General features: G+C 42.3%; 37 protein-coding genes, 1 tRNA gene and 2 pseudogenes (1 of these 40 running past the window's edge). 24 read left to right on the top strand and 16 right to left on the bottom strand.

All coding sequences use genetic code 11. From position 1 onward, the window contains the following. Positions 1–1,126 carry the 5' portion of an MATE family efflux transporter gene (locus tag QVP90_RS05725; protein WP_264381129.1) on the bottom strand. 257 nt of this gene lie to the left of the window's left edge, so the window shows 1,126 of its 1,383 coding nt (coding positions 1–1,126); the start codon lies at positions 1,124–1,126; its stop codon lies off the left edge, out of view. Positions 1,127–1,538: 412 nt separating this feature from the next. On the opposite strand from QVP90_RS05725, the gene QVP90_RS05720 reads away from it, so the two are divergent. Next, positions 1,539–2,168 carry an AAA family ATPase gene (locus QVP90_RS05720; RefSeq protein ID WP_005933481.1) on the top strand — a complete coding sequence of 210 codons (630 nt, stop codon included), beginning with the start codon at positions 1,539–1,541 and terminating at the stop codon, positions 2,166–2,168. A 695-nt stretch (positions 2,169–2,863) separates the two neighbouring features. Here the strand turns inward: QVP90_RS05720 and QVP90_RS05715 are convergent. Continuing rightward, the gene (locus QVP90_RS05715) at positions 2,864–4,531 is read right to left on the bottom strand and encodes a putative transporter (RefSeq protein WP_005933479.1); all 1,668 of its coding nucleotides are present in this window, start codon (positions 4,529–4,531) and stop codon (positions 2,864–2,866) included. A 231-nt stretch (positions 4,532–4,762) separates the two neighbouring features. Here QVP90_RS05715 and mutA point away from each other — a divergent pair, with 231 nt between their 5' ends. Together mutA and scpA are read left to right on the top strand one after the other, a co-directional pair. After that, on the top strand, positions 4,763–6,661 hold the full coding sequence (gene mutA / locus QVP90_RS05710) for a methylmalonyl-CoA mutase small subunit (protein ID WP_021935900.1): 1,899 nt from the start codon (positions 4,763–4,765) through the stop codon (positions 6,659–6,661). 43 nt (positions 6,662–6,704) lie between these two features. Then, positions 6,705–8,953, top strand: a pseudogene (gene scpA / locus QVP90_RS05705) (methylmalonyl-CoA mutase). A gap of 253 nt (positions 8,954–9,206) precedes the next feature. Here scpA and QVP90_RS05700 read toward each other — a convergent pair. Beyond that, a complete protein-coding gene (locus QVP90_RS05700) occupies positions 9,207–12,566 on the bottom strand; it encodes an exo-alpha-sialidase (protein ID WP_249932166.1) in 3,360 nt (1,119 codons plus the stop codon). A gap of 561 nt (positions 12,567–13,127) precedes the next feature. On the opposite strand from QVP90_RS05700, the pseudogene QVP90_RS05695 reads away from it, so the two are divergent. The 3 genes and pseudogenes from QVP90_RS05695 to QVP90_RS05685 all read left to right on the top strand — a co-directional run. Next, positions 13,128–15,009: pseudogene (locus QVP90_RS05695) on the top strand (DNA topoisomerase 3); the annotation flags it as partial. A gap of 422 nt (positions 15,010–15,431) precedes the next feature. Beyond that, positions 15,432–17,405 (top strand): PorE family type IX secretion system protein, encoded by a 1,974-nt coding sequence (porE, locus tag QVP90_RS05690; RefSeq protein ID WP_005933469.1) that lies wholly within the window; start codon positions 15,432–15,434, stop codon positions 17,403–17,405. A gap of 175 nt (positions 17,406–17,580) precedes the next feature. Next, a complete protein-coding gene (locus QVP90_RS05685; RefSeq protein ID WP_007482187.1) occupies positions 17,581–18,636 on the top strand; it encodes a linear amide C-N hydrolase in 1,056 nt (351 codons plus the stop codon). Positions 18,637–18,757: 121 nt separating this feature from the next. Here the strand turns inward: QVP90_RS05685 and QVP90_RS05680 are convergent, their stop codons facing one another. The 3 genes from QVP90_RS05680 to QVP90_RS05670 form a co-directional block, all read right to left on the bottom strand. Further along, positions 18,758–20,119, bottom strand: coding sequence for a dipeptidase (locus QVP90_RS05680; RefSeq protein WP_021935894.1), 1,362 nt, complete (start codon positions 20,117–20,119; stop codon positions 18,758–18,760). Positions 20,120–20,228: 109 nt separating this feature from the next. Next, positions 20,229–21,305, bottom strand: a complete 1,077-nt coding sequence (gene aroC / locus QVP90_RS05675) for a chorismate synthase (RefSeq protein ID WP_005933466.1) — start codon at positions 21,303–21,305, stop codon at positions 20,229–20,231. A gap of 75 nt (positions 21,306–21,380) precedes the next feature. Then, on the bottom strand, positions 21,381–22,238 hold the full coding sequence (locus tag QVP90_RS05670; RefSeq protein WP_005933465.1) for a helix-turn-helix domain-containing protein: 858 nt from the start codon (positions 22,236–22,238) through the stop codon (positions 21,381–21,383). A gap of 229 nt (positions 22,239–22,467) precedes the next feature. On the opposite strand from QVP90_RS05670, the gene QVP90_RS05665 reads away from it, so the two are divergent. After that, a complete protein-coding gene (locus tag QVP90_RS05665) occupies positions 22,468–26,808 on the top strand; it encodes a fibronectin type III domain-containing protein (protein WP_005933462.1) in 4,341 nt (1,446 codons plus the stop codon). Between the two features lie 240 nt (positions 26,809–27,048). On the opposite strand, the gene QVP90_RS05660 is transcribed toward QVP90_RS05665, so the two are convergent. From QVP90_RS05660 to QVP90_RS05645, 4 genes are read right to left on the bottom strand one after another with little or no spacing between them, the layout of a single operon-like run. Further along, positions 27,049–28,269 carry a lipoprotein N-acyltransferase Lnb domain-containing protein gene (locus QVP90_RS05660; RefSeq protein ID WP_005933457.1) on the bottom strand — a complete coding sequence of 407 codons (1,221 nt, stop codon included), beginning with the start codon at positions 28,267–28,269 and terminating at the stop codon, positions 27,049–27,051. A gap of 56 nt (positions 28,270–28,325) precedes the next feature. Then, complete coding sequence (locus QVP90_RS05655; RefSeq protein WP_021935893.1) at positions 28,326–29,027, bottom strand: calycin-like domain-containing protein; 702 nt, start codon at positions 29,025–29,027, stop codon at positions 28,326–28,328. 25 nt (positions 29,028–29,052) lie between these two features. Next, positions 29,053–29,826, bottom strand: coding sequence for a porin family protein (locus QVP90_RS05650; RefSeq protein WP_005933452.1), 774 nt, complete (start codon positions 29,824–29,826; stop codon positions 29,053–29,055). Between the two features lie 12 nt (positions 29,827–29,838). Continuing rightward, the gene (locus QVP90_RS05645) at positions 29,839–30,786 is read right to left on the bottom strand and encodes a PCMD domain-containing protein (RefSeq protein ID WP_264380729.1); all 948 of its coding nucleotides are present in this window, start codon (positions 30,784–30,786) and stop codon (positions 29,839–29,841) included. A 660-nt stretch (positions 30,787–31,446) separates the two neighbouring features. Between QVP90_RS05645 and QVP90_RS05640 the strand changes: the two genes are divergently transcribed. Further along, complete coding sequence (locus QVP90_RS05640) at positions 31,447–32,733, top strand: L-cysteine desulfidase family protein (protein WP_021935891.1); 1,287 nt, start codon at positions 31,447–31,449, stop codon at positions 32,731–32,733. 97 nt (positions 32,734–32,830) lie between these two features. Here the strand turns inward: QVP90_RS05640 and QVP90_RS05635 are convergent, their stop codons facing one another. Continuing rightward, positions 32,831–33,406, bottom strand: a complete 576-nt coding sequence (locus QVP90_RS05635) for an FKBP-type peptidyl-prolyl cis-trans isomerase (protein ID WP_007482198.1) — start codon at positions 33,404–33,406, stop codon at positions 32,831–32,833. A 462-nt stretch (positions 33,407–33,868) separates the two neighbouring features. Here QVP90_RS05635 and ilvD point away from each other — a divergent pair, with 462 nt between their 5' ends. The 5 genes from ilvD to ilvC all read left to right on the top strand — a co-directional run bounded on the left by ilvD (position 33,869) and on the right by ilvC (position 39,846). Continuing rightward, positions 33,869–35,668 carry a dihydroxy-acid dehydratase gene (ilvD, locus tag QVP90_RS05630; RefSeq protein ID WP_021935890.1) on the top strand — a complete coding sequence of 600 codons (1,800 nt, stop codon included), beginning with the start codon at positions 33,869–33,871 and terminating at the stop codon, positions 35,666–35,668. 24 nt (positions 35,669–35,692) lie between these two features. Continuing rightward, positions 35,693–37,387, top strand: coding sequence for a biosynthetic-type acetolactate synthase large subunit (gene ilvB, locus QVP90_RS05625; RefSeq protein ID WP_021935889.1), 1,695 nt, complete (start codon positions 35,693–35,695; stop codon positions 37,385–37,387). A 44-nt stretch (positions 37,388–37,431) separates the two neighbouring features. Next, on the top strand, positions 37,432–38,001 hold the full coding sequence (gene ilvN, locus QVP90_RS05620) for an acetolactate synthase small subunit (protein ID WP_005933435.1): 570 nt from the start codon (positions 37,432–37,434) through the stop codon (positions 37,999–38,001). Beyond that, positions 37,994–38,737, top strand: a complete 744-nt coding sequence (locus QVP90_RS05615) for an acyl-[acyl-carrier-protein] thioesterase (protein WP_005933433.1) — start codon at positions 37,994–37,996, stop codon at positions 38,735–38,737. The genes ilvN and QVP90_RS05615 overlap by 8 nt, the downstream gene beginning before the upstream one ends. A gap of 62 nt (positions 38,738–38,799) precedes the next feature. Next, a complete protein-coding gene (ilvC, locus tag QVP90_RS05610; RefSeq protein ID WP_005933431.1) occupies positions 38,800–39,846 on the top strand; it encodes a ketol-acid reductoisomerase in 1,047 nt (348 codons plus the stop codon). 76 nt (positions 39,847–39,922) lie between these two features. On the opposite strand, the gene QVP90_RS05605 is transcribed toward ilvC, so the two are convergent. Next, the gene (locus QVP90_RS05605; protein ID WP_021935888.1) at positions 39,923–41,827 is read right to left on the bottom strand and encodes an AAA domain-containing protein; all 1,905 of its coding nucleotides are present in this window, start codon (positions 41,825–41,827) and stop codon (positions 39,923–39,925) included. Between the two features lie 96 nt (positions 41,828–41,923). Between QVP90_RS05605 and QVP90_RS05600 the strand changes: the two genes are divergently transcribed. From QVP90_RS05600 to QVP90_RS05575, 6 genes are all read left to right on the top strand, one after another. Beyond that, positions 41,924–44,182, top strand: coding sequence for an aconitate hydratase (locus QVP90_RS05600; protein WP_021935887.1), 2,259 nt, complete (start codon positions 41,924–41,926; stop codon positions 44,180–44,182). Between the two features lie 44 nt (positions 44,183–44,226). Then, positions 44,227–45,435, top strand: coding sequence for an NADP-dependent isocitrate dehydrogenase (icd, locus tag QVP90_RS05595; protein ID WP_288203971.1), 1,209 nt, complete (start codon positions 44,227–44,229; stop codon positions 45,433–45,435). 27 nt (positions 45,436–45,462) lie between these two features. After that, entirely contained in the window at positions 45,463–46,806 is a 1,344-nt protein-coding gene (locus QVP90_RS05590) for a citrate/2-methylcitrate synthase (protein WP_005933424.1), read from the top strand. 136 nt (positions 46,807–46,942) lie between these two features. Then, complete coding sequence (locus QVP90_RS05585; protein ID WP_021935886.1) at positions 46,943–47,704, top strand: DUF1295 domain-containing protein; 762 nt, start codon at positions 46,943–46,945, stop codon at positions 47,702–47,704. A gap of 54 nt (positions 47,705–47,758) precedes the next feature. After that, a complete protein-coding gene (locus tag QVP90_RS05580; protein ID WP_044094148.1) occupies positions 47,759–49,015 on the top strand; it encodes an NADH:flavin oxidoreductase in 1,257 nt (418 codons plus the stop codon). Continuing rightward, positions 49,012–49,860, top strand: a complete 849-nt coding sequence (locus QVP90_RS05575; RefSeq protein WP_394799161.1) for an SDR family NAD(P)-dependent oxidoreductase — start codon at positions 49,012–49,014, stop codon at positions 49,858–49,860. Before QVP90_RS05580 ends, QVP90_RS05575 begins: the two co-directional genes overlap by 4 nt. Positions 49,861–50,306: 446 nt before the next feature. Here QVP90_RS05575 and pfkA read toward each other — a convergent pair whose 3' ends face one another. The 4 genes from pfkA to porQ all read right to left on the bottom strand — a co-directional run bounded on the left by pfkA (position 50,307) and on the right by porQ (position 53,953). Continuing rightward, positions 50,307–51,287: a 6-phosphofructokinase gene (gene pfkA / locus QVP90_RS05570; RefSeq protein WP_005933413.1), complete on the bottom strand. Its 981-nt coding sequence runs from the start codon at positions 51,285–51,287 to the stop codon at positions 50,307–50,309. Positions 51,288–51,385: 98 nt separating this feature from the next. Next, positions 51,386–52,264, bottom strand: a complete 879-nt coding sequence (locus QVP90_RS05565) for a 4-hydroxy-3-methylbut-2-enyl diphosphate reductase (RefSeq protein WP_007482337.1) — start codon at positions 52,262–52,264, stop codon at positions 51,386–51,388. A 44-nt stretch (positions 52,265–52,308) separates the two neighbouring features. Next, the gene (gene cmk, locus QVP90_RS05560) at positions 52,309–52,998 is read right to left on the bottom strand and encodes a (d)CMP kinase (protein ID WP_005933406.1); all 690 of its coding nucleotides are present in this window, start codon (positions 52,996–52,998) and stop codon (positions 52,309–52,311) included. A gap of 16 nt (positions 52,999–53,014) precedes the next feature. Beyond that, on the bottom strand, positions 53,015–53,953 hold the full coding sequence (porQ, locus tag QVP90_RS05555; protein WP_007482339.1) for a type IX secretion system protein PorQ: 939 nt from the start codon (positions 53,951–53,953) through the stop codon (positions 53,015–53,017). Positions 53,954–54,094: 141 nt separating this feature from the next. Here porQ and QVP90_RS05550 point away from each other — a divergent pair, with 141 nt between their 5' ends. From QVP90_RS05550 to QVP90_RS05530, 5 genes are all read left to right on the top strand, one after another. Then, a complete protein-coding gene (locus tag QVP90_RS05550) occupies positions 54,095–54,781 on the top strand; it encodes an energy transducer TonB (RefSeq protein WP_005933401.1) in 687 nt (228 codons plus the stop codon). 86 nt (positions 54,782–54,867) lie between these two features. Further along, positions 54,868–55,842, top strand: coding sequence for a polyprenyl synthetase family protein (locus QVP90_RS05545; protein ID WP_007482342.1), 975 nt, complete (start codon positions 54,868–54,870; stop codon positions 55,840–55,842). A gap of 15 nt (positions 55,843–55,857) precedes the next feature. After that, positions 55,858–56,559, top strand: a complete 702-nt coding sequence (locus QVP90_RS05540; protein ID WP_005933397.1) for a hypothetical protein — start codon at positions 55,858–55,860, stop codon at positions 56,557–56,559. A 12-nt stretch (positions 56,560–56,571) separates the two neighbouring features. Then, positions 56,572–57,348, top strand: a complete 777-nt coding sequence (locus QVP90_RS05535) for a TatD family hydrolase (RefSeq protein WP_007482344.1) — start codon at positions 56,572–56,574, stop codon at positions 57,346–57,348. A gap of 121 nt (positions 57,349–57,469) precedes the next feature. Further along, positions 57,470–57,557: transfer RNA gene (locus tag QVP90_RS05530), tRNA-Ser, on the top strand. Positions 57,558–57,671 lie beyond the last annotated feature (114 nt).

Below are 57,671 nucleotides of genomic sequence, written 5' to 3'. Positions count from 1 at the left end.
CAAAAAAGAGATATCCGATGGCGAAATACGGAATTCCTGCTACTGCAATGTCGTAAGCACCGTAGCTACGATCGATGAACAATGACACGATGTCCCGATTACATATTACTGTCAGAATGAAAAAACAGATTCCACAGACGAGAGCTGTTTTTATGGATAACCGGAAAGCTTGATGTACCCGATCCTTACTGCCGGCTCCAAAATTATAGCTGATGATAGGCTGTACCGATTGCGCTATGGCATTGTATACCATGAATATAATGGGAAAGAAATAACAGACAATGCTGAAAGCGGCTACTCCGTCTTCACCCAAATGACGGATAAATACATAATTGCCTAAAAACATCATGCATGCTATCGAGGCTTCGCTTATGAAGGCCGAAGAACCCAGTTTTACCATATAACCGATGTTACGTAAAGTTAGGCGAATACTTTTAAGGCTTAGTTTGACAGGATGTAATCTAAATGATTGGGAAAAACACAACAGATAGATCAAGGTTATCAAGCCGCCTATCATCGTACCTATGCTTGTGGCAAAGGCTGCCCCCATCAATCCCCATCCGAAAATGAAGATGAAAATATAATCGAGTACGATATTGGCAATTGCTGCAATGGCATTGCACCACATGGCGTAATTCGGTGCGCCGTCAAGACGGACAAAGAACATTCCTGCATTGAGCAACAGGTAGAATACGAGAAATGGGACATACCAATTCATATATTCTGCAACCAACGGTAACAGCCGGTCCGAACTTCCCAATAATCTGCCGACAGGCTCTATCAGGAAGAAGCAAAAGGCAGATAGCAGGAATATCAGTAACGATGAAAAAACAAGCGCCTGCGTGATGTTGATACCGGCAACTTTTTGTTTCCCGTGCGATAAATGAATGGAAGCAACGACCGATGCTCCTACGCCGAACATCAATCCGAGGCCGGTAGTGATCATAAACAGCGGTGCGGTAATGTTGACTGCTGCCAGCGCATCACTGCCTACCCCTTTACCTACGAATATACCGTCCGTTATTACAAATATAGCGGAGAAAACCATTCCCAATACTGTTGGAATCAATAATTTGCGAAACAGCTTGGAAATATTCATCGCTCCGAAGTCAATATTATCTTTCATTTCCATATTTTCTTTCTTTTTCATGTTGCAAAGATACGGCAGGAAATACAGGAAAAAATTACCAATTGGTAATAAATAATATGTCAATTAAATAATGTGCCAATGTACCGATTATTTGATATACCAACTAAGCCATGTACTGATTAGCCCCTATAAAATATCAGTATAGCACAGCCAATTGGCACATTGGCATATTGGCACACCGACACATTATTTAATTGACATATTATTATTTCTTTTTTTCAGAAATAATCCGTATGTTTGCTTCAAAACTAATAAAAATGAAGTCTCTTCCCAACCTTCTCCGTGGGAAAGGGAGTTAAGTTGGTTTTGTAACCGGTTAATAAACAACGGTATCTATCCCCCTCTCCTACGGAGAGGGTTGTGGAGAGGCTTCTAAACAAAATGTATTATGAACAGTAATTATGTTATTAATATCGGTCGTCAGTTGGGAAGCGGCGGAAAAGAAATAGGCGAGAAGTTGGCCGCCCGTTTGGGAATTGACTTTTATGATAAGGAACTGATAAATCTTGCGTCGGAAGAGAGCGGGCTGTGCAAGGAGTTTTTTGAAAAGGCTGATGAAAAAGCTTCTCAAGGTATTATAGGTGGCTTGTTTGGCATGCGTTTTCCTTTTATCAGTGATGGAGCTGTGCCTTGCACAAATTGCTTGAGTAATGATGCCCTTTTCAAAATCCAAAGCGATGTTATCCGTAATCTGGCTGCTACAAAATCCTGTTTGTTTGTAGGACGTTGTGCCGATTACATTCTGCGGGATCATCCGCGTTGTGTGAATATCTTCATATCCGCCTCAAAGGAAGATCGTATAGAACGTCTCCGGAACATGCATGGCATCAGTGAAGAAGATGCGGAAGGGATGATGGAAAAGGCGGATAAGAAACGTTCGGAATACTATAATTACTACAGCTATAAGACTTGGGGAGCGGCGGCTACTTATCATCTCTGTATCGACTCTTCTGCGTTGGGAATCGAAGGTACAGTGAGGTTTATAGAAGAGTTTGTAGTGAGAAAATTGGGATTATAAAATATTTGGCAGGTGTATGCTTTCTGAAAAAAGGAGCGTACACCTTTTTTAAAAGAAAACTTGGTTTGGCTGTCTTTTTGTTCTTATATTGTTCGTTTCTGTGACATGTACTTTTCAAATATAGATGTAATTAGAGAATAAACCGCATAATAAACTGAATAATATTTATTTCTTTATGCATATTGGGGCATTTTTGGGGATAAATATGTGGCTTTTCTCGGTAGGTTATTTCAATTATACCGGTGTGATAAATTCGGTTTCTCTACGAGGAACGACTCGAAACTCTACGAGAAACTATTAGAGACTCTACGGGAAAAATAAAATCTCCTTTAAAGATCGTTTTTGGAAGCTGACTGATGGTTTGCTTTTGATTGCTTTGGAATATTAAAAAGTGAGACGGATGCATGAATCAAGGCTCGTTTGTACGGTGATTTTTTTTAATGAAAGATATTTGTTTGCTATTTGTTTATAAACCGGATAATTTGATTTTATAAGTTTGGAAATGAAGGAGGTTTTAGAGAACATGGTTTAAAGAGTATGGATAGAACGAATTCTGCATGGGGTAGGAATATCTATTTGACATATTGATAAAATGAACTTTACTCGTTTCTCATAAAAATAATAAGAGCGTACATCTTGAACCGTTTCAAAGTGTACGCTCTTATTTTATAAAGAATGGAATGTGGGCGGTTAAGCTACATCATTAAAAGTAAGATCATTTGCCCGGCCAGAATACGCAGGAACATTGTCAACGGATATACGGTTGAGTATCCTACGGCTGGTGCGTCATTGTTTGAAGCCTGAGTAGAGTAAGCCAATGCAGGGGGATCGGTATTACTACCGGCGATAAGTCCCATCAGGGTAAAATAGTTCACCTTATAATACAGACGTGCAATTGCACCGATGATCAATAGTGGGATAACTGTGATGAGGAAACCGTAACCTACATACAACAAACCGTCTCCTTCGACTACTGTATGTACAAAGTTTGCTCCCGCCTCGATACCGACACTCGCAAGAAACAATACAATTCCTATTTCGCGCAACATCAGATTGGCACTCATTGTTGTGTAAGTTACCAAATGAAGTTTATATCCGAAACGTCCGATCAGGATGGCTACTACCAACGGGCCGCCTGCCAGACCTAATTTTACCGGAGTTGGCATGCCGGGGAAAGCAATAGGCAAACTGCCTAAAAAGATTCCTAAGAATATACCGACAAAGATAGTAACGATATTCGGGTGGTCAAGGCGTTTCAGAGAATTACCCAGTACATTGGCAACGCGTTCTACCGCATCCTGCTGGCCTACTACCATCACCCGGTCACCTACTTGCAGGGTCAGATGCGGGTCGGCAAACAGGTCCATTCCCGAACGGTTGACACGGGTGACATTAACACCAAACATGCCACGGAAGTGCATATCTCCCAACTTCTTTCCGTTAATTTCTGATTTGGTAATCAAGATACGGCGTGATACCATCGGCATATCCTGTTTTTCCCAATCCACTTGTACTTCTTTTCCTATGAAAGCGGTAATAGCTTCCGCGTCCTCTTCCGAACAGACGATGAATACTTGGTCGCCCATATGAAAGAGTGTCTCATGGTTGGGGATATTGACATGACCTTCGTGACGAATACGTGAACAAACAAAAGAGCGTCCTAAAAAGTCTTTTACTTGAACCAGGGTTTTGCCGTTGATCGATTCATTGCGTACCTCAAGGCTCATTAAATGCGGCTTGTGCTTCAGATGTTCCGCATCTTGATTTTTAAGCTCGTCTTCTTCTTTTGCCAAGTTGACACGGAAAATGTAACGGATGGCGATGATAGAACCGATAATGCCGACTACGCCTAACGGATAGGCACATGCATATCCCAGTGCAATCTGCGGTCCATTGTAGTTGAGCTGCGTCAATGCTTCCTGGGCGGCACCGAGTCCCGGTGTATTGGTAACGGCGCCATACAGGATACCGACCATCATCGGCAATTCAATACGTCCGTTGGCAAGGAAATAGATAGTCAATGCTACGGCGATGTTCAATACTACAATACCTACGGCGAGCAGATTGAGGGTCATCCCTCCTTTCTTGAACGAAGAGAAGAAGCTGGGCCCTACCTGAAGACCGATACAGAACACGAACAATATCAATCCGAACTCGCGGATGAAATGAAGAATGTGTGTGTCGCCGGTAAAACCGAAATGTCCCATCAGAATACCGGTGAACAGAACAAAGGTGACTCCCAATGACACTCCGAAGATTTTGATCTTACCTAAGAGCACCCCGGCAGCTATCACAAAAGCATAAAGAAAGACTATGTGTGCCACGGAGCTGGAGTCCCACAATAAACTTTGTATCCAATCCATAGTAGTTTTTTTATTAAAATTGCGACAAAATTAGCTATAACAACGGAGGTAATCAAATATTTTCTCTCTTTTATTTGTTGATGACACCCTGCTACTTCCCTGTGCGAATTTTCTCTAAAAAAAGTACCTCATTAGAACTATTTGCCTATCTTTGTCTCTCTAAAAGCAACACTTGGAAAGATTCATTAAGATAAAGATAATACTAATCTTATTTTAAATTTATAATAAACTATGGCAGACAGTAAAGAAAAACTCTTCTCGGATTTTTCTCCGGTATCTACAGAACAGTGGATGGAGAAAGTGACAGCCGACCTCAAGGGCGCTGATTTTGAGAAGAAACTTGTTTGGAAGACAAACGAAGGATTCAAGGTAAAACCTTTCTATCGGATGGAAGACCTTGAAGGACTGAAAACAACCGATGCGCTTCCCGGAGAATTTCCCTACCTGCGAGGAACCAAAAAGGACAATAACGAATGGTTCGTTCGTCAGGAAATTAAGGTGGAATGTCCGCAAGAGGCAAATGCCAAAGCATTGGATATATTGAATAAGGGAATCGATTCTCTTTCTTTCCATGTGAAAGCGAAAGAACTCAACGCGGAGTATATCGAAACTTTGCTGAATGATATCTGTGCGGAGTGTATAGAACTCAATTTCTCTACCTGTCAAGGTCATGTAGTAGAACTGGCAAATCTTCTGGTAGCTTATTTCCAGAAGAAAGATTATGATGTGAAGAAGCTGCAGGGTTCTATCAACTTTGATTATTTTAATAAGATGTTGTCTCGTGGAAAGGAAAAAGGAGACATGATTCAGACAGCAAAAGCATTGCTCGAAGCGATCCAGCCACTGCCTTTCTACCGGGTATTGAATGTAAATGCGCTTTCATTGAATAATGCAGGTGCTTATATTTCCCAGGAATTGGGTTATGCGCTTGCCTGGGGTAATGAATACATGAACCAACTGACTGAAGCCGGATTGCCTGCCGCCCTGGTAGCGAAGAAGATAAAATTTAATTTCGGTATCAGTTCCAACTATTTCCTTGAAATTGCAAAATTCCGTGCAGCACGCATGTTGTGGGCAAATATCGTAGCATCCTACCATCCTGAATGTCTGCGTGACTGTGAAAATAAAGGTTCGAACGGAGAATGCCGTTGTGCTGCGAAGATGAGAATCCATGCGGAGACTTCCACTTTTAATCTGACCCTGTTTGATGCCCATGTTAATTTATTGCGTACACAAACCGAGGCTATGAGTGCCGCTTTGGGAGGCGTCGATTCGATGACCGTAGTACCGTTTGATAAGACTTATGAAACACCGGATGAATTCTCTGAACGTCTGGCTCGTAACCAGCAGTTATTGCTGAAAGAAGAATCACATTTCGACAAAGTGGTGGATCCGGCTGCCGGTTCATATTATATTGAAAACCTGACAGTATCTATCGCAAAACAAGCGTGGGAGCTTTTCTTGGCTGTTGAAGAAGAAGGCGGTTTCTACGCTGCCCTGAAAGCCGGCACAGTGCAGGCTGCTGTAAACGAAAGCAACAAAGCCCGTCACAAAGCAGTAGCCCAGCGCCGTGAAATATTGTTAGGTACCAACCAGTTTCCGAACTTTAATGAGAAAGCGGGCGACAAAAAACCGGTGGAGGCAAAATGTTGTTGTGGTGGACACAATACATGTGAAAAAGAGGTCGCTACTTTGAACTTTGACCGTGCTGCCAGCGAATTCGAAGCATTACGTCTTGAAACTGAAGCATCCGGTAAGCGTCCGAAAGCGTTCATGTTGACAATCGGTAATTTAGCTATGCGTCAGGCACGTGCACAGTATTCATGTAACTTCTTGGCTTGTGCCGGATATGAAGTAATCGATAATTTAGGTTTTAAAACCGTAGAAGAAGGTGTGGAGGCAGCAATGGCAGCCAAGGCTGACATCGTGGTACTTTGCTCCAGCGACGATGAATATGCCGAATACGCTGTTCCTGCATTTAAAGCGGTGAATGGCCGTGCAATGTTTATAGTTGCCGGTGCTCCTGCCTGTATGGACGAATTGAAAGCAGCCGGTATCGAGAATTTCATTCACGTACGTGTCAATGTACTTGATACTTTAAAGGAGTTTAATGCCAAATTACTAAAGTGATTTCAATCCTGAATCGTAAATCGCTAAATCGTAAATAAACAACATGAGAAAAGATTTCAAAAATTTAGATATATACGCAGCATTTCAGCCCGCTAATGGTGCTGAATGGCAAAAGGCAAACGGAATCGAAGCTAATTGGAAGACTCCGGAACATATCTGCGTGAAGCCTGTTTATACAAAAGAAGATCTGGAAGGAATGGAACATCTGGACTATGCGGCCGGTATTCCTCCTTATCTGCGCGGTCCGTATTCGGTGATGTATACGTTGCGTCCCTGGACAATCCGTCAGTATGCCGGATTTTCTACTGCCGAGGAGTCGAATGCTTTCTATCGTCGTAACTTGGCTTCCGGGCAGAAAGGTTTGTCTGTTGCATTCGACTTGGCTACTCACCGTGGCTACGACCCCGATCACGAACGGGTAGTAGGCGATGTTGGTAAAGCCGGTGTGTCCATCTGTTCGCTTGAAAATATGAAAGTGCTGTTCGATGGCATTCCTTTGAATAAGATGTCGGTATCCATGACAATGAACGGCGCTGTACTTCCGGTGCTTGCTTTCTATATCAATGCGGGGCTCGAACAGGGAGCCAAACTGGAAGAAATGGCAGGGACTATTCAGAATGACATTCTGAAAGAGTTCATGGTGCGTAATACTTATATTTATCCGCCTGCATTCTCTATGAAGATTATCTCTGATATTTTTGAGTATACTTCACAGAAGATGCCAAAGTTCAACTCTATATCTATTTCCGGTTATCATATGCAGGAAGCCGGTGCTACGGCCGATATCGAGTTGGCCTATACTTTAGCCGACGGTTTGGAATATCTTCGTGCGGGTGTGGCTGCCGGAATCGACATCGACGCTTTTGCCCCGCGTCTCTCTTTCTTCTGGGCTATCGGTACCAATCACTTTATGGAAATAGCCAAGATGCGCGCTGCCCGTATGCTATGGGCCAAGATCGTGAAACAGTTCAATCCGAAAAATCCGAAGTCATTGGCATTGCGTACTCACTCTCAGACATCAGGCTGGTCGCTGACAGAACAGGATCCGTTCAATAATGTGGGACGTACTTGTATCGAAGCAATGGCTGCCGCATTGGGACATACTCAATCATTGCATACGAATGCGCTTGACGAGGCCATCGCTTTGCCGACAGATTTTTCGGCACGTATTGCCCGTAATACTCAGATTTATATTCAGGAAGAGACGTATGTTTGTAAGAACGTTGATCCTTGGGGAGGTTCTTATTACGTGGAGAATCTGACGAATGAACTGGCTCACAGTGCTTGGGAACATATTCAGGAGATTGAAAAGTTAGGTGGCATGGCAAAGGCTATCGAAACCGGTATTCCTAAGATGCGTATCGAAGAAGCTGCTGCACGTACGCAGGCCCGTATCGACTCCGGTTCTCAGACTATCGTTGGTGTGAAAAGGCTATCGAAACCGGTATTCCTAAGATGCGTATCGAAGAAGCGGCTGCCCGTACGCAAGCCCGTATCGACTCCGGTTCGCAAACGATTGTGGGTGTGAACAAGTATCGTCTGGAAAAAGAAGCACCGATCGATATTTTAGAGATCGATAATACAGCCGTTCGTATTGAGCAGATTGAGAACTTGAAACGGTTGAAAGAGGGCCGGAATCAAGAAGAGGTTGACAAAGCGCTTGCCGCTATTACCAAGTGTGTGGAAACGAAAGAAGGTAACCTGCTCGAGTTGGCTGTAGAAGCCGCCCGTGTACGTGCCACATTAGGAGAAATCTCTTATGCTTGCGAGAAGATTGTAGGACGTTATAAAGCAATAATAAGAACTATATCAGGCGTGTATTCATCAGAAAGTAAAAACGATAGCGACTTCAAACGTGCTTGTGAACTCACCGAGAAGTTTGCAAAGAAAGAGGGACGTCAACCTCGTATCATGATTGCGAAAATGGGACAGGACGGTCATGACCGTGGTGCCAAAGTGGTAGCAACCGGTTATGCCGACTGTGGCTTCGATGTGGATATGGGACCGTTGTTCCAGACTCCGGCCGAAGCTGCTCGTGAAGCCGTTGAGAATGACGTTCATGTAGTAGGTGTTTCTTCGTTGGCTGCCGGACACAAAACGCTGGTTCCACAGATCATTGAAGAATTGAAGAAGTTAGGACGTGAAGATATTGTAGTGATTGCCGGTGGTGTTATTCCGGCTCAGGATTACGATTTCCTTTATAAAGCGGGTGTGGCTGCTATCTTTGGTCCGGGTACTCCGGTTGCAAAGGCGGCTTGTCAGATTCTGGAAATCTTGATGGATGAGGAATAAAAGATATATCTTAATGTAGATAGGGTAGGAGTGGGATTGTGGGATATCCTGCTCCTATTTTTTTGTTTTCTTATGCGGGTTACTTCTTTGATTCCGATTTCCAGTGAGATCACTTCTGATTCATATAGTAGAAATCCCCTTACTTTATCCTTTGGACGTTTTAAGGATAAGAGTAAGGGGAAATTCTGATTACAGTCTGTAATTTGTAGATCAAATATAGGCTATTGTTCTCGTTTTGAGAATCCTATTTCTATTACTTTACAATTACTTTTGCATTGTCTTTTCCATTACGGACAATGTAGAAGCCGGCAGAAAGGGAAACAAACGATCCATTTGTAACTGCTTTCTTTATAATTAGACGGCCTTGTCCATCGTATATATCGGCTGTACAATCTTGTCCTTGAACCATAATACCTCCGGTTACACCGGTAAATGTTGTTTTCGGAACGTCTTGTACGTCTTTAACGGCAACATCTCCCGACTCAATTCTAAGGGTGAAATCGACAATAGCTCCTCCATTGCTTGCAATATGGTTTCCGGAAATGACACTTCCACAAGGAGCAAGGCTGTTCCAGTCAATTTTGAAACGGATGCGATAGTCGCCTGCTGAAAGATTTTCCGGCAGAATGAAACGTGGGAGAGCACCATTGGCTCCAACATTATTTTTTTTCTGGTCTCCTAAACTATTTGTGCCATCAGCACCTCCGTCTTCTGAATAGAATGTATATGATACTAATTCCCCTTCATTATTACCGTCTGCGTTGAGGGTGATGTCGAACTCTTTATCTTTATTATAATCTACATATACATAAGCATGCATCCATTCAAAGTTCCATACCGTACTCGGATTTAGCGTTGCGCCGGCTTTAGTGGAGATTATTTCATCTGTTTTGTCAACGTATACCGGACGGGGAGTTTTTGCAGTCTGAATCTGACTGCTTGTAAATTCATTGGTACCATCGGTAACAGATATAGAGGTCAGATAGCGGGTGTGGTTTGATTCATAATCCGGAGTACAATAGGCAGGATATGTGAATTCTGCTGTTGCAACTTTACTGTTGGTCATACCTTCTTTGATAGCTATTGCTTTGATGGTGACTGCCGAAGATACTAAAATCGGTTCTGTATAGACTTCCGACTGGGCATTAGGCATTGTTCCGTCCAATGTATAATAGATTACGGCATCCGGAGTGCTGCATGTGATTGTAACTTCAGATGTTTCTCCCTCTTCCAAACGCGCACCGGCCGGATCGAAAACAGGAGTTTCTACCTGTTCCAGAATTTCACCGGCAGGAGTGTATACATCTTGGCCATCAGTCAGCCATTCCAGAGAGAAATTCATAAAATAGAGTGAGCAGGCTCCTTCCGGATTTTCTTCTACATATGCTCCGATTGTACCGTCGGGAAGGATGGTGAGAGATGAATATACAGAGTTGTATGGGCATATGGATTTTACTGTCGGCCATGTTTCCCCTTCATCATAACTGATAAATATACTTACGTTCTGGCGTGAAGAAGAATTAGGAATGGAATGTAACAGACGGTCTTTATTGAAGCCTTGATCTGTTGCTGTATAGCGGATGATATCACCGTTGCAGGCATTGGTATTGATTTCGTTCCAGTTTGATTGGGCTCCCCAGGTTTCTCCACCGTCTGTAGAGATGCTGTAACCACGGTAACCGCTTTGACGAACGCTCATTAATACACGGCCATCATTGAGTTCTACCACTTTCGCTTCATCTCCATTGCTGAATGCACGTTCTGATACTGTCCAGGTAGCACCATTGTCGTCTGAATAAACGGCATAATTGTGTAACTGGTTTCCGGAGCCCATTGCTGCAACAAACATGATGCGTCCTGCGTGTTCTCCGCGAGTCAGACGTAAACCGTTTCCGGAACCGAAGAAAGAGTGGGTAAAGGCCTTGCGTTCTGCATTATCACAATTGCTTCCCCATAACAGATCTGTAACGTTTTTAGGCTCTTCCCAAGTACGTCCTTTATCATGACTGATAGTGATATACGACCATTGAGGGTCGGATGCGGAAGAGGCCCAAAGTCCGTTTCCACCAACGAATCCGCACACTACATCGCCGTTGGCTGCCTCAACGATAACTGCATCACCGTATCCTTTTTTATATCCTTTACCTTCAGCAATGGTTACAGGTTCACTCCAAGTGAGACCACCGTCGGTACTATAACGCGAAACGATGTCAATGTCTTCCGGAAGGTCTGTTTCGTTATATTTGCGTTTGTCGGTAGTTGCTAATAATGTGCCGTCTGAAAGTTGAAGTAATGCCGGTATACGCCAGTTCTTTGAATCATAATCACCCGGGGCAAATACCAGGCGGCGTTTCAGCAATATTTCACGACTTCCGGTTGGAGCGGGATTTTCGATTTCGAAAGCTTGGCTTTCAGTGGTTATTTCATGCAGTTCTGCATCGATTTTTGAACCTTCGTTTGCTGTTTCCGATATTTCAGCGCATATCCACAAATAGCTTGTACCGGATTGGATGGTTGCATTTGTAAATTCGCATGTCATATCACCTTCAGCGGGAACAAATTCACCTAATAAAATGGCATCTTGGGCTGTGCGTTCATCGAATTTGTTTTCGGATGTTTTATAGATTTTTATTTTCGTGATATCTGCTAAATTGGTCGTTCCGTTTAAATTCATTTTCACAGAATGTAATGCCTGTGTAGCGTCTGTTCCTCCCATTGTTACAGTTGCTTTAAGGATCTGATCGTATGGATTTCCACGTCCGGTAAATTTGCTGTTCTGGGCAAGGGTTACCGAGGTGATTTCCGGAAGTTCGGTTGTAAAGCCGACTAATGTGCCGGTATGTCCGTTTCCGCTGATATCTGTTACTCTTAATCCTGTAATATTCTGAAAATCATAGGCTGCCACCAATCCGTCTGTCTCAGGGCCTACTTCGGCCGTTGCATCTGCAGTGATTTCCTCTGCCGAAAGAGCCCGTTTGTAGAAATGCAAACCGCCAATAGCACCGTTAAGGAAATAATTAGGTGTGTCTTCTTCAGAGAATCCGGCTCCGACAAGAACGTCATATGTATTAGTGCATTCCCAAGGAGCAATGGGCTTGATTCCGCTGTTGGCAACTGCTGTACCGTTGTGATATTCGTACATGATACCTGCTGTGCGATCAATGACGAAAGCGATGTGGTGCCATTCACCTGCATATCCGGGGATATTTGAATAGACAGATACGGAATTATTGTGGTCTCCTGTATTATTGGGACTATTCACAGCGAAAAATTGACTACTTATGCCATTTCCCCATAATTCATATCCCGATTTGATGGTGGCATTGTTTTTTACACGTTTCACGACGAAACGGGTATCTGCTTCTAAAACATTTCGTTTTACCCAGCATGAAACGGTAAATGATTCAGTAGTCGTTATGTTGAAATCGGCATGATGAGGAATCATCATATACTGATCGGAACCATTAAACTCAATAAAAGAGCTGGGGGCATTGTTTTCTGCCGTGGTTGATTGAGAATTAGTAGCAATACTACTTGTAGTCTGGTTATTGGCCAGGACTACTGGCAATAACGCTGTAAGCGCTGCCATAGTAAACAGTTTTTTTAAATTCATAATATTATATATTAAAGTTATAAAATAAATGACTATAGGTCATCTTGGACATACGTAACAGTCGTTCTTTATATTTTATAGGGTTGATATTTATAATACAGTTTATTGATGAGGGTTACTAAAACAAGAATAAAATTAAAAAGGTAGAATGTTGTTATTGAATACTTGTGTAGAGGATATTGAAGCCTCTCCCCAACCCTCTCCGTGGGAGAGGGCGTACAGATACTCTTGTTTATTAATTAGTTACAAAACCAACTTAGCTCCCTCTCCCACGGAGAGGGCTGGGGGAGAGGCTTCATTATCCACGCTTCAGATGTTAAAATCAGAGGTATATATTGTAAAAAACTCTACTGCTTCTCTTAAATAATGTTGTAAAACATACTTTTTTGCTTGGATTATTTGCAGATATCCTCAAAAGCCGTACATTTGCATCGTGTTTTTCATAGTATTAGATTTAAGGTTAACAAAGGTTGGAGCAAGGCGTTGCTCCTTTTTTTATGTCTATACCTCTCGTAACTTTCCCTGTTTTTGCTAACTTTGCATGATTTTAAAAACAAAAGAATGATAGTTTGTATTGCCGAAAAGCCCTCTGTGGCACGTGATATTGCTGATATTTTAGGAGCCAGAACCCGGAAAGAAGGGTATATCGAAGGAAACGGATACCAAGTGACTTGGACGTTCGGCCATCTTTGCACTTTGAAAGAACCGCATGAATATACCCCCGGATGGAAATCATGGAGCTTGGGTAGTCTCCCTATGATTCCTCCGCGTTTTGGCATAAAACTGATAGAGAATCCTACTTATGAGAAGCAGTTCCATATCATCGAAGGATTGATGCAACAGGCTGATGAGATCATAAATTGTGGTGATGCCGGGCAGGAAGGGGAATTGATTCAGCGCTGGGTGATGCAAAAGGCCGGAGCACGTTGTCCGGTGAAACGTCTCTGGATCTCTTCATTGACAGAAGAAGCTATTAAAGAGGGTTTTGCGAAGTTGAAAGATCAATCGGACTTCCAGTCGTTGTACGAAGCCGGGCTTTCCAGGGCAATGGGAGATTGGTTGTTGGGGATGAATGCTACCCGTTTGTATACTATTAAGTACGGGCAGAACAAGCAAGTTCTTTCTATCGGCCGTGTACAGACTCCTACGCTGGCATTGATCGTCAACCGGCAGTTGGAGATTGAAAACTTCAAGCCGGAGCCTTATTGGGAATTGAAAACGGTCTATCGTGAAACTACATTCTCGGCGACGAAAGGAAAATTCACTTCCAAAGAGGAAGGACTGGAGTTTCTGGAAACGGTAAAACAATCGGATTTTGTGGTGACGGATGTTTCGGCAAAGAAAGGGGTGGAGTATGCACCCCGTCTGTTCGACCTTACTTCACTACAGGTGGAATGCAATAAAAAGTTTGCTTATTCCGCTGATGAGACTCTGAAACTGATCCAGTCGCTTTATGAAAAGAAAGTGACTACCTATCCGCGTGTCGATACGACTTTCCTTAGTGATGATATTTATCCGAAGTGTCCGGCTATTCTGAAAGGGCTGAGGGATTATGAAGTTTTGACTGCACCGTTGGACGGTGCCAAGCTTCCAAAATCCAAAAAAGTATTCGACAGTTCGAAAGTGACCGATCACCACGCTATTATTCCGACCGGAGTATATCCGCAGAATCTGACGGATATGGAACGCCGGGTGTTCGATTTGATTGCCCGCCGTTTTATTGCGGTATTCTATCCCGATTGCAAGGTGTCTACTACCACCGTATTGGGAGAAGTGGATAAGATCGAGTTTAAGGTGACCGGTAAACAGATTCTTGAACCGGGTTGGCGGGTTGTTTTTGCCAAAGAACAGGTTGAGGAGAAAGAGGGGGATGAAGAGCGGGTATTGCCGGCTTTTGTGAAGGGGGAGAGCGGGCCGCATGTGCCGGATTTGAATGAGAAGTGGACGCAACCTCCGAAACCCTATACGGAAGCTACCCTGCTTCGTGCCATGGAGACTGCCGGTAAATTGGTGGATAACGATGAGTTGCGCGATGCTTTGAAAGAAAATGGTATTGGCCGTCCGTCAACACGCGCTGCCATTATCGAGACCCTGTTCAAGCGAAACTATATCCGTAAGGAGAAAAAGAATCTGATAGCTACCCCTACGGGTGTGGAACTGATACAACTTATCCATGAGGAACTCCTGAAATCGGCCGAATTGACCGGTATATGGGAGAAGAAATTGCGTGAGATTGAAAAAAGAACTTATGATGCCCGGCAGTTTCTGGAAGAATTGAAACAGATGGTTTCGGAGATTGTGACAAGTGTATTGTCTGATAATACCAACCGTCGCATTACCATACAGGAAGCTGCGGCACAAATAGCAGAAGAAAAGCCGAAGAAAGAGCCCAAAAAACGTACCCGAAAACCGGCTGCTCCAAAAGAAAAGAAGCAGGAAGAGAAGAGTGCGGAAAAGGCAGTTGAAGGATCCGGAAAGGAGGGAGTGCCAGTTACCGGTGAGACGGATCTCTTGGTCGGTCAGCCTTGCCCGGTGTGCGGTAAAGGCACTATTATCAAGGGGAAGGCGGCTTATGGTTGTTCTGAATGGAAGAATGGGTGTACTTTTAGAAAGGCATTCGATTGAGATAGCTTTACAATTACTTGGGAGTTTTGCACGTTTCATGGATGTGAGACGTGCGTCTCGCAACTGTGTGACGATCGTTTCATAATTGTGAAACATGCGTCTCTTAATTGTGAAACGCTTTGAAGAAAGGAGCGAATACGGAAAACATCCGGCAGGTATACCGAATGATCACATCGTTATAGCAAAAGATGATAACCGTTTACAATAAACCTCTCTTTTTTCTGTTTATATACTAAGATTATGTGCCGCAAACTTATCTATATACTTCTACTTTTCCTGCTGGCTTCCTGTGGTGCAGGACGCAGTTTGAAGAGAGCCGAGCAAAGTTATGCCCGCGGCGAATACTTTGATGCAGCCAAATATTATCGGAAAGCCTATGCGGCCACTCCCCCGAAGCAACGGAAACAGCGTGGAGAGATCGCTTATAAGATGGCCGGCTGTTATCGTCTCATCAATTATAATGTGCGTGCCAAAGGGGCTTACATGAATGCCATCCGTTATCACTATCCGGATTCGGTAACCCATTTCTATCTGGCAGAGAGTTTGCGGAAGAATGGCGAGTATAAACCGGCTATTGCCTCCTATAAAACCTATCTCCAATATCGTCCTAATGATACATTGGCGTTGAATGGCTTGCAATCCTGCACTTTGGCACAGGAATGGAAGGAGCACCCTACACGACATATAGTGAAACGGGAAGCCGTTTTCTTCTCCCGGCGCAGCGATTATTCCCCGATGTATGCCGGAGACGATACGGATATCATCTATTTTACTTCCACCCGGAATGAGGCAAAAGGAAATGATCTGAACGGTATCACCGGTATGAAAAGTGCCGATATATTCTCTTCCAAACGTGATGAGAAGAAAAACTGGCAAAAGCCCGAACCGTTGGAGTCGGAAGTGAACAGCGAGTTTGAGGATGGTGCCTGTTCTTTCTCGGCGGATGGTAAAACCATGTATTTTACCCGTTGCCGGACATCGCCCGAGGCACCTGTGTATGCCGAGATATTTGCTTCCGCACGTACCGGCGCCAATTGGGGGACACCGACTAAATGTGCCATTCTGAATGATTCTCTTTCTTCAGTGGCTCATCCTGCCATGTCTCCGGCGGGAGATTTTCTTTATTTTGTATCCGATATGCCCGGCGGATTCGGCGGACTTGATTTGTGGCGCATCAATGTAGTGAAGGACGGTTTCGGATATGTGGATAATCTGGGGCCTGATATCAATACGGCCGGTGACGAGATGTTTCCTACGTTCGGCCCTAAGGGGGAGTTATACTTTTCTTCGAACGGGCATCCCGGTATGGGAGGGCTCGATATATTCTGTGCAGTGCTCGACTCTGTATCCGGGCGGTGGAAAGTGGAAAATATGCGTTCGCCTATTAATTCTGCCGGAGATGATTTCGGTATGACTTATGAGCCGGGGCGGCAGCGTGGTTTTTTCTCTTCCAACCGGGGAGATGCGCGCGGATGGGATCATATTTATAGCTTTGAATTGCCGGAAGTGAATCATACTCTTACCGGCTGGGTATATGATAAAGAAGGCGATGCGCTGCCGGAAGCTATGGTAACCATAGTCGGTGACGACGGTACTTATCTGAAAATAGATGTGAAGAGAGACGGGTCATTCGTTCAACGTCTCAATTCCGGACAGCATTATGTAATGTTGGCCTCTTGCCGTGGTTATCTGAACGGGAAACAGGAACTTGTAACGGATACGGCCCAAGTTGACCGCAGTTATGAGGTTGAATTCCCATTGGCCTCCATTACCCGTCCGGTGCTAATCGAGAATATTTTCTATGAATTCGACCGGGCAGACCTTACCCCTGCATCGACTACTGCGCTTGACGAACTGATCGCTTTGTTGAACGATAACCCGAATGTAACCATCGAGCTTGCTGCTCATTGTGACTATAAAGGAAATGACGCTTACAATGAGCGTCTTTCGCAGAGACGTGCGGAATCGGTTGTTCGCTATTTGATTAAAGGAGGTATTTCCGAAGATCGCCTTACGGCAAAAGGATACGGAGAGAGCAAACCGAAAGTTGTGAATAAGTCGGTGCTGAAGACAGCTCCTTTCTTGAAGGAGGGGAATGTGCTGACAGAGGAATTCATTAAGACACTTACTCCGGAGCAGCAGGAAATATGTAATGCGATTAACCGCCGTACCGAGTTCCAAGTATTGCGTACCACCTACGGATTGTATAAATAAAACTATCTTTTCGAAAACTTGTTCTTCCTTCCATTTGTTCTTATTAAAGATAACGTTAATTCGATATAAGGAATCATGCTGCATCGTTTCTCCTCCTTTCCGGAAAGAGGGAAAGCCATGCGGGATAAGAGTTATGTCGGACTCAGGTTAAAGATTTAATAAAGATAGTAAAGTGATGAAGAAATCAAAAAAAGGAATGGCGGCCTTGATGGCGCTTGCTGCTGCATTTTTAATGTTTGCACAGAAGTCCGAAGCATGTACACGTGCGGTGTATCTTGGGCCGGATAATATGGTGATAACCGGGCGTACAATGGATTGGAAAGAAGATATCATGTCCAATCTTTATTTGTTTCCACGTGGTGTAAAGCGGGTCAGTTATGATAAGGGAGAGGTGGTGAACTGGACTTCCAAATATGGAAGTATTGTTGCTTCTGCCTATGATCTCGGTATTTGTGACGGAATGAATGAGAAAGGACTCGTAGCAAGTCTGCTTTTCTTGCCGGAATCAATTTATACGCGTCCGAATGATACACGTCCGGTGATGGGAATCGGAATCTGGACTCAATATGTGCTTGATAATTTTGCTACAGTGAGCGAGGCTGTGGCAGAATTGAAAAAAGAAACTTTCCGTATCGATGCACCTCATCTGCCCAATGGAGCGGCTTCAACGTTGCACATGGCAATTACCGATGAAACGGGTAATACGGCTGTTTTAGAGTATATCGACGGAAATCTGATTATTCACGAAGGTAAACAATATCAAGTGATGACTAATTCACCACGTTATGATCTTCAGTTGGCTGTGAATGATTATTGGAAGGAAGTGGGTGGTCTGCAAATGTTGCCCGGTACCAATCGTTCGAGCGACCGTTTTGTGCGTGCTTCATTTTATGTACATGCCATACCGCAGACTGCCGATCCGAAAATAGCAGTCCCCAGTGTACTGAGCATAATGCGGAATGTATCTGTGCCATTCGGTATTTCTACTCCGGATAAGCCACATATCTCGTCTACCCGTTGGCGCTCTGTTTCCGACCAAAAGGATCGGGTCTATTACTTTGAGTCGACATTGACTCCCAATCTTTTTTGGATTGATTTAAAGAAGGTAGACTTTAGTCCGAAAGTTGGTGTGAAGAAGTTAACACTGACTAATGGCGAAATTTATGCCGGTGAAGCGAATAAGGATTTTAAGGAAAGCAAAGGCTTTAATTTCCTGTTCAGACTTCCGTAGACAGGGAGTAGTTGATAGTTAGTAGTTAGTAGTTGGTAGTTAGTAGTAAGTAGTTAGTAGTAGGCTGCGCTATATGCCGCATGGAACTTCTAACTCCTTACTCCTTACTCCTAACTCCTCACTATTTTCCGTATTCCTTATAAAATTCTACTACCGCTTCGATTCCTTTTCGGAAGATATCCAATGAGAAATTTTCATTGGGAGAATGGATGGCATCTGATTCCAAACCAAATCCCATTAATACGGTTTTGATTCCCAATACCTGTTCAAAAGTAGAGATGATAGGAATGCTTCCTCCACGGCGTACTGCTAACGGTTTCTTGCCGAATGCAACTTCGAATCCCTTTTCAGCAGCTTGGTAAGCCGGAAGGGAAATCGGACATACATACCCTTGTCCGCCATGCATCGGAGTCACTTTAACTTGTACTGTTTCCGGGGCAATGGAACGGATGTAATCTGCAAACAGTTCTGATATTTTATGATGATCCTGGTGGGGAACTAACCGGCAGGATACTTTGGCAAATGCTTTCGAAGGAAGAACTGTTTTGGAGCCTTCACCCGTATATCCTCCCCATATACCGCAAACATCGAATGACGGACGGCAGCTATTACGTTCGAGGGTGCTGTATCCTTTTTCACCGAATAATTCTTTCACCCCGATAGCAGCTTTATATTTCTCTTCATTGAATGGGATGTGTGCAATCATTTCCCGTTCTGCTTGAGGTACTTCCTCCACATCGTCATAGAAACCGGGGGCAGTGATACGACCGTCGGCATCTATCACTTTGCTTATCATGCTACAGAGCACATTGACAGGATTGGCTACCGCACCACCAAAATGTCCGGAATGAAGGTCGCGGTTTGGTCCGGTCACCTCTATTTCCCAATAAGCCAGTCCACGTAGGCCGGTGGTTAATGAGGGCAGGTCGGCGCCCAGCATACTGGTATCCGATACCAATATGATATCTGCTTTCAGTAGTTCTTTGTGCTCTTCACAGAAGGCTTCAAGACTGGGTGAACCAATTTCTTCTTCCCCTTCGAAAATGAATTTCACATTGTTTCTTAATAAGTCGTTTTTGACCAGATATTCAAAAGCTTTCACTTGAATAAATGCCTGCCCTTTGTCGTCATCCGCGCCACGTGCCCAGATATGTCCGTCGCGTATTTCAGGCTCAAACGGTTTACTTTTCCACAATTCTAAAGGTTCGGCCGGCATCACATCATAGTGGGCATATACAAGCACTGTTTTTGCATTCGGGTCTACAATTTTTTGTCCGAATACGATCGGGTTTCCTTGAGAAGGCATTACGATAGCTTCATCAGCCCCCGCCTCCAGTAACAATTGTGTCCAACGCTGTGCACATGCCAGCATATCATCATGGTGCTCCGGTAGTGCACTGATACTTGGGATACGGATGAGGCTGAATAAATCTTCCATCATCTTCGGTTCGTTTACTGCAATATAATCTTTAATATAAGCCATTTTTTAGTAGTTAGTAGTTGGAATTGGTAGTTGGTGGTTAGTACCTGGTAGTCAGTAGTTGGTCTTCAAACAACACGCTGCATAGATTCTAACTACCAGCTCCTAACTCTTAAATTTGTGTCATTCTATCCAATAAGTAATAATCGAGTATTGTCATGGCAGCCATTGCTTCCACGATAGGAACGGCACGTGGTAAAACGCAGGGATCATGCCGTCCGCGTGCTTTCAGAGTGGTGTCGATACCATCGATGTTTACGGTTTCCTGTTCCATAAGCACAGTAGCTACCGGTTTAAATGCGACACGGAAAAAAATATCTTGTCCATTACTAATACCACCCTGGATTCCTCCTGAGTGGTTAGTACGCGTTTCGATGCGTCCGTTATGATTGTAGAATACATCGTTTTGTTCCGATCCTTTTTGTTTTAAGCCTTTGAAACCGTCTCCATATTCAAACGCTTTGGCTGCATTAATACTCAGCATGGCATTACCCAATGCCGCGTGCAGCTTACCGAACACCGGCTGTCCCAGTCCGATGGGGCATCCTTTGATAACACAAGTCAGTACTCCGCCAATGGTATCGCCTTCTCCTTTTATTTTATAGATAAGATCCTGCATCTCTTTTGCTTTTTCCGGATCCGGGCAACGTACCGGATTGGTTTCAATCAAGTCCAGATCGTAATCTGTATAATTCCCTTCCAACTTGATAGGGCCTACTTGTGATGTATAAGCCGTGATATGAATTCCTAATTGGTTTAATGCTAATTTGGCCAAGGCACCGGCTACAACGCGTGAAATCGTTTCGCGGGCCGATGAGCGTCCGCCGCCGCGATGATCCCGGATGCCATACTTCACCTTATAAGTATAGTCCGCATGTGACGGGCGATATACATTTTCCAGATTGTTGTAATCGTTGGAATGCTGGTTTTCGTTCCATACGATAAAGCCGATAGGGCAACCGGTCGATTTTCCTTCAAAGATACCCGACAGGAATTCCACCTTGTCCGCTTCTTTACGCGAGGTAGTGATAACCGATTGTCCGGGACGACGACGGTCGAGTTCCTTCTGTACGAACTCTTCATCGATCCTGATACCAGCCGGAAAACCGTCTATAACTCCACCGATACCTTTTCCATGTGACTCTCCAAAACTGGTTAGCCTGAATATATTTCCAAATGAATTAAACATGATGTTGTGTGATTTAAGAAATTGTATATTGCAAATATAACAATTTATCCGACACTAAAGTTATTACCTTTACTTTTATTTATCGCTGTTCCGATATTGTTGCGGACTCATACCGGTAAGGCGTTTGAAATATTTTCCAAAGAAAGATACGTTCGGGAAATTCAGAGATTCTGCAATTTCGTGTATCGGTATGTTAGTCGATTTCAATTGTGCTTTGGCATCTACTATGACAACTTCCGAGATAATATCCATAACAGTCTTGCCTGTAACATGTTTTACAGTGTTACTCAAGTGTGTAGGCGTTATATTCATTTGTTTTGCGTAATATGTAATATTTCGTTCTTGAGTATAATGCTGGATAACCAGATGACCAAATGTTTTACATATTTCCTCACTTCTGCTTGAACCTGTTTCGCTTCGGATGGGTTGTTCATGATACATATCACTCAACCTATATAGAATGGAAAGAAGCATGCATTTTAAAATTTCAGGATTGTAAGGAGACCGTTTTTTATAATATACTTTCATCATGAGCCAAAAAAACTCTTCGTAGATAGAGGCAAACTCTTCAGGCAGTGACAAAACCGGATGGCTCTTTGTAATATAAATTAGGTCGATAATAGACTTGTTTTTGTTTAACCCATTGATAAATTCAGAAGAAAATACCATGAAATAAAGTTTTAGATCTCCTTCTATTTTGTTTATCTGGATGATACTTCCTGGTGAAAGGGTTACGAAATCATTCTTCTTTATGGTATACTCGGACAAATTAATACTTGCCTCAATGCTACCATTCATGCACAATACAAATATTTCAGCCTTAAGTCTACACGGATATCGTGTGTATAAGTTCAATATATTAAGATCAATATCGGCATTACTACCTATAACAAAATCTTCTGTTATGTCTATTTTAGGTAATTCTTGTTCCATAATCTTTTGGTTTATTGATGCACAAATATAGGTATATTTTTATAAATAGACTACATTACTTGAGTTATAGAACATAAAAGAAGAAAGATATATTTCCATATACTAATGATTTATAGTTTAAAAAAGAAGGGATACTTTAGTAATAGGATATAAATTAGTAGAAATAGACCTTGTTTAAAAATGGAAACTGTTGTTACTTTGCAGCGTTTTTAATCAATAATGAAAGAATATGAATAAAAGAAGATTACTTTTTGTTGTTGTTTCTGTCTTTCTTTGTGCATTCCAGAGCATTTATGCCGGGAATAAAGACTTGACAAACTGGATAGATGGCGGTAAGGACTATGGAAATAAGTATGCTTATGACACAGGATGGTATGATGCTACTGCTTCAGAATATACGATTTCTACTCCGGCAGAAATGGGGGCTTTTGCGGTAGCAAGTGCAACTGATGCATTCGAAGGTAAAACAGTGAAATTAGCAGCAGACCTTGACATGTCGAAATATGGATGGGTGTCTCTCGGTGCAGCAGGCTTTAAAGGTACATTTGATGGTATGGGACATACCATTACTGCTATGTCGTATAAAGATGAAAGTCAGGCTAAGGCTTGGGGGTTATTTCATACGATCGATGGAGGTACTGTTAAAAATATCGTAATAACCGGAAGTACTTTTGCTAATGAAAAATCGGGTACCAGCTGCCCTTCTGTAGGAGGTATTGCTTCTATCTTAAAAGGGAGTGGTGTAATATCTAATTGCGGATTTTCGGGGACTGTGCATCTTCCGTTTGATAAAGGAGCTGATAATTTGGCTAAGCAAAATGGTTTGGTAGGCGGACTTGTCGGTGTTATCGAATCGGGTACGGTTGTCAATAGCTATGTGATAAATAATGAACCTACTCTTCCTGCTTCCAATGATACCATTTATGGAAATATTGCGGGAAAATCTAATGGAACGATTTCCAATTGTTATTATTTGGAAAATGAAATTTATTTGGGAGCAGTAAATTCAAATCAGGAACAAGGAATTCAAGAGCAAGTGCAGGCAAAAGCGGTTGCAAGCTTTGCTTCTGGTGAAGTGGCTTATTTACTGAATGCAGCTGATGGCAATGCAGGAACTTGGGGACAAGGTGAGAGTATGCCAGTATTTGCTGGAGAAAATATTTCTGCTGTTTACAAAATAAGTTATCCGGAAAAACAGGAATATGGAGTTGTGAATGGTCCGGAGTACGCTTCTGCAGGCGAAACTGTGACTTTGACATCTACAGTGGAAGACGGTTATCTTATTAAAGATTTGGCTGTAACTGGTACAAAATTAGTGAATTATTCTACTTTTGTAATGCCTGCCAGCGACGTGAATGTTACATATTCGGTTGAAGCATTCTCTTCCAGTAGTATTGTAGCTTTCCCGGCTGAAGATATAAAAGGTGCTTCGTTCGTTGCAAAATGGAACAAGGTGGATGGAGCGACCGGTTATAAGATCACAGTGAAAAAAGAAGGTGTTGTCTTGGATGCTTACAATGCACTTGCTGTAGGAGATGTTACTTCTGTTATTGTAGAAGGGTTGAGACAAAATACGACTTATACTTATACTGTACAATCTGTAAAAGGTGAAACAACTTCTTTGGCTTCAAATGAAATAGTTGTGACTACGGGTGAAGTGTCTGCAAAAGTGGTTTCGGTAGATGGACGGGAAGTTTTGGTTGCTTGGGAAGTTGTTGAAGGTGCTGATCATTATGGCGCTACCATTACCGGTAAGTCGGGTCTGGTTAGCAGTGTGGAAACAACTGATTGTGAATACTTGTTTAGAGGATTGGATATTTCTGTAACTTATACTCTTGTTGTTGTCGCTTACAATCAGGAAGGTGATGCTATAACTACTTCTTTGCCGGTTGCGGTAACTACTGGAGTAGATTATGGAACTCAGTTAACAAATAGTACTTTTGAAGCTTGGGAAAAAGAAGGGGATGAAGCCGAACCTGTAGGATGGAACTCATTTATGAGTGGTGGTGGTAGTTTGGCTGGATTTACGAAGAATGTGCATATGGAGAAATCTGAGATTGTGCGTCCGGGAAGTAATGGCAGTCAGAGCGTTCGTATTTGGACGAAAGCCGTATTCGGAGTTCCTGCTAATGGTAATTTGACTTGCGGTAAAATCAATTCCGGTAGTATGGTAGCAACTGATCAGGCCAATCATAACAGAACTATAATGGAGGAACCGGAGTTTAATCAACCATTGAATGGTGCTCGCCCAGATTCGTTAACTGTATGGGTGAATTTCTCTTATAGCGGCAGTACTGCATGGACGGCTCGTGTGGCAGCTACGATACACGATGCGTATAATTATGCTGATCCGTCTGCAACATTAGATTCTTTGCACGCTGTGGCAAAAGCGGAGATGAATTATCCGGCTGTGTCTCCGAGTGGTGGCTGGCAACGTCTTTCTATTCCTTTTGATTATGAATTGAAAAATTTTGATGCTTTCTATGAGAAGATGAATAATAGTCAATATTGGAAAGACTCATTGAAAGTAGATAAGTTTGAAAGACCGACTTCTGCTGATTATATGTTGGTTACATTTGCCACAAATTCAACTCCGGGTAAAGGAACAGATGGAGATCAGGTATTGATTGATGATATGTTGCTTATCTATAAACCGGTCTTGAAATTAACGAAGAGTGTTTATCAACCGGGAGAAAAGATAACTGTTGATTATACTTTGGTGGGTACAATGTCTCCTTCCAATATAGATAAGAAGGCTAATGTCGTTTCATTGGAATTGTCTGATGCAACAGGAAGCTTTGCAAATCCGAAAGTTCTGACTGAAATTGTAACAGATAAGAGCGGGCAACTTATTGCTGATATAGAAGAGGATTTGATGGCTGGCAATTATAAAGTTCGTGTGGTTACTACCAACTATCCGATGGTATCTGAAGAGTTTTGTGTTGCTACCGGAGTACCTGCAGTGAATGTGGCAGCTGCTACTGATATTGAAGGAAGTGCATTTGTTGCTAACTGGGAAGTACCTTCCGTAGAACCGACAAAATATTTGTTAACTGTTAAGCAGGGCGATATTATTGTTGGGGAATACAATGATAAAGAAGTAGGAAATGTGACAAGCTACAATGTAGAAGGTTTGACGGAAAATACCACTTATACTTATGTAGTGAAGGCTGTTTATGATAAGGTAACATCAGGTGCTTCACAAGCTATTGAGGTGGTTACTGTTCCTGTTATAAAAGGAGCGGTTGCTACGGACATTGAAGAAAATGCATTTGTTGCTAATTGGGAAGCTCCTGTTTCAATACAACCTACTAACTATTTACTGACAGTGAAAGAAGGGGATGCTGTGGTAGAAGCTTATGTGGAGAAAGAGGTTGGAACTGTTCTAAATTGTAAGGTAGAAGGTCTTAAAAAGAATACAGTTTATACATATACCGTAAAAGCCGTTTATGGTAAGAATGTAGCGAAAGCTTCCGAACCGATTGAAGTGAGAACTTTAGTCGCTACAACGAAAGCATTAGCCGCAACAGATATTGAGGAAAATGCCTTTGTTGCTAATTGGGAAGTTCCCGTTTCTATGGAACCGACAAACTATCTTTTGACGGTGAAAGAGGGTGATGAAGTCGTAGAGGGATATAAAGATTTAAATGTTGCTGCTGTAACAAGCTATAAGGTAGAAGGCTTGAAAGTAAATACGGCTTATACTTATACTGTGAAAGCTGTTTACGGTGAACTTATATCTAAGGTTTCTAATGAGATAACTGTTACTACATTGGTACCTGCAGTGAAAGCATTGGATGCAACTGAAATCGAAGAGAATGCATTTGTTGCTAATTGGACAGCTCCTGATTCTATGGAACCAACCCAATATCTTCTTACAGTGAAAGAAGGTGATGCCGCAGTAGAAGGATACAATGACTTGGAAGTTGGAACTGTAGTAACTTATAAAGTAGAAAACTTGAAAGTAAATACGGCTTATACTTATACAGTAAAAGCTGTTTATGGTGAACAGGTTTCGAAAGAATCTAATAGAGTTGAAGTTACCACTTTGGTGCCTGCTGTAAAAGCATTGGCTGCAACAGAAATAAATATTACAACTTTTGTAGCTAATTGGGAAACTCCTGCTTCTATGGAGCCTACCAACTACTTGCTCACAGTGAAAGAAGACGATGCTATCGTAGAAGGATATAATGATTTAGAGGTTGGAATAGTAACAAGTTATAAAGTTGAAGGTCTGAAATCGAATACTGCTTATACGTATACGGTCAAGGCAGTTTATAATGATAAACTTTCGTTAGCTTCCGAAGCAATAGAAGTGACTACTCTAAAAGCTGTAGGTATTGGAAATATGACGGCAAACAATGCGATTTCCGTTTATCCGAATCCGGCAGTTGAATCTCTTTATATTGATGGAGTAACCGAGAATAGCGAATATGTAATTTATGATATATCCGGTAAAGCTATTGATGAAGGAACTCTTTTAATTAATAAAGTAGATGTTAGTAGTCTTAAGACGGGTATGTATTTTATTGAAACAGAATCAGGTAAAACTAAATTTATTAAAAAATAAAGTAGAAAACTGATTTAGAATCTATATTATAAAAGAAAAATTCCCTCAAGTGCATTTCATTTTTGCACTTGAGGGATATTTTTTGTTGTAATGTATTGAAACCATTCGTTCCATATGGATGAAACTATTCGTTTCTACTATACGGAACCATTAGTTTCTACTATACGGAACCATTAGTTTCATCGTATTGCAACTAATAGTTTCATTACTGCAGAACTGATATGAAAGTTATTGGTAATATTAAATATATGTTTTTAAATCAGATAATATTCTGATAAAGATTGTAGCTGCGAATAGATATATCTCGATAGGGATAATTTGACCACTAATAACAACACTTATGGGAAATGCAAGGAGAGACAAGCAAGTGAGGCTTAGCCATATTTTTATCCATTTGGCAGTACTGTTTCTTTTGAAGACGAATGCCAACATTAAATTAGTAGGTAATGCCCATAAAATGTTGCAATTACTGTTTACTAATTCTATTTCTGAAGTAATGATGAGGCTGATCAAGAGACATCCGAATATTCCACTGAGAAAAAATAACAATCTGTCAAACCATATATATTGTTTTCCTTTTTTTAATTGTAAATAAGAGAGGATGCATGCAATCAATAGCAGTAGAGAAAAAAAACTTTGTGTAATGGCAGTATTGGGTGCTTGTTTGAATACGGTAGGGGAACAAATCTTGTGCGAAGCCATGAGTATTGGTTCATTATTCTGACGTACTTCTTTCAAGAGCTCTATTAGACCGCCAGGATTGAAGGCTGCTTGGTATAAACTTATTGGATCGTCTGCTTTAGGACCGATCACAACGTTAAATAATAGATGTAACCAGCTATTTTGTAATGGATCTGATTGCTCGATGTCTCGATAAGTCTGATTGATGTTATTCACTTGAAAAGCATCCTTATCCCATTTACATTGTTTGAATAACACGTCTCTTAACTGTGTGCTACAATTGTTTGTTGGAACTTTGAATTTGTAAAAGCGATCTCCACTAATGAGGATTCGGTTTAATTCTTCCCATAGGCTTTGTTTTTGTTCTTTGCTGATATTTAAATAGTATTCATTAATGCCTCTTCCATCGTTTTTATATCGATCGGCGAATTTCTTAAAAGGTTCTCCATCCAGATATGATATAACTGTTCCTTGGAGGATTTTGTACGCGAAGAAAGACTGTTTATCTGAATATGATCCGAAATTAAAGATTACATCTATATTTAAAGTGGCATCTTGAATGCGTAGTGCACTATGTCCAAAACCTCCTTCGTAATCCGGAGTAGCCGAACAGGTAATAACAGAAACAAAAGCTTTTTCAGAAAGCTGTGGGAGCGATATTGACTGGGCGGATAGAATAATAGGAAGGATGGCCAAAGTAAAGAAAAGGGCCTTGAAGAGAGTGCTTTTGTATGACATATCTATTCTTAATTGTGGATGATTATAAAAGTCAAACTCCATCTACAGATTGTAATTATAATCTGTGATGGAGCTTGATTTGGGAATGATTGTGAAATTTATTTTTTTATGAATTTCACCGTGTTATCTCCTATTTTGATCAGATATATACCTCTTTGTAAAGCTGTTACATTGATCTCTTTGGTATTTAAGATACCTGATAGAGTTTGTACACCGGTTATGTTATAAATGTTATATTTTTGATTTTCTGCTCCTTCTACGATAAGCGCATCTATTTCAGCATTGTAATACACAACTGGTTTTTCTGTAGTAGTGCTTTGTATTCCGCTTCCACTTGTTTGGGTTCCTTCAAATGTAACGTCGACTATTAATCGTGCGGGGTATGTCGTCTCTACAACAAGAATCAATGATATCTCTTTATCTACTATTGTGGATCTGTTTAGATCTACACTAACTTCACCGATAGGGTCCGGTAAATTGACTTTAACATCTTCTTTGGGAAGAAGGACGATTGTATTTCCGTCTTTCTGTAATTCTACACTTGGGATTATGATATCTCCGAGTTCTATGGTTGAACCCCCGACAGAAAACTTAAAATTTCTGATTTCTAATCTGATATGATTATCATCTTCTGCTATGATATAAATGTCTTCCGTACTGTCCCCTGCGGGCATTCCTCCTACTTTTACCCCCAATGTACCATTGTACGTACCAGCAGCTTCCTGGCTTTGTGCATAACTAAGATTAGGCATTACGATTGCAATAAAAGCAATCATTACTTTAAGTAATTTTTGTTTCATAATAATTCTTTTTAAACGTTTATGTTTAGAACACATAGGCGAATCCTAAGTTCGCATATATCGGATACATATCAAATGTGATAGTATCGAAATCTTTTTTAAAAATAGACATCATTCCCCATGTCACATTCCCAGTTACGTTCAAATGCGAAAATGCTCTCCATTGGGCTCCTAATTGTAGTCCCCACTGGAAAGAACGTAGGTCATTATTGAAATCATAGGTAGCGGATAGAACATTAACTTTCTCACCTGTAGGATCTACATCTCTGATATAGCCGTCATAAGCAGTTCCGAAGAATTCTCCGGAAGTAAGATAAGAAAACCAAGGACCTAACTCTAATTCCCATCGTTTACTGACTTTATAAATAGCCAGAACTGGAATTGTCAGTAAAGATTGCTTTACGGTAGTAGTTACTCCACCAGTCCATTGTCCTTCCATTTCCCCTCCGTCACTGGCTATCATTTTCATATGATAGTTTTTTACGGTAGCATCGGTTTTCATACCTTTTGTTTCTAAACGTATTCCGGTACTTATTCCCCATTTATTATTAAATGTCTTTACGACGTCTCCTTCAATAGAAAAGGCAGTTGTAGGATTATAACTGTTAATTTTTCTGATTTCTGCCGGTAGGGGCAGGGGAGAAGTGCCTCCAATGTTAAATCCGGCTTTTAATCGATATTCTAATCCTTTAGTCAACGATTTTAATATACTCTGGTTTCTTTCCTCTTGTGCTTGTACTATTGTTGTATAGCAACCGATACTAAGCAGAAGTAACAAGGAAATTATCTTTTTATTCATTTTATATTTGTATTATTCGTTATCACCTTCAAGTATTAATTTAGCTTCATCTATGATCAGTGTACTACCTACGGCACCTTCAAAGTAAGCTCCGTTCCGGCTCGATGAAAATACTACTGCCATATAATATTCCCCTTTTGATAACTTTTCATGATCAGGGTCTTTGCGATAGACAAAAGGAATATATAAATTTTTATATTCTTTACTTGGCTCAGGAGCATTTACTCGCGCAATACCTATAATACAATCTTCATTGAAATTGATAGAGCCGTCCAGCTTTTTACCATCTGCTGACTCATAAAGTATGGCATATAAATCAAAAACATCGGTTTTGTTTTCAATGACATTTTGATCTTTATCTGTGAACTCTTTTCCCGGTGTATACTGATACCATACAGAAAATGCTATCGGTTTACGATTGAAAGCCATTGGCATACCGAATTGAGTTGCTTCCAGAGGCTTAGGTATAGCTATTTGTGTATCGAATGAACCTATGAAAAGATTTCCGGCGGCAATAGGCATACCTACCATTACTCCAAAAGCACCAGTAGTCTTAGTTTCGAGTTTCACACCTTTTCCTATATAACCTTTATCGTATGAAACGGTGGGATGTGTAAAAGGGTCATCGCTTCCTATAATTGCGTATACGGGATTTGCTGTTGCCCATATTGGTTGTTCCTGTCCGGCATCGGTTATTTCATAAAATTCATACCATTTTTTACCATTGGTTCCTTCTTTGATTCTCCAATGCTCAAAACTGAATTGAGGTTTTACATTAGTGGTATCCACAAATACTTTATACTCCTTTTGCCATAGTCCGTCTTGAGAGGTGACAATGTAAGTTTGAGGTTCAGAGAAGTCTCGTACCGTACCATTCGGTGGATAAATAGTGGCTCCTTCAGTTAAAGAGAAAGAAGGCGCTATCTGTTTGATACCATCTTTTATATTTGAATAAGCCATAAGTATAACACTGTTATTTGTTATGGTAGGATCTGATTTTAAAATGCTGGGATCGGGCAGTACACATGATATAATATCTGCTTCTGCATTGGGTGCTTCGTCTTGGATACAAGAACCGAGGCATAAACTAATGCATATACTCGTTATTATTGTTTTTAATTTCATTATATTTTATTGGTTATGAATTTATTAAGATGGAATATTCGTAAAAAACTGTGGTGCAAAGTTAAGTTTAAAATTCTACTTATCAAATCTTGGTTTGTCTTTTTATGTTCTTTTTATACTATTTCTTTAAAAGTGGAGACTGAAAATCAATATAATAGGTCTATTTTTAAAATTTAGTGTTCCAATCCTAAAGTAATATGATTCTGATCGAATGATTCTACTTTCATCAATTCTTTATTTTTCTCGGTATTTCTGAACTAATTAGAGTTTATTGAGTTTTTATTAATGAAATAATTGAAGTAGCTTTTTATATTCTAAATGTTAAATTATCTATGGAATATTGAATAAATTTGAGATTTATAATGGAATATTTTGTATTGAAAAACTGGCAAAATTGTTGAGTGGTTTTAATCATATTCTGCTTATAAAATCTGAAACTTTGGTGTATATAAAGAGTATATTCATTACATTTGTAGCAATTAATATAGCAAAGTCATGATTGAATCGGAAAGGAAACAGATAATCGATTTGGTGAGGCGTGAGGTGATTCCGGCTATTGGCTGTACAGAACCTATTGCGGTAGCGTTGTGTGTGGCAAAAGCTGTAGAAACACTGGGAACGAAGCCGGAGAATATAAAAGTGTTTTTGAGTGCCAACATTTTGAAAAATGCAATGGGGGTAGGTATTCCTGGAACGGGGATGATCGGTTTGCCTATCGCTGTGGCCTTGGGGGCTATTATCGGAAAGTCGGAGTATCAGCTTGAAGTATTAAAGGATAGTACACCGGAGGCTGTAAAGTTGGGAAAACAGTATATAAATGAGAAGCGTGTCTGTATTTCGTTGAAAGAAGGTATTGCGGAAAAACTTTATATTGAAGTGCTTTGCGAAGCAGAAGGGAAAGTAGCTACGGCAATTATTGCCGGTGGGCATACCACCTTTATATATATAGCACGCGGTGAAGAAATATTGTTTAGTAAACAACCTGTCGGAACAGAAGAACAGGACGAGCAGAACTTGGACCTGAACTTAAAGAAAGTTTATGATTTTGCTTTAACCGCCCCGTTGGAGGAGATCCGTTTTATTCTTGAGACAGCCCGGTTGAACAAAGCTGCTGCCGAGAGCTCTTTTCAGGGAGATTACGGGCATGCTTTGGGAAAGGTACTTCGTGGACGGTATGAGCATCAGATAATGGGCGACAGTGTCTTTTCTCATATTCTTTCTTATACTTCGGCAGCTTGTGATGCCCGTATGGCAGGAGCTATGATTCCGGTAATGAGCAATTCGGGTAGTGGTAACCAGGGAATATCAGCAACTTTACCTGTTCTGATTTTTGCAGAAGAGAATGGCAAATCGGAAGAGGAACTTATCCGCGCCTTAATGTTAAGCCATCTCACGGTGATTTACATAAAACAGAGTCTGGGGCGTTTATCCGCGCTCTGTGGTTGTGTAGTAGCAGCTACCGGTTCGAGCTGTGGCATTACGTGGCTGATGGGAGGAAACTATGAACAAGTTGCTTATGCAGTACAAAATATGATCGCCAATTTGACGGGAATGATTTGTGACGGTGCAAAGCCCAGTTGTTCATTGAAAGTAACGACCGGTGTTTCTACCGCAGTTCTTTCAGCCGTAATGGCCATGGAAAATCGATGTGTGACATCTGTGGAAGGGATTATCGATGAGGATGTCGATCAAAGTATCCGTAACTTGACCCGTATCGGTTCGCAAAGTATGAATGAGACGGACAGGGTGGTATTGGATATTATGACTCACAAACGCTGTTAGCCAAAAGCTTGTTTTAGTTGAAAATTGAAAGTTGAAAGTTAGCTGCGCTATCATGCTGCATAGTAACTTTCAATTTTCAACTTTCAACTTTCAACTATTAATGGCATCCGCAGCCTTCGCCGCATTCATGGTCACCGCAGTCGCTGCCACAATCACCACAACCGCAGCTGCAACCGCCGCCGCCCATCATGTTTACGATTTCCTGTATTTCTTCGTTGGTGGCCGGACGGCTTTCAATTACTTCACCGACAAAAGTCAGATCAGCACCTGCCAACGGGTGGTTCATGTCAACTACTACTACATCGGGTTTCACTTCCACTACTGTTCCGTTCATGCGACGGCCCTCGGAATCCATTAAAGGTACTACATTACCTGCAAAGATACGTTCGTTATCGAATTTGCCGTCGATTTCGAAAATATGTTTGGGTAAATCCAGTACATGTTCTTCGTTGTACTCGCCATAAGCATCCTGAGATGAAATGGTGAACTCGAATTTATCTCCTTTATTAAGTGGGGCTATCTGGCTTTCAAAAGCTTCGAGTGTAGTACCCAAGCCGGAAATGAATTGGAATGGATGCTCTGCTTTGGCTTCTTCTACTAAATCTTTTTCTCCATCTTCTGTAGTGTACAGTTTATACGCTACGGTGATGTACTTGTTTTCTGCTGTTTCCATTTATTTTTGTATATAGTTAGTAATTGCGGATATCCGCGTAGCTGCAAAGATACGAATAATTTATTAGGCAGTCAGAATACACTATGTAAATTTCAGATTATTAAGCGCTTTTATCACAATCCGGTTGCACTTGAAAAATGGTTCCCTTTAGAACTATAAAGTGATAAAATTAGATATAAAACCCCTCTTTTCTTACGATTGTTCAATTTTAGGTGATTTTTTTCTTCAATTTGTTTGGATATAATAAAAAAGCCCTTACCTTTGCAGCACAATTAACAGAAGAAATTAAGATATGAATACTCATACATCTATTAACCTGGCAGTCCTGCATATTATTCGCGTCGTGGTGGTCACATCAAGAGCGTGAGAAAGGTTGTGTATGTATTCGTACCATAAAATGAAATAATTAGAGCCTTTCTCACTATCGTGGGGAAGGCTCTTTAATTAAAAAGAAATCAGGAAATGAAAAAGCAATTACGCAGTTCATTCAGTACGCAAGGCCGCCGCATGGCAGGTGCCCGTGCTTTATGGGGGGCCAACGGTATGAAAAAAGAACAGATGGGGAAGCCCATTATCGCTATCGTGAATTCGTTTACGCAGTTTGTGCCCGGACATGTACATTTACATAAAATAGGACAATTGGTGAAAGCGGAGATTGAAAAATTAGGCTGTTTTGCTGCGGAATTCAATACGATTGCTATTGATGACGGTATTGCCATGGGCCATGACGGTATGCTCTATTCGCTTCCTTCCCGTGATATTATAGCAGATAGCGTAGAGTATATGGTGAATGCCCACAAGGCGGATGCAATGGTGTGTATCAGCAATTGTGATAAAATTACTCCGGGAATGCTGATGGCTGCCATGCGATTGAACATCCCTACCGTATTTGTATCGGGGGGGCCGATGGAGGCCGGTGAATGGAACGGTCAGCATCTTGATTTAATCGATGCTATGATCAAATCGGCCGATGACAGTGTAAGTGATAGCGATGTGGCTGATATAGAAAGAAATGCTTGTCCTACTTGTGGTTGTTGTTCGGGTATGTTTACGGCAAACTCGATGAACTGTCTGAATGAAGCCATCGGGTTGGCACTTCCCGGCAACGGAACGATTGTAGCTACTCATGAGAACCGTACCGAACTCTTCAAGGACGCTGCTAAACTGATTGTGGAGAATGCTTTTAAATATTATGAAGAAGGAGACGAGAGTGTATTGCCCCGGAGCATCGCTACCCGTGAGGCTTTCTTGAATGCCATGACGCTCGATATCGCTATGGGAGGATCTACGAATACGGTTCTTCATCTGTTGGCCATTGCCCATGAGGCGGAAGTCGATTTTAAGATGGATGATATCGATATGTTGTCCCGTAAAAGTCCTTGTCTGTGTAAAGTGGCTCCTAATACGCAGAAATATCACATTCAGGACGTGAACCGTGCAGGAGGTATTATAGCCATTATGAACGAGTTGGCAAAAGGAGGGCTCGTAGATACGACTGTCCGTCGGGTGGATGGTATGACATTGGCCGGGGCGATCGATAAGTTCTGCATTACCAGTCCGAATGTTTGTGAGAAAGCGTTGAAAAAATATGCAAGTGCGGCAGCCGGAAAATTCAATCTCGTATTGGGCTCTCAGGATGTTTATTATAAGGAGCTCGACACGGACCGTGCCGGCGGATGTATCCGTGATTTGGAACACGCTTATAGCAAAGACGGCGGATTGGCTGTCTTGAAAGGAAATATAGCTCAAGACGGTTGTGTTGTGAAGACAGCCGGTGTAGACGAGAGTATCTGGAAATTTACCGGTCCGGCCAAAGTTTTCGATTCGCAAGAAGCTGCTTGTGAAGGTATTTTAGGTGGAAAAGTGGTCAGTGGCGATGTGGTCGTCATTACGAATGAGGGGCCCAAGGGTGGTCCGGGAATGCAGGAAATGTTGTATCCCACCTCTTATATTAAGTCCAGACATTTAGGAAAAGAGTGTGCGTTGATTACTGATGGCCGTTTTAGTGGCGGAACGTCGGGATTGAGTATTGGACACATTTCTCCGGAGGCTGCGGCCGGTGGGAATATCGGTAAGATACAAGACGGAGACTGGATTGAAATAAACATTCCTGAGCGTACTATCAATGTGAAACTGACTGATGAAGAACTGGCTGCGCGTCCGATGGCTCCGGTAACTCGGGAACGGTTTGTTCCGAAGAGCCTGAAAGCTTATGCCAGCATGGTGAGCTCTGCTGATAAGGGAGCGGTGAGAATGATTTAGAATTATGAATTTGATTTATGGATTATGAAAGACTTAATTTCGGGCGCAGAAGCATTGATGCGTTCTCTTGAATATCAGGGAGTAGAGACCATTTTTGGGTATCCGGGAGGTTCTATCATGCCGGTATTCGATGCTCTGTATGATCATCGGGATACGTTGAATCATATATTGGTTCGGCACGAACAGGGTGCAGCTCATGCGGCACAAGGTTTTGCACGCTCATCGGGTGAAGTGGGAGTCTGCCTCGTTACGAGTGGTCCCGGAGCTACCAATACGATAACAGGTATTGCCGATGCGATGATCGACAGCACTCCTATTGTAGTGATAGCAGGACAGGTAGGTACTGCATTTTTGGGAACGGATGCTTTTCAGGAAGTCGATCTTGTCGGTATTACCCAGCCTATTACGAAGTGGAGTTATCAGATCCGGCGTGCGGAAGATGTACCTTGGGCGGTAGCCCGCGCATTTTATATCGCAAAAAGCGGGCGTCCCGGTCCGGTAGTGCTCGATTTTGCTAAGAATGCACAAGTAGAGAAAGCCGGATATGTTCCGACGAAGTTAGATTATATCCGTAGCTATGTTCCTGTGCCCGATACAGACCCGGAGGCAGTGAGAATTGCTGCCGGGTTGATAAATAATGCGGAACGTCCGTTGGTACTGGTAGGCCAGGGGGTAGAATTGGGAAATGCCCAACAAGAATTGCGCAATTTCATCGAGAAGGCGGGAATACCTGCCGGATGTACTTTGTTAGGATTGTCGGCATTGCCAACGGATCATCCTTTGAATAAGGGTATGTTGGGGATGCATGGCAACTTAGGACCGAATATTAATACGAATAAATGTGATGTTCTTATTGCGGTGGGTATGCGTTTTGATGACCGGGTAACGGGAAATCTGGCTACCTATGCCAAGCAGGCAAAGGTCATTCATTTTGATATCGATCCGGCGGAAGTGAATAAGAATGTGCATGCAGACATAGCCGTGCTGGGTGATTGCAAAGAGACCTTGGTTGCCGTGACAGAGCTACTGCAAGCCAATACACATACCGAATGGCTGGAAAGCTTTACGGATTATGAACGGATGGAAGAGGAGAAGGTGATTCGTCCGGAACTGCATCCGATGTCCGATACACTCACTATGGGCGAAGTAGTACGCGCGGTGAGTGAAGCTACTCATAATAAAGCTATTTTAGTGACGGACGTCGGTCAGAATCAGATGATGTCTGCCCGCTATTTTAAATATAGTAAAGAGCGCAGTATCATCACTTCCGGTGGTTTGGGAACGATGGGGTTCGGACTGCCTGCCGCTATCGGTGCGACTTTCGGGCGTCCCGATCGCACTGTCTGTGTTTTTATGGGTGATGGCGGACTTCAGATGAATATCCAGGAATTGGGTACTATTATGGAACAGAAAGCTCCCGTGAAGATTATTGTGCTGAATAATAACTTTTTGGGGAATGTACGCCAATGGCAGGCGATGTTTTTCAATCGCAAATACTCTTTCACTCCGATGATGAATCCGGATTATATGAAGATTGCTTCTGCTTATGATATTCCGTCCCGGCGTGTGATGTCCCGTGAAGAACTGTCGGAAGCCATTGCGGAGATGATTAAGACGGAGGGTCCTTATCTGTTGGAGGCTTGTGTGATTGAAGAGGGAAATGTGTTGCCAATGACACCTCCGGGCGGCTCGGTGAATCAGATGTTGCTGGAATGCTGAGGGAGATTCGAGAGAGGAGAAGGTGAATAAAAAAATGGAAAGTTATGAGTGATAAGACATTATATACACTGATTGTACATTCGGAGAATATAGCAGGATTGCTGAATCAGATAACGGCTGTATTTACTCGCAGGCAGATTAATATAGAGAGCTTGAACGTGTCGGCATCTTCTATTAAGGGAGTACATAAATATACGATTACGGCATGGACGGATAAGGATACGATTGAAAAGGTGGTGAAGCAGATCGAGAAAAAGATCGATGTGTTGCAAGCGCATTATTTCACGGACGATGAGATTTATTTCCATGAAATTGCCCTATATAAAGTATCCAGTCCGGAGTTTCAGGCCAATCCGGAGGCTTCTCGGATTATACGCAGGTACAATGCACGTATCGTCGAGGTAAACCCGGTGTTTGCTATTGTCGAAAAGAATGGGATGAGTGAAGAAATTACAGCTCTTTACAGTGAACTGCGCCGACTGAATTGTGTTTTACAATTTGTTCGTTCGGGACGTGTGGCCATTACTACCAGTTGTTTTGAACGGGTGAATGAATTCCTTGCCGACCGGGAAACGCGTTATAATCAAAGTAAGAAACAACAGGAAGATGAGTGAAAATAATAAAATAGGAACTTACAGATTTGTTGCAGAACCGTTTCATGTAGATTTTAACGGACGTCTGACGATGGGAGTATTGGGTAATCATCTGTTGAACTGTGCGGGCTTTCATGCCAGTGACCGTGGTTTTGGGATTGCAACCCTGAATGAGGATAATTATACTTGGGTACTTTCGCGTCTGGCTATCGAGTTGGATGAAATGCCTTACCAGTATGAGGAATTCAGCGTTCAGACATGGGTGGAGAATGTGTACCGTCTTTTTACGGATCGTAACTTTGCAGTGATCAATAAAGATGGGAAAAAGATAGGATATGCCCGTTCCGTATGGGCAATGATTAATTTGAATACCCGTAAACCGGCCGATTTGCTGACATTGCACGGAGGGAGTATCGTTGATTATGTCTGTGACGAACCTTGTCCGATTGAAAAGCCGTCGCGTATTAAAGTGACTACAAAAGAACCTGTGGCGACGATTACTGCCAAATATAGCGATATCGATATAAACGGACATGTAAACAGTATCCGTTATATTGAGCATATTCTGGATTTGTTTCCTATAGAACTTTATAAAACAAAGCATATTCGCCGGTTTGAAATGGCTTATGTGGCCGAGAGTTACTATGGCGATCAATTATCTTTCTTTCAGGAAGAGGTTTCGGAGAATGAATATCACATAGAGGTAAAAAAGAACGGCGAAGAGGTGGTTTGCCGTTCGAAGGTATTATTTGAATAAGATAAAATTAGATTGTATAATAAACAGGTGGCTATGCCACCATTTAAAAATTAAAAACAAAAATGGCACAAATGAATTTTGGCGGTGTTATGGAAAATGTAGTAACCCGCGAAGAATTTCCGTTGGAAAAAGCTCGTGAAGTATTAAAAGATGAAACAATTGCCGTAATCGGTTATGGTGTACAGGGCCCCGGTCAGTCACTGAATCTGCGTGATAATGGTTTCAACGTGATTGTCGGACAGCGTAAAGGTGGTAAGACTTGGGAGAAAGCGGTAGCTGACGGTTGGGTGCCGGGCGAAACTTTGTTTGATATAGACGAAGCATGCCAGCGTGGAACCATTATCCAATATCTGCTTTCGGATGCGGCTCAGATCGAGGTATGGCCTACCGTGAAGAAGAATCTTACTCCGGGCAAAGCTCTTTATTTCTCTCATGGTTTCGGCATTACTTATAAAGAACGTACCGGTATCATTCCTCCTGCTGATGTGGATGTAATCCTTGTTGCTCCGAAGGGATCGGGTACTTCATTGCGTACTATGTTCCTCGAAGGCCGTGGATTGAATTCATCTTACGCTATCTTCCAAGACGCTACCGGCCGTGCTTATGATCGTGTGATCGCTTTGGGTATTGGCGTAGGTTCGGGCTATCTGTTCGAAACGACATTCAAACGTGAAGTTTATTCTGACTTGACCGGAGAACGTGGTTCATTGATGGGTGCTATTCAAGGTTTGTTGCTGGCGCAATATGAAACATTACGTGAGAACGGTCATACACCTTCTGAAGCATTCAATGAAACAGTAGAAGAGTTGACTCAGTCTCTGATGCCTTTGTTTGCAAAGAATGGTATGGACTGGATGTATGCTAACTGTTCCACTACTGCTCAGCGTGGTGCGCTCGACTGGATGGGCCCGTTCCATGATGCCATCAAACCGGTGATGCAGCAATTATATGAGAGTGTAAAAACCGGTAACGAAGCACAAATCTCTATTGACAGCAATTCTCAACCGGATTATCGTGAAAAACTGAATGAAGAACTTCGTCAGTTACGTGAGAGCGAAATGTGGCAGACTGCTGTGACGGTTCGCAAACTTCGTCCGGAAAACAATTAAAATAATGATAAGTGATAAGTGATTAATGGCTGCGCTATAATCCGCATGGCACTAATCACTTATCGCTAATCGCTCATTATTCATCACTTATCATTTTTTCTACGTATTCCATCAGCTTTTTATAAAAGGCGTGCCGGGTCAGGGTTTGGGCTTCTCCCAATATGACTAATTTCATGCGTGCACGGGTGATGGCGACATTCATTCTTCGTAAGTCATTCAGAAAGCCTATCTGACCATTTTCATTGGCTCGTACAAGGCTGATAAAGATGACATCTCTTTCTTGTCCTTGAAAGCCGTCTACGGTGTTTATAGTAATTAATTCACGAAAGGGGCGGAAAAAGCTGCTGCTTTTTATTTTGTTTCTTAGATATTGCACTTGGGCTTTATATGGAGAAATAAGCCCGAAGTCGATTCGCTCGTCGAATACACGATTTTCACCTATTCTCTGAATGTAATTTTTGAGTTCCTGTATTAAAAGGTCTGCTTCGGGTTTGTTGATTCGTCCGAAACTTTCGCCTACAAATTCTTCATGAAATTCCAATTCCGAGGTATCGATCCAAACCATAGGGGTATCGTAATCGAGGATGCCACGATGGCGTACTTCGGGAGCAGATTCTAACTGGTTGTTATAAAACCATTCGGAAGGAAAGCGCATAATGGCTTCGTTCATGCGATATTGTACTTTGAGAAGGGAAACGGAAACAGGTTTGTTTGTTACGACCTTTTCCATTAAAGTCTGATCTAATCCTCCACGGGCAGCTTCGATGCATTTGATGGTAGGAGGGAGTTGGCAGTGATCACCGGCAAAAATAACGCGGTCGGCTTTACGGATGGCAATCCAGCAGGCGGCTTCCAATGCCTGTGCTGCTTCGTCGATGAAAAGAGTACTGAAACGGCGGCCTTCGAGAATGCGGTGATTGCTACTGACAAGTGTGGAGGCGATGACTCGTGCGGAAGAGAACAAATCTTCATTAATAAGTATTTCCAGTTCCGTGGCGCGGTCGCGCAGACGGCTGATGCGATTGCGCATGCTTTCCCTCTCACTATAATTTCCCTTGCGGATATGTCCGCTTATCTCGCGAATGGATTTACGCACGCTCCATAGTTCTGTATAGGCCGGATGGTTTTCAAAGCGTCGTTCATACGTGAACGAAAGCATTTTATCATTCACGCGTGTCGGATTTCCGATACGGAGCACAGGGACACCGCGATCCACCAACTTTTCGGCAATCCAATCGACGGCTGTATTGCTTTGTGCACAGACGAGTACTTGATTTTCTCGATGTAGGGTTTCATAAATGGCTTCTACGAGAGTAGTGGTTTTTCCGGTTCCCGGAGGACCATGTACAATCGCTACATCTTTGGCGCAAAGTACTTTATTGACAGCTTCTTCTTGTGTAGAATTCAACCAGGGAAACCGGACCGGATAAAGTTCTCTCCGACGGATGGGAAGAGTTCCGAGCAATGTGTCACGTAATTCGGCAAGCCGGTTGCCTTTGGCGCGAAGAACATCTTCAAGTGCATTGAACATAGCGCGGTAAGAAGTCTCGTCAAAATATAACTGTACTCCTAAATAATCGGCATTTTGTACATCGAGCAGAGCACTCGTGCCGGGCAAAACCACTACCATTCGTTCTTCGTCGGCAAAACTTACAGTAGCGGTGAAGTTCATATATTTAATTTTCCCGTTGTAGTCCTGTTGGAAAAAGCAGACCGGACGGCCAAATTCAAAAGCGTGTTCAATATCCTTATCTTCCGTTCGGATAATTTCTATGACGAGTTGGTTCAAGGAGTTGTAATAATTTCGACCTGTTTGTACCGGATACCAGCAGAGTCCGCGCTTTACTTTTCGGGCAATACCCATTGTTTCCGTCTGTCGTTGGAATTCCTCTTTCTCATATTCATATTCCATACGTAGCAAAATCTGTTGCTGTTGAAGGGCGAGAAGGGGAGAACCGGGATCAATTTTGTTATTATTCATCTGTGGCTAATGTTTGAATATTAAACATTGTTCGTTAAACATTATTGCGCGCTTGTTCGTTAATAATACATATACAGTTTTAAAATATAAATGCATATGGTGTATGATATAGACATGATAAGAAGCTTCTATTCAGCCTATAAAGGGAAAATGGAACGTGTAAGGAGTGTGCTGAAACGTCCGCTTACGTTAGCAGAAAAAATCTTGTATACTCATCTTTTTGAGGAAGCCCGTTTGAGGGATTATAAACGTGGGGAAGATTATGTGAATTTTCGTCCGGATCGGGTAGCTATGCAGGATGCTACTGCACAGATGGCTCTATTGCAGTTTATGAATGCCGGTAAGGAACGCGTTGCTGTTCCCTCAACAGTGCATTGCGACCACTTGATACAGGCTTATAAGGGAGCGAGCGAAGACATAGCCACTGCTACTAAGACGAACGAGGAGGTATACGATTTCCTGCGCGATGTTTCTTCCCGTTATGGAATCGGCTTTTGGAAACCGGGAGCGGGAATTATCCATCAGGTCGTATTAGAAAATTATGCATTTCCCGGAGGAATGATGGTAGGAACAGATTCTCATACACCGAATGCCGGTGGTTTGGGAATGGTTGCTATTGGGGTAGGAGGTGCCGATGCGGTAGATGTGATGACGGGTATGGAATGGGAATTGAAGATGCCCAAATTGATTGGTGTCCGGTTGACCGGGGAACTTAACGGTTGGACAACTCCCAAAGATGTTATTCTTAAATTGGCCGGTATCTTGACTGTGAAGGGTGGCACTAACGCCATTATTGAATATTTCGGTTCCGGTACGGAATCTATTTCAGCAACCGGAAAAGCTACGATTTGTAATATGGGTGCCGAAGTAGGGGCTACTACTTCGCTTTTTCCCTATGATGAACGTATGGGCGTTTATCTGCGTGCTACCGGTCGTGAAGAAGTTGCCTTGTTGGCGGAGTCCGTAACTGCCGATCTTCGTGCTGACGATGAAGTGATGGCGCTGCCCGAGAAATTTTATGACCGTATTATTGAAATAAATCTTTCAGAACTGGAACCTTATATCAATGGGCCGTTCACTCCTGATGCGGCTACTCCCATTTCTGAATTTGCAGAAAAAGTACTGCTGAACGGTTATCCCCGTAAAATGGAAGTAGGGCTTATCGGGTCGTGTACCAATTCATCCTATCAGGATCTCAGTCGTGCTGCTTCTATTGCCCGTGAGGCATTGGAGAAGGACGTGGCCATTGCTGCGCCGCTTATTGTTAATCCCGGAAGTGAACAAATCAGGGCTACTGCCGAACGGGATGGAATGATTACTCTTTTCCGCCAAATAGGGGCAACGATCATGGCAAATGCTTGTGGGCCTTGCATCGGGCAGTGGAAACGCCATACAGACGATCCTACCCGTAAAAACTCGATTGTGACCTCTTTCAACCGCAATTTTGCCAAACGGGCGGATGGTAATCCGAATACATTTGCTTTTGTGGCTTCCCCCGAAATAGTAATGGCACTCACCATTGCCGGTGATCTTTGTTTCAATCCCTTAAAAGACCGTTTGCTTACGCATGAGGGGAAGAAAGTGAAATTCAGTGAACCGGTGGGAGATGAATTACCTATGTATGGTTTCACTTCGGCTGCCAGTGGCTACTTGGCCCCTGTTGGAACAGAAGTTGAAATCAGGGTCGATCCGCAGTCGAAGCGTTTGCAATTGTTGGCTCCTTTCCCGGCATGGGATGGAAACGACTTATTGAATATGCCTTTGCTGATCAAGACACAAGGGAAGTGTACTACTGATCATATTTCGATGGCAGGTCCGTGGTTGCGTTTTCGCGGGCATTTAGAGAATATTTCCGATAACATGCTGATGGGAGCGGTCAATGCTTTTAACGGTGAGACAAATAGTGTGTGGAATCGCTTGACAAATACTTATGGGCCTGTTTCCGGTACGGCTAAGATGTATAAGGCAGAAGGAATTGCTTCGATGGTTGTTGCCGAAGAAAATTATGGTGAGGGCTCCAGTCGTGAACATGCGGCTATGGAACCTCGTTTCCTGAATGTAAAAGTAATTCTTGCCAAGAGTTTTGCCCGTATTCATGAAACCAATCTGAAGAAGCAGGGTATGTTGGCTGTTACTTTTAAGGATAAGGATGATTATGATCGCATACAAGAACATGACCTGCTTTCTGTAACTGGTTTGCAAAACTTTGCTCCGGGACGCGACCTTGAGGTGGTGGTTCATCACGAAGATGGAACCAAAGAGAGTTTTGCCGTACAGCATACCTATAATGAGCAGCAAATAGCATGGTTCCGTGCAGGATCTGCCCTCAATAATAATTTGTCATTGTGTTATTAAAAAAAATACGTGTGCAGCCAATGGGTACATGAACATATTGGCAAATTGCCACATTATCGATTATGAACAAAATTACTAAACAACTTGACGGTACTTTGTCTGTACCGGATATTCCGACCGTTCCTTTTATTACCGGTGACGGTGTGGGTGAAGAGATAACTCCCGCTATGCGGGCTATTGTAAATGCGGCTGTTGATAGTTCTTATGGTGGCCGCCGTAGGATAGAGTGGCTTGAAGTGCTTGCCGGTGAACGTGCTTATCACTCTGTCGGTTCGTGGTTGCCCGACGAGACAATGGATGCTTTTAAAGAATATCTTATCGGTATCAAAGGGCCGTTGACCACTCCTGTGGGTGGGGGGATTCGTTCGTTGAATGTGGCTCTGCGCCAGACACTTGATTTATATGTATGCCTGCGTCCGGTGCGCTGGTTTGTGGGAGTACATTCTCCTTTGCAGGCTCCGGAAACAGTCAATATGACCATTTTCCGTGAGAATACCGAGGATATATATGCCGGTATCGAGTGGGAGGCAGGTACTCCGGAAGCAGAGAAACTCTATCGTTTTCTGCGGGATGAGATGGGAGTGACGAAAGTCCGCTTTCCCGAAACCTCCTCTTTTGGAGTGAAACCTGTGTCTAAGGAAGGAACGGAGCGTTTAGTCCGTGCTGCCTGTCAATATGCACTCGATCATCATTTGCCTTCCGTCACATTGGTACACAAGGGGAATATAATGAAATTCACCGAAGGAGGTTTCAAAAAGTGGGGATATGAATTGGCACAGCGGGAATTTGGTGATGCGTTGGCGGAGGGGCGGTTGGTTGTCAAGGATTGCATTGCCGATGCCTTTTTGCAAAACACGTTGTTGATGCCTGAAGAATATTCGGTGGTTGCCACATTGAATTTGAATGGTGATTATATTTCCGATCAGTTGGCTGCCATGGTAGGCGGTATCGGCATCGCTCCGGGAGCTAATATCAATTATGTCAGTGGGCATGCTATTTTTGAAGCTACTCATGGCACTGCTCCTAACATAGCCGGACAAGATATCGTGAATCCTTGTTCGTTGATACTCTCTGCGGTAATGATGCTCGAATATATGGGTTGGCAAGAGGCTGCCGACCGTATAACGATGGCGCTTGAACATAGTTTTGGTGATGCCCGTGCTACGGCAGATTTGGCCCGTTTCATGCCTGGAGGCAAGTCTCTTTCCACATCTGCTTTTACCAGAGAGATTATAGAGAGAATAAGAAGTTAAGTAAATGATAATAAAATAAATACGGTTATGAAGAAAGAATATTTGGTCTATAAGCTCTCTGAGGACATGAAAGACTGTACCCGGATCGATAATGAGCTTTTCCCGAAGTATGATGTAAAGCGCGGATTACGTAATGAAGACGGTACCGGAGTATTGGTAGGCCTTACTAAAGTTGGCAATGTTGTTGGTTATGAACGTATTCCCGGAGGTGGTTTGAAACCGATTCCCGGAAAATTGTTTTATCGCCAATATGATCTTGAAGATCTGGCTCATGCCGCTATGAAAGAGAAACGCTATGGTTTTGAAGAAGTGGCTTATCTGCTGCTTTCCGGTCGCCTGCCCGATAAAGAAGAATTGGCTTCCTTTCGTGAACTGGTAAATGATAATATGCCGTTGGAACAGAAGACAAAAATGAATATTATCGAACTCGAGGGAAACAATATCATGAATATTCTGGCTCGCAGCGTGCTCGAGATGTATCGTTTTGACGCCAATCCGGACGATACATCGCGTGATAACCTGATGCGGCAAAGTATCGACCTTATCTCGAAGTTTCCCACTATCATCGCGTATGCTTATAACATGTTACGCCATGCAACTTTCGGTCGTTCGCTCCATATCCGTCACCCGCAGGAGAATCTTTCCATAGCCGAGAACTTTCTTTATATGCTGAAAAAAGACTACACTCAGTTGGATGCCCGTACGCTTGATCTTTTACTGATGCTTCAGGCAGAACACGGTGGTGGTAATAACTCTACGTTTACCGTTCGGGTAACTTCTTCTACCGGTACGGATACGTATTCGTCTATTGCCGCCGGTATCGGTTCATTAAAAGGACCGCTTCATGGAGGAGCCAATATTCAGGTGGTCGATATGTTTCACCATCTTCAGGAAAATATCAAAGATTGGACTAATGTCGATGAAATAGATACCTATTTTACCCGCATGCTTAATAAGGAGGTGTACAATAAAACCGGATTGATTTATGGTATCGGCCATGCGGTATATACCATTTCCGATCCCCGTGCGCTGTTATTGAAAGAGTTGGCTCGTGATTTGGCAAAAGAGAAAAAGCGTGAGCGTGAATTTGCTTTCCTTGAGTTATTGGAAGAACGCGCTATCGCCATGTTTGGCAAGATAAAAAATAATGGTAAAACCGTGTCGAGCAATGTTGATTTCTACTCTGGTTTTGTGTATGAGATGATCGGTTTGCCACAGGAAATTTATACTCCGTTGTTTGCTATGGCACGCATTGTGGGGTGGTGTGCGCATCGCAATGAGGAGTTGAACTTCGAGGGGAAACGTATTATTCGTCCGGCATATAAGAATGTACTGGAAGTGGGGCAATACATCCCTTTGAGTAAGCGTTGATTCTCTGAATGATTTTATTTTGGTTTGCTCTCATTCTGAAAAGGATGGGAGCTTTTTTGTGGCACTCTTCTGTAAGAAAACTCTTTGTAATAATCAGGTTTTTCTATATCTTTGCTTGTCGTAAAAACACATGACTATGGATGCGGAAACCTTTGGATCTTTTCTTTGGATAATGACTTTGGTAGCAGCGCTTGTTTTTATTGCGCTTTATTTTGTGAAGGCTGGTTATGGTATGTTTCGTAGTGCAGCTTGGGGGCTTTCTGTCAATAATAAATTGGCATGGATGCTAATGGAGGTACCGGTCTTTTTAGTGATGATATGGATGTGGTGGTATTCCGACCGTCGTTTCTTACCCGTGCAACTGACTTTTTTCTTTTTCTTTCAACTTCATTATTTTCAGCGTTCGTTTGTTTTTCCTTGTTTATTGCAAGGAAAAGGCCGAATGCCGGTTGCTATCCTTTTGATGGGAATTCTTTTTAATGTTCTGAATGGTTTTATGCAGGGTGAATGGATATTTTATCTTTCTCCTGCAGATAGGTATACTTCTCAATGGTTTGCTGCGCCGCAATTTATATTAGGTACAGTTCTGTTTTTTGTAGGTATGGGTATTAATTGTCATTCCGACTATATAATCCGGCATCTTCGAACCCCGGGGGATACCCGTCATTATCTTCCTTCCGGAGGCTTGTACCGTTATGTCACTTCAGCTAATTATTTCGGTGAGATAGTGGAGTGGACAGGATGGGCCATACTTACATGGTCTCTTTCGGGAACCGTGTTTTTATGGTGGACTTTTGCCAATCTTGTACCTCGTGCCAATGCTATCTGGCATCGTTATCGCGAAGAGTTCGGTGAGGCGGTCGGTAGTCGGAAACGTATCTTTCCATTTATATATTAATTGATTCTTTTCAAGAAAACACGGATGCTTATGAATATAGATACAGATGTAACAATGAATTTCTTTTCCGGTGAAAGAAAATCGGGAACTGTTTCTAAACTTTTTACTCCTGTCCGTATCGGTCCGTTGACTTTGCGCAATCGTACTATTCGTTCGGCTGCTTTCGAAGGTATGTGTCCCGGAAATGCTCCTTCCCAGATGTTACTCGATTATCATCGTTCAGTGGCGGCAGGCGGTATTGGCATGACAACGGTGGCCTATGCCTCTGTTGCGAAAAGCGGACTTTCGTTTCCTCGTCAGCTTTGGCTTCGTCCGGAGATTATTCCCGGATTACGTGAAGTGACGAATGCCGTTCATAGAGAAGGGGCGGCTGCCGGCATTCAGATAGGGCATTGTGGTAATATGTCCCATAAGAGTATTTGTGGGGTGACACCTATATCTGCTTCTTCGGGTTTTAATATTTATTCGCCTACATGGGTTCGCGGGATGAAGAAAGAAGAGATACCGGAAATGGCACGCGCGTATGGTCGTGCAGTAAATATGGCTCGTGAAGCAGGTTTTGATGCGGTCGAAGTACATGCCGGCCACGGTTATCTTATTAGCCAGTTCCTTTCGCCTTATACGAATCATCGGAAAGATGAATATGGCGGTTCTCTTGAAAACCGGATGCGGTTTATGGACGAAGTGATGTTGGAGGTATTGAAAGCGGCCGGTGATGATATGGCGGTCATTGTGAAGATGAATATGCGCGATGGTTTTCGAGGAGGAATGGAAATAAACGAAACAATTGGGGTGGCTCGCCGGTTAGAGCAACTCGGAGCGCATGCGCTGGTATTGAGTGGGGGCTTTGTCAGTAAGGCGCCTATGTATGTGATGCGCGGAGCAATGCCGATAAAAGCATTGACATATTATATGGATTGTTGGTGGTTGAAGTTGGGTGTGAAATTGGCTGGACGAATGATGATTCCTTCCGTACCTTTCGAAGAGGCTTATTTTTTGGAAGATGCGTTGAAATTTCGTACGGCACTTCCCGCGATGCCGCTTATTTATGTGGGTGGTCTTGTGTCACGCACAAAGATAGATGAAGTATTGGGATATGGCTTTGAAGCAGTACAGATGGCGCGTGCACTACTTAATGAGCCTGGGTTTGTAAATCGGATGCATGCTGAAGAAAATGCCCGTTGCAATTGTGGACATAGTAATTATTGCATTGGGCGGATGTATTCCATTGAAATGGCTTGTCATCAGCATCTTCGGGAGAAGCTTCCTCCTTGTTTACAGAAAGAAATAGGAAAGTTGGAAAATAAATGATGGAACGGAATTTGGCGATCATAACTGGTGCCGATGGAGGAATGGGAACGGAAATAACCAAAGCCGTAGCCTTTGCAGGATATCATGTAATAATGGCTTGTTATAATCCTGTGAAAGCGGAACCGGTGAAGCAACGTATAATCCGGGAAACCGGAAATATGGATTTGGAGATACTTCCGCTCGATCTGGCATCTATGGAATCTGTATCGGCCTTTACCGGTTTGGTTTTGGAGCGTGCTCATAGAGTTGCTTTATTGATGAATAATGCCGGAACGATGGAAACTGGACTACATATCACTGTAGATGGTATGGAACGGACAGTCAGTGTCAATTATGTAGGACCGTATTTGCTGACCCGGAAGTTACTTCCTTTAATGGGTCGGGGAACACGTATTGTGAATATGGTATCTTGCACTTATGCTATTGGAAAATTACATTTTCCCGATTTTTTCTTTTTTGGTCGCAAAGGAAAATTTTGGCGAATACCTGTTTACAGTAATACTAAACTGGCTTTACTCCTTTTTACTTTAGAACTCGCCGAAAGAGTGGAAGAACGCGGAATAACTGTCAATGCTGCCGATCCGGGAATTGTTTCTACTGATATTATTACTATGCATCAGTGGTTTGATCCCTTGACGGATATTTTTTTTCGCCCTTTTATCCGTACTCCCATGCAAGGAGCTTCCACTGCAGTTGGATTATTACTTGATAAAAGACTGGCAGGGAAAACGGGAACGTTTAATCTGAATAACCATTCTAAACCACTTTCGGATAAATATATTAATCATGTGCAGAAACGATTGTTGTGGGATGAGACGGAAAAACAGGTGAAAAAATGGCTATAAGAATTGATCTGTTTAGATTTCAGAAGGTATTAATGTATTGAAAAGAAAAATAGATCGATTTATTTTTGAGAAAAAAAGATACAAACTAATATCGTTGTAATAGTCTGTATATCAATTCGTTGTGAGATGTGTCTTTTTCTCTACGAGATTCGCTCTGTTTCTCTACGAAGAACCGATCGTTTCCCGTAGAGAAACAGGTTATTTCTCTACGAGATCTAAATGAAATATTTATAAAACTTTACATGGGAGATAAATGGAGAATGATTTTTTATTGTAGTAATAAAATGAAGGAGTTCGAAGAGGATATACGGTGTCTTTGGAAATTGAATCAGCTATAAAATTTTATTTTTAAGCAAATAGTATGTGTGTTTTTCTACGTGTCCGTATTGAATATAAAAAATGGCAGAGAGTACTCTCTGCCATTTTGAAACTTATCACTATCGTTGTTAAATAGAGAGCTCTCTTAGTACGTTGACCAGTTCTCTCTTGATCGGTTTATCATTTTTTATTGCTTTGCTGAAAGGTACATAAACAATTTCATCATGTTCAATACCGATCATTACATTACGCTGGTCTTCCATAATAGCATCGATGGCTGCCGCACCTAAACGGCTTGCCAAAATACGATCGTGTGCCGTAGGGCTGCCGCCACGTTGAAGATGCCCCAGAATTGTTACACGTACATCATATTGCGGATATTCATTTTTTACACGCTCTGCATAATGCATGGCACCACCTGTCAGTTCGCTTTCCGCTACTAATACGATACTACTGTTTTTGGATTTGCGGAAACCGCTTTTAATGAATTCTTCCAATTGATCGACTTCTGTACTGAATTCCGGAATGATGGCAGCTTCTGCTCCGGAAGCAATGGCACCGTTCAAAGCAAGAAAACCGGCATCACGTCCCATCACTTCTACGAAGAAAAGACGTTCGTGTGAAGTTGCTGTATCGCGTATCTTATCGACTGCATCCAAAATAGTGTTCAATGCCGTATCGTATCCGATAGTGGTATCTGTACCATATAAGTCGTTGTCGATTGTACCCGGCAATCCGATACAGGGTACATCGAACTCTTGTGCAAAAATGCGGGCACCTGTCAAGGAACCGTCGCCACCGATAATAACAAGAGCATCGATGCCTTCTTTCTTCATATTTTCGTAGGCGAGCTGACGACCTTCCGGTGTAGTAAATTCTTTGCAGCGTGCTGTTTTCAGAATAGTACCTCCCAGCTGGATGATATTACTTACATTCTGGCTTTTAAATTCACTGATTTCTCCTGTTACCAGCCCTTTATATCCTCTGTATATACCCTTAACTTGCAGTCCGTTATAGATAGCTGCACGTGTCACTGCACGAATTGCAGCATTCATTCCCGGAGCATCCCCTCCGGAGGTTAAAATACCTACACACTTAACTGTTCCCATTACAATCTTATTTTATATTTGACGCTGCAAAGATAGCAAAAAGTGTTAGGAAATGGATTGCATTCGTGTCAAACTGACGGTGCTATTAATAAATAACGTTAAAGACTTTCTTGCCCCAGACGTGCTTTTATTTCCATATAAATTTGCTCCATCAGCCATTTTGGGGTAGAAGTTGCTCCACATACGCCAATTGAGTCAATGTCGTGAAGCAGAGAATCATCTATTTCTTCTATACTGTCTATCAGATGAGAGTTCGGGTTGACTTTAAGACATTCACTGAATAACATTTTACCGTTTGAACTTTTTTTTCCGCTGACAAAAAAAATAAGGTCATGTGAAGCGGCAAATTTACGTAAATTGGGCATACGATTGGCTACCTGTCGACAAATGGTATCGTAATATTCGAATGTGGCGTCGGGAGAGATATGTGCCTTGATATAGTCGACAATTTCCCAAAATTCATCCAGAGATTTGGTGGTTTGTGAATAAAGACGGATATTTTTACTGAAATCGAGCCCTTTGGCTTCTTCCAGCTTTTCAATAACAATAGCTTGCCCTGTGGCCTGTCCCACTAATCCTAAAACTTCGGCATGTCCGTTTTGACCGTATATGACGATTTGTTTCTCTCCATTGTCTTCTTGTTGATACTCCTGTTTGATACGTTTTTGCAGGCGAAGTACTACCGGACAGGTCGCATCGATAATTTCAATATTATTTTTGTAAGCTGTTATATAAGTTTCGGGAGGCTCACCATGAGCGCGAAGCAATACTTTTGCGTTGTGCAATTGCTTGAACTCTTCATGATTGATGGTGATGAGTCCCATTGATTTAAGCCGTTCCACTTCCCGGCTATTATGTACAATATCACCCAGGCAATAGAGAGTTGCCCCTTTTGCCAATTCTTCTTCTGCTTTGTGGATAGCTGTTACTACTCCGAAACAGAAGCCGGAACCTTCATCTATCTCTACTTTAATCATTCTTGATCTTCAGAATAATGAAGGGCCAAAATCCGAATAGGCCCTTATGCTTTTGTAACTTGATTGTATTGGTCGAACAACCATTCTTTTTGTTGTGGAATCGTCAGTTCCGTGTTGTCCAACAGTAATGCGTCATCTGCTTTTTTTAATGGACTTACTTTTCGGTTCTGATCGATGTAGTCACGTTGTTTCACATTCTCTAAAATCTCATCAAAACTGGCTTCCTGTCCTTTGGCTTTCAATTCATCATAACGTCGTTGAGCACGGATTTCGGGAGTAGCCGTAACAAATATTTTCAGTTCGGCATCCGGAAATACTGTCGTACCGATATCGCGGCCATCCATGACAATCCCTTTTTCACGTCCCATTGCCTGTTGTTGTTTTACCATGGCGGAACGTACGAAATCCAAGGCGCTGATCGGACTTACTTTGGAGGAAACTTCCATTGTGCGAATTTTGTTCTCTACGTTCACATCATTTAAATAGGTATTCGGACGCCCGGTTTCCGGATCGATACGAAAAGAAATGTGAATGTCTTTCATCCGATGTTTGAGTTTCTCGGTATCGATTGCATCTCCGTTGAAAATACCGTTTTCTATACTGTAGAGGGTGACGGCACGATACATGGCTCCGCTATCAATATAAATATACCCTATTTCGCGAGCCAGATCCTTGGCCATTGTACTTTTACCACAAGAGGAAAAGCCATCGATTGCTATGGTAATCTTTTTCATCTTATTCATTATTATATTATAGTGTCATAGAGAGGTTGAACAATAAAGACGAGGTGCTAAGATGGTATTTAGCATAGGCAGCTCCTAATTTGAAACGTTTGATTTGCAGGCCGGCTCCTGCTGTAAAACCTGCCCAATGACTTGAGTCAGCTACTTTCATCTCGTTTGTCCGACGGAAATTATATCCTAACGAAACGTAAAAGTTATCAGTCGGCAAAAAGTCCATACCGATTACGGCATGATCAAAGAATTTGGAGTTTTTCCAATCGGTGAGATTATATAAAGTGGCGGAGATCCGGAAAGGGGCATGTGACAGGCGTTTGGTGATGCCCACTTGCACATCTACCGGTAATTTTTCGCGCTTATCTTCGAAAGCAACAATTTGTCCTCCCAAATTACGGGCTACCATAGAAAATGAGAAGTCGCTGTTTTGATGATAATAATTCAATCCTAAATCTACGCCGATGGCAAAGGAAGAGAATTTATCATAATTGGAATAGATCAGATTGGCTTTCACTCCTCCACTCCAATAATCGCTCAGGTCATAAGAGTAAATGCCGGAAAATGCCATGTCTTTGGCAGAAAAGGTGCCTGTTATTATGTTTTCACTGGTGGTTTCTTTCATCGTGCCATAATTCACGAATTGGGCTGTTACTGCCCAGGTAGAGCGGTCGCCGAGAACACGTGAAAAGGCGGCACTGGCTGCATTGACTCCCGCTATATATAAGGTATAATTCAAGTTGAGCGTTTTATCCGCTACACATGATAACAGGGCCGGATTGTGAACAGCCATTGTCAGATCGTCCTCGATGATTGAAATGTTTTCTCCACCTAAAGCGGCTGCATGTGAAGAAAAAGGTAGTTTGAGGAACTGGAACACGCTATTATCTTCCTGAGCCTGTGTCCGGACCCAAAAAAGTAGCAATAGTACTATGAATATATTCTTTTTTAACATTTTAGCAGAAAAAACTGTTCAAATATACTGTATTTCTCAAATATCTGCGTTATATTTGTGGCAGAAAAGCACGTGAGACTCAAAACACTGGGAAACACATCTGATTAAAAGAACGTATTATTAATATTTATATTATAATTTATGGAAGTTAAAAAATCACCCAAAGCAGACTTGGAAAGCAAAAAGTCTACATGGCTGCTTATCGGATACGTGGTTGTATTGGCTTTTATGTTCGTAGCGTTCGAATGGACCGAGAGAGACATAAAGATTGATACAAGCCAGGCTTTATCCGATTTAGTGTTTGAAGAGGAAATGGTTCCTATTACGGAACAAGAACAGAAAATTGAGGTTCCGCCTCCACCAGAGGTACCGGCAGCTGCCGAAATCTTGGATATCGTAGACGACGATGCCGATGTGGAAGAAACGATTATTGCATCAAGTGAGGAAGTAGGTCAGGCTGTTGAAGTAAAATATGTACCTGTACAGGTGGTTGAAGAAGAACCGGAAGAACAGGAAATCTTCGACGTTGTAGAGAAAATGCCTGAATTCCCGGGCGGAAACGCTGCTTTGATGTCTTATTTGGCTAAGAATATCAAATATCCTACAATTGCACAGGAAAATGGTACTCAAGGTCGTGTTATCGTGCAGTTCGTTGTAAACAAGGATGGTAGTATTGTAGATGCGAAGGTGGCACGTAGTGTTGACCCGTATCTGGATAAAGAGGCTCTCCGTGTGATCAACTCCATGCCGAAATGGAATCCGGGTATGCAGAGAAACAAGCCGGTACGCGTTAAGTATACGGTTCCTGTAATGTTCAGATTACAATAATTTTTATGTAACATACGAAAAAGGCTGCCGTAAAAGCAGCCTTTTTCATTAGTTCTTCTTCTGTTTTCTTTTAATCCAAATTTACTATGTTTACTGCATTCCAATTGCTTGATAAAATTAATACTCATGTTTCTGAATTACAGTTTACCCGTAGCCCGAAAGGGTTATATGCGCCGGTGGAGTATGTGCTGTCTTTAGGAGGGAAACGTATTCGCCCCGTGTTGATGCTGATGGGATATAATCTGTATAAGGAGGATGTCAGCCGCATTTATGGACCGGCAACGGGAATTGAGGTTTATCATAATTATACTTTGCTTCATGATGACTTGATGGATCGTGCCGATGTGCGTAGGGGGAAGGCAACCGTGCATAAGGTGTGGGATGACAACACGGCAATTTTGTCGGGAGATGCCATGTTGGTGCTTGCATATCAATATATGGCCGATTGTCCGTCGGAATACTTGAAACAGGTAATGGATATCTTTAGTCTCACTGCTCTTGAAATTTGTGAAGGGCAGCAGATGGATATGGAATTTGAACGGCGTAGCGACGTCAGAGAAGAGGAATATATTGAGATGATCCGGTTGAAAACGGCCGTTTTGTTGGCTGCCGGTTTAAAGATCGGTGCTATTTTGGGAGGAGCGTCTTCGGAAGATGCGGAAAAACTTTATGATTTTGGAGTGCAGATTGGTATTGCTTTTCAGTTACAGGATGATCTGTTGGATGTGTATGGCGATTCTGCCGTGTTTGGTAAGAAGATCGGTGGGGATATTCTTTGTAACAAGAAAACATATATGCTGATTAAGGCACTGGAACGTGCGGATAAAGCTCAACTTTCAGAACTGAATGATTGGCTTGCGGCAGAATCCTTTTCTCCGGAAGAGAAGATTGCGGCAGTCACTGCCCTTTATAATCAGATTGGCATAAAGGCTATCTGCGAAAATAAGATGCGGGAATATTACACCCGTGCTATGGAGAGCTTGGAGGCTGTTTCTGTGGCCGAAGAAAAAAAGAAAGAATTGAAGAGTCTGATGAAACATCTGATGTATCGGGAGATGTAAATAAAGAATTGCCGGATGCCTTATAGACGATTACCAAATACAGATCAAGCCCGGATACGAGCGCTGAAGGCAGCGGTTGGTAAGGGTGATGTGTACAATGTGAGCGAGTTGGCTATTACTTTGAAATCTTTGGCTGAAGCAAGGAACTTTCTTTCGAAGTTTGAAATTGCTCATAATTATTACGTTCAGTGCTATAATAATCAGGTAAAGGAGAGTCCGAGACATCAGGCGAATGTAAAAATGGCCCGTTTATATATTTCTCATTTTATTCAGGTTTTGAATCTGTCCGTGCTCCGTTCGGAAATTAAATCGGTTCACAAAAAACTTTATGATCTGCCGGTAGATAATGCTACGGTTCCGGATTTGGCATCTGAAGCGGCGATGGTAGATTGGGGAAAGAGAATTATAGAGGGGGAGAGGAGGAGAACTTCACAAGGTGGGGTGCCTATTTATAACCCTACTATTGCTAAAGTGAAAGTGCATTATGATATTTTTGTCGATAGTTATGAGAAACAAAGGGCATTGCAGGCATTGACCAACCGCAGTTTGGAGGAATTGTCTTCCATGCGTGCCCGTGCGGACGAGTTGATATTGGATATTTGGAACCAAGTGGAAGAAAAGTTCCAGAATGTATTTCCTAACGAAGCCCGCTTGGATAAATGTCGTGATTATGGACTCATTTATTATTATCGGACGGGAGAAAAACAATCGGAATAAATTAGATTAATTATGCTTGTCGATTCTCATTCACATCTTTTTCTGGAAGAGTTTGCAGATGATCTTCCTCAGGTTATGCAACGTGCCCGTGAGGCGGGTGTTACTCATATTTTTATGCCCAATATCGATAGTACCACGATTGAATCTTTGCTTTCGGTGTGTGCGGCTTACAAAGAATTTTGTTTCCCGATGATAGGATTGCACCCTACTTCTGTGAACAAAAATTATAAAAAGGAATTGGATATTGTTGCCGGACAGTTAGCATCCTCCAATGGATATGTGGCAATTGGTGAGATTGGCCTGGATCTCTATTGGGATAAGACCTTTTTGAGAGAACAGCTTTTGGCTTTTGAAAAACAGGTCGAATGGGCATTAGAGTATCATTTACCTATTGTAATTCATACCCGTGAGGCTTTTGATTATATATATAAGGTATTGCAGCCCTATAAAGAAACAGGGTTGACCGGGATTTTTCATAGTTTCACCGGCACTTCGGAAGAAGCTGCCAAACTGCTCGATTTCCCGGGTTTTATGATTGGGATAAATGGAGTGGTTACTTTTAAAAAATCTCAATTACCTGAAGTCTTAAAAGATGTACCATTGGCACATATTGTTTTAGAGACCGATTCTCCTTACCTGACTCCTGTGCCTAACCGTGGAAAAAGGAATGAAAGTGCCCGTTTGAAAGATACCTTAATTAAGGTTGCGGAAATTTATCGGGAGTCTCCGGAAGTGGTTGCTGAAGCCACCTCTGAAAACGCTTTAAAAGTGTTTGGAATGGGCAAATAAGTTTCTAAAGGTTTTAAAATATATTAATTTGGAGTGTTTCTTTAAGATAAAAAAGGGATAATGCTTTAGAAGAAGAAAAAAAAGGATACATTTGTAGCTGAAAACGCTCAAACCCGTTTAGGGAGAGATGCTCGAGTGGTTGAAGAGGCACGCCTGGAAAGCGTGTATACCCCTAAAGGGTATCACGAGTTCGAATCTCGTTCTCTCCGCAATAATGAAAGGATCCCCGTAATGCATACCGGCATTACGGGGATTTTTATTGCTCAATTGATATATTATCTGTTTATCCCGGATCAACGTAAAAACCTGAGGGATTTTCTTTT

Origin of the sequence: Bacteroides sp. CAG:189 (assembly GCF_000432295.1) — a bacterium.
Taxonomy (GTDB): domain Bacteria; phylum Bacteroidota; class Bacteroidia; order Bacteroidales; family Bacteroidaceae; genus Bacteroides; species Bacteroides salyersiae.
This window is presented reverse-complemented; position numbering and strand designations above follow the sequence as displayed.

Excerpts from the sequence above, each read along its gene's own strand:
- QVP90_RS05715 (WP_005933479.1), bottom strand. The coding sequence starts at position 4,531 with ATGGATTGGATACAAAGTTTATTGTGGGACTCCAGCTCCGTGGCACAC.
- QVP90_RS05720 (WP_005933481.1), top strand. The coding sequence starts at position 1,539 with ATGAACAGTAATTATGTTATTAATATCGGTCGTCAGTTGGGAAGCGGC.
- QVP90_RS05645 (WP_264380729.1), bottom strand. The coding sequence starts at position 30,786 with ATGGCTTATTCAAATATAAAAGATGGTATCAAACAGATAGCGCCTTCT.
- QVP90_RS05575 (WP_394799161.1), top strand. The coding sequence starts at position 49,012 with ATGATGGAACGGAATTTGGCGATCATAACTGGTGCCGATGGAGGAATG.
- mutA (WP_021935900.1), top strand. The coding sequence starts at position 4,763 with ATGGCAGACAGTAAAGAAAAACTCTTCTCGGATTTTTCTCCGGTATCT.
- QVP90_RS05600 (WP_021935887.1), top strand. The coding sequence starts at position 41,924 with ATGGTGTATGATATAGACATGATAAGAAGCTTCTATTCAGCCTATAAA.
- QVP90_RS05590 (WP_005933424.1), top strand. The coding sequence starts at position 45,463 with ATGAAGAAAGAATATTTGGTCTATAAGCTCTCTGAGGACATGAAAGAC.
- QVP90_RS05540 (WP_005933397.1), top strand. The coding sequence starts at position 55,858 with ATGCCTTATAGACGATTACCAAATACAGATCAAGCCCGGATACGAGCG.
- QVP90_RS05615 (WP_005933433.1), top strand. The coding sequence starts at position 37,994 with ATGAGTGAAAATAATAAAATAGGAACTTACAGATTTGTTGCAGAACCG.
- ilvB (WP_021935889.1), top strand. The coding sequence starts at position 35,693 with ATGAAAGACTTAATTTCGGGCGCAGAAGCATTGATGCGTTCTCTTGAA.
- QVP90_RS05700 (WP_249932166.1), bottom strand. The coding sequence starts at position 12,566 with ATGAATTTAAAAAAACTGTTTACTATGGCAGCGCTTACAGCGTTATTG.
- ilvD (WP_021935890.1), top strand. The coding sequence starts at position 33,869 with ATGAAAAAGCAATTACGCAGTTCATTCAGTACGCAAGGCCGCCGCATG.
- QVP90_RS05650 (WP_005933452.1), bottom strand. The coding sequence starts at position 29,826 with ATGAATAAAAAGATAATTTCCTTGTTACTTCTGCTTAGTATCGGTTGC.
- QVP90_RS05660 (WP_005933457.1), bottom strand. The coding sequence starts at position 28,269 with ATGGAGTTTGACTTTTATAATCATCCACAATTAAGAATAGATATGTCA.
- ilvN (WP_005933435.1), top strand. The coding sequence starts at position 37,432 with ATGAGTGATAAGACATTATATACACTGATTGTACATTCGGAGAATATA.
- pfkA (WP_005933413.1), bottom strand. The coding sequence starts at position 51,287 with ATGGGAACAGTTAAGTGTGTAGGTATTTTAACCTCCGGAGGGGATGCT.
- QVP90_RS05580 (WP_044094148.1), top strand. The coding sequence starts at position 47,759 with ATGAATTTCTTTTCCGGTGAAAGAAAATCGGGAACTGTTTCTAAACTT.
- porE (WP_005933469.1), top strand. The coding sequence starts at position 15,432 with ATGTGCCGCAAACTTATCTATATACTTCTACTTTTCCTGCTGGCTTCC.
- QVP90_RS05545 (WP_007482342.1), top strand. The coding sequence starts at position 54,868 with ATGTTTACTGCATTCCAATTGCTTGATAAAATTAATACTCATGTTTCT.
- QVP90_RS05535 (WP_007482344.1), top strand. The coding sequence starts at position 56,572 with ATGCTTGTCGATTCTCATTCACATCTTTTTCTGGAAGAGTTTGCAGAT.
- QVP90_RS05585 (WP_021935886.1), top strand. The coding sequence starts at position 46,943 with ATGGATGCGGAAACCTTTGGATCTTTTCTTTGGATAATGACTTTGGTA.
- QVP90_RS05605 (WP_021935888.1), bottom strand. The coding sequence starts at position 41,827 with ATGAATAATAACAAAATTGATCCCGGTTCTCCCCTTCTCGCCCTTCAA.
- QVP90_RS05640 (WP_021935891.1), top strand. The coding sequence starts at position 31,447 with ATGATTGAATCGGAAAGGAAACAGATAATCGATTTGGTGAGGCGTGAG.
- QVP90_RS05680 (WP_021935894.1), bottom strand. The coding sequence starts at position 20,119 with ATGGCTTATATTAAAGATTATATTGCAGTAAACGAACCGAAGATGATG.
- QVP90_RS05665 (WP_005933462.1), top strand. The coding sequence starts at position 22,468 with ATGAATAAAAGAAGATTACTTTTTGTTGTTGTTTCTGTCTTTCTTTGT.
- ilvC (WP_005933431.1), top strand. The coding sequence starts at position 38,800 with ATGGCACAAATGAATTTTGGCGGTGTTATGGAAAATGTAGTAACCCGC.
- QVP90_RS05550 (WP_005933401.1), top strand. The coding sequence starts at position 54,095 with ATGGAAGTTAAAAAATCACCCAAAGCAGACTTGGAAAGCAAAAAGTCT.
- QVP90_RS05635 (WP_007482198.1), bottom strand. The coding sequence starts at position 33,406 with ATGGAAACAGCAGAAAACAAGTACATCACCGTAGCGTATAAACTGTAC.
- QVP90_RS05670 (WP_005933465.1), bottom strand. The coding sequence starts at position 22,238 with ATGGAACAAGAATTACCTAAAATAGACATAACAGAAGATTTTGTTATA.
- QVP90_RS05565 (WP_007482337.1), bottom strand. The coding sequence starts at position 52,264 with ATGATTAAAGTAGAGATAGATGAAGGTTCCGGCTTCTGTTTCGGAGTA.
- QVP90_RS05685 (WP_007482187.1), top strand. The coding sequence starts at position 17,581 with ATGAAGAAATCAAAAAAAGGAATGGCGGCCTTGATGGCGCTTGCTGCT.
- aroC (WP_005933466.1), bottom strand. The coding sequence starts at position 21,305 with ATGTTTAATTCATTTGGAAATATATTCAGGCTAACCAGTTTTGGAGAG.
- QVP90_RS05655 (WP_021935893.1), bottom strand. The coding sequence starts at position 29,027 with ATGAAACAAAAATTACTTAAAGTAATGATTGCTTTTATTGCAATCGTA.
- cmk (WP_005933406.1), bottom strand. The coding sequence starts at position 52,998 with ATGAAAAAGATTACCATAGCAATCGATGGCTTTTCCTCTTGTGGTAAA.
- porQ (WP_007482339.1), bottom strand. The coding sequence starts at position 53,953 with ATGTTAAAAAAGAATATATTCATAGTACTATTGCTACTTTTTTGGGTC.